The sequence below is a fragment of the Ruegeria sp. AM5 genome (genome assembly GCF_056540645.1).
In genome coordinates, this window is sequence record NZ_JBQFXC010000001.1 from 393,888 (window position 1) to 449,361 (window position 55,474).

At 58.4% G+C, this 55,474-nt stretch carries 56 protein-coding genes (1 of these 56 running past the window's edge); 32 read left to right on the top strand and 24 right to left on the bottom strand.

What is annotated here, in order from left to right; translation table 11 throughout:
• Positions 1-57 precede the first annotated feature (57 nt).
• Entirely contained in the window at positions 58-1,008 is a 951-nt protein-coding gene (locus ACR0AH_RS02005) for a GlxA family transcriptional regulator (RefSeq protein WP_480590096.1), read from the bottom strand.
• A gap of 134 nt (positions 1,009-1,142) precedes the next feature.
• Here ACR0AH_RS02005 and ACR0AH_RS02010 point away from each other — a divergent pair, with 134 nt between their 5' ends.
• Genes ACR0AH_RS02010 through ACR0AH_RS02025 form a run of 4 tightly spaced genes read left to right on the top strand, consistent with a single transcriptional unit; the run spans position 1,143 to position 5,615 of the window.
• Positions 1,143-1,853, top strand: a complete 711-nt coding sequence (locus tag ACR0AH_RS02010; RefSeq protein ID WP_170406329.1) for a GntR family transcriptional regulator — start codon at positions 1,143-1,145, stop codon at positions 1,851-1,853.
• A gap of 7 nt (positions 1,854-1,860) precedes the next feature.
• Positions 1,861-2,778: a dihydrodipicolinate synthase family protein gene (locus ACR0AH_RS02015; RefSeq protein WP_480590098.1), complete on the top strand. Its 918-nt coding sequence runs from the start codon at positions 1,861-1,863 to the stop codon at positions 2,776-2,778.
• Positions 2,779-2,781: 3 nt separating this feature from the next.
• Positions 2,782-4,278 (top strand): aldehyde dehydrogenase, encoded by a 1,497-nt coding sequence (locus ACR0AH_RS02020; RefSeq protein WP_480590100.1) that lies wholly within the window; start codon positions 2,782-2,784, stop codon positions 4,276-4,278.
• Entirely contained in the window at positions 4,275-5,615 is a 1,341-nt protein-coding gene (locus tag ACR0AH_RS02025) for an NAD(P)/FAD-dependent oxidoreductase (RefSeq protein WP_480590102.1), read from the top strand. The genes ACR0AH_RS02020 and ACR0AH_RS02025 overlap by 4 nt, the downstream gene beginning before the upstream one ends.
• A gap of 12 nt (positions 5,616-5,627) precedes the next feature.
• On the opposite strand, the gene ACR0AH_RS02030 is transcribed toward ACR0AH_RS02025, so the two are convergent.
• From ACR0AH_RS02030 to ACR0AH_RS02040, 3 genes are read right to left on the bottom strand one after another with little or no spacing between them, the layout of a single operon-like run.
• The gene (locus tag ACR0AH_RS02030; RefSeq protein ID WP_170422086.1) at positions 5,628-6,362 is read right to left on the bottom strand and encodes an SDR family oxidoreductase; all 735 of its coding nucleotides are present in this window, start codon (positions 6,360-6,362) and stop codon (positions 5,628-5,630) included.
• Positions 6,359-7,090 carry an SDR family NAD(P)-dependent oxidoreductase gene (locus ACR0AH_RS02035; protein ID WP_480590104.1) on the bottom strand — a complete coding sequence of 244 codons (732 nt, stop codon included), beginning with the start codon at positions 7,088-7,090 and terminating at the stop codon, positions 6,359-6,361. The genes ACR0AH_RS02030 and ACR0AH_RS02035 overlap by 4 nt, the downstream gene beginning before the upstream one ends.
• 19 nt (positions 7,091-7,109) lie before the next feature.
• Positions 7,110-8,660: a trimethylamine methyltransferase family protein gene (locus tag ACR0AH_RS02040; protein ID WP_480590106.1), complete on the bottom strand. Its 1,551-nt coding sequence runs from the start codon at positions 8,658-8,660 to the stop codon at positions 7,110-7,112.
• A gap of 341 nt (positions 8,661-9,001) precedes the next feature.
• Here ACR0AH_RS02040 and ACR0AH_RS02045 point away from each other — a divergent pair, with 341 nt between their 5' ends.
• A complete protein-coding gene (locus ACR0AH_RS02045; protein ID WP_480590108.1) occupies positions 9,002-10,489 on the top strand; it encodes an adenylate/guanylate cyclase domain-containing protein in 1,488 nt (495 codons plus the stop codon).
• A 77-nt stretch (positions 10,490-10,566) separates the two neighbouring features.
• Here ACR0AH_RS02045 and tyrS read toward each other — a convergent pair whose 3' ends face one another.
• Positions 10,567-11,817, bottom strand: coding sequence for a tyrosine--tRNA ligase (tyrS, locus tag ACR0AH_RS02050; protein WP_480590110.1), 1,251 nt, complete (start codon positions 11,815-11,817; stop codon positions 10,567-10,569).
• A 298-nt stretch (positions 11,818-12,115) separates the two neighbouring features.
• Positions 12,116-13,195, bottom strand: coding sequence for a Hint domain-containing protein (locus tag ACR0AH_RS02055; protein ID WP_170732397.1), 1,080 nt, complete (start codon positions 13,193-13,195; stop codon positions 12,116-12,118).
• A 650-nt stretch (positions 13,196-13,845) separates the two neighbouring features.
• Between ACR0AH_RS02055 and ACR0AH_RS02060 the strand changes: the two genes are divergently transcribed.
• Positions 13,846-14,925, top strand: coding sequence for an anhydro-N-acetylmuramic acid kinase (locus ACR0AH_RS02060; protein ID WP_480590845.1), 1,080 nt, complete (start codon positions 13,846-13,848; stop codon positions 14,923-14,925).
• 64 nt (positions 14,926-14,989) lie between these two features.
• Here the strand turns inward: ACR0AH_RS02060 and ACR0AH_RS02065 are convergent, their stop codons facing one another.
• Together ACR0AH_RS02065 and ACR0AH_RS02070 are read right to left on the bottom strand one after the other, a co-directional pair.
• Positions 14,990-15,880: a fatty acid desaturase gene (locus ACR0AH_RS02065; protein ID WP_480590112.1), complete on the bottom strand. Its 891-nt coding sequence runs from the start codon at positions 15,878-15,880 to the stop codon at positions 14,990-14,992.
• A gap of 4 nt (positions 15,881-15,884) precedes the next feature.
• Positions 15,885-16,304: a cupin domain-containing protein gene (locus ACR0AH_RS02070; RefSeq protein WP_170595389.1), complete on the bottom strand. Its 420-nt coding sequence runs from the start codon at positions 16,302-16,304 to the stop codon at positions 15,885-15,887.
• Positions 16,305-16,390: 86 nt separating this feature from the next.
• Between ACR0AH_RS02070 and ACR0AH_RS02075 the strand changes: the two genes are divergently transcribed.
• Entirely contained in the window at positions 16,391-17,809 is a 1,419-nt protein-coding gene (locus tag ACR0AH_RS02075) for a protein adenylyltransferase SelO (RefSeq protein ID WP_480590114.1), read from the top strand.
• Between the two features lie 62 nt (positions 17,810-17,871).
• Here the strand turns inward: ACR0AH_RS02075 and ACR0AH_RS02080 are convergent, their stop codons facing one another.
• On the bottom strand, positions 17,872-18,267 hold the full coding sequence (locus ACR0AH_RS02080; RefSeq protein WP_480590116.1) for a hypothetical protein: 396 nt from the start codon (positions 18,265-18,267) through the stop codon (positions 17,872-17,874).
• Between the two features lie 152 nt (positions 18,268-18,419).
• On the opposite strand from ACR0AH_RS02080, the gene ACR0AH_RS02085 reads away from it, so the two are divergent.
• From ACR0AH_RS02085 to ACR0AH_RS02110, 6 genes are all read left to right on the top strand, one after another.
• Positions 18,420-19,124, top strand: a complete 705-nt coding sequence (locus ACR0AH_RS02085; protein ID WP_170396721.1) for an endonuclease/exonuclease/phosphatase family protein — start codon at positions 18,420-18,422, stop codon at positions 19,122-19,124.
• A 72-nt stretch (positions 19,125-19,196) separates the two neighbouring features.
• Positions 19,197-19,610, top strand: coding sequence for a Fur family transcriptional regulator (locus ACR0AH_RS02090; RefSeq protein ID WP_170396723.1), 414 nt, complete (start codon positions 19,197-19,199; stop codon positions 19,608-19,610).
• A 136-nt stretch (positions 19,611-19,746) separates the two neighbouring features.
• On the top strand, positions 19,747-20,625 hold the full coding sequence (locus tag ACR0AH_RS02095; RefSeq protein ID WP_480590118.1) for a DMT family transporter: 879 nt from the start codon (positions 19,747-19,749) through the stop codon (positions 20,623-20,625).
• 144 nt (positions 20,626-20,769) lie between these two features.
• On the top strand, positions 20,770-22,047 hold the full coding sequence (gene eno / locus ACR0AH_RS02100) for a phosphopyruvate hydratase (protein ID WP_170406273.1): 1,278 nt from the start codon (positions 20,770-20,772) through the stop codon (positions 22,045-22,047).
• Between the two features lie 122 nt (positions 22,048-22,169).
• Complete coding sequence (locus tag ACR0AH_RS02105) at positions 22,170-22,487, top strand: hypothetical protein (protein WP_170422059.1); 318 nt, start codon at positions 22,170-22,172, stop codon at positions 22,485-22,487.
• Positions 22,488-22,589: 102 nt separating this feature from the next.
• Positions 22,590-22,757: a hypothetical protein gene (locus ACR0AH_RS02110; RefSeq protein WP_170396730.1), complete on the top strand. Its 168-nt coding sequence runs from the start codon at positions 22,590-22,592 to the stop codon at positions 22,755-22,757.
• On the opposite strand, the gene ACR0AH_RS02115 is transcribed toward ACR0AH_RS02110, so the two are convergent.
• The 3 genes from ACR0AH_RS02115 to mazG all read right to left on the bottom strand — a co-directional run bounded on the left by ACR0AH_RS02115 (position 22,754) and on the right by mazG (position 25,058).
• Positions 22,754-23,203 carry a GNAT family N-acetyltransferase gene (locus tag ACR0AH_RS02115; RefSeq protein WP_170396732.1) on the bottom strand — a complete coding sequence of 150 codons (450 nt, stop codon included), beginning with the start codon at positions 23,201-23,203 and terminating at the stop codon, positions 22,754-22,756. The genes ACR0AH_RS02110 and ACR0AH_RS02115 overlap by 4 nt on opposite strands.
• Entirely contained in the window at positions 23,200-24,138 is a 939-nt protein-coding gene (locus ACR0AH_RS02120) for a nucleoside hydrolase (protein WP_170509500.1), read from the bottom strand. Before ACR0AH_RS02120 ends, ACR0AH_RS02115 begins: the two co-directional genes overlap by 4 nt.
• Positions 24,139-24,200: 62 nt before the next feature.
• Positions 24,201-25,058, bottom strand: a complete 858-nt coding sequence (gene mazG / locus ACR0AH_RS02125; protein WP_170509503.1) for a nucleoside triphosphate pyrophosphohydrolase — start codon at positions 25,056-25,058, stop codon at positions 24,201-24,203.
• Positions 25,059-25,124: 66 nt separating this feature from the next.
• Here mazG and ACR0AH_RS02130 point away from each other — a divergent pair, with 66 nt between their 5' ends.
• From ACR0AH_RS02130 to ACR0AH_RS02145, 4 genes are read left to right on the top strand one after another with little or no spacing between them, the layout of a single operon-like run.
• Positions 25,125-26,288, top strand: coding sequence for a M20 aminoacylase family protein (locus tag ACR0AH_RS02130; RefSeq protein WP_480590121.1), 1,164 nt, complete (start codon positions 25,125-25,127; stop codon positions 26,286-26,288).
• A 12-nt stretch (positions 26,289-26,300) separates the two neighbouring features.
• Complete coding sequence (gene speB, locus ACR0AH_RS02135) at positions 26,301-27,269, top strand: agmatinase (protein WP_170509509.1); 969 nt, start codon at positions 26,301-26,303, stop codon at positions 27,267-27,269.
• Between the two features lie 59 nt (positions 27,270-27,328).
• Positions 27,329-28,276, top strand: coding sequence for an agmatinase (speB, locus tag ACR0AH_RS02140; RefSeq protein WP_480590123.1), 948 nt, complete (start codon positions 27,329-27,331; stop codon positions 28,274-28,276).
• A 45-nt stretch (positions 28,277-28,321) separates the two neighbouring features.
• The gene (locus ACR0AH_RS02145; protein ID WP_480590125.1) at positions 28,322-28,735 is read left to right on the top strand and encodes a DUF1499 domain-containing protein; all 414 of its coding nucleotides are present in this window, start codon (positions 28,322-28,324) and stop codon (positions 28,733-28,735) included.
• On the opposite strand, the gene ACR0AH_RS02150 is transcribed toward ACR0AH_RS02145, so the two are convergent.
• Entirely contained in the window at positions 28,661-28,963 is a 303-nt protein-coding gene (locus tag ACR0AH_RS02150; protein ID WP_480590127.1) for a hypothetical protein, read from the bottom strand. The genes ACR0AH_RS02145 and ACR0AH_RS02150 overlap by 75 nt on opposite strands.
• A 62-nt stretch (positions 28,964-29,025) precedes the next feature.
• On the opposite strand from ACR0AH_RS02150, the gene prfA reads away from it, so the two are divergent.
• The 3 genes from prfA to ACR0AH_RS02165 all read left to right on the top strand — a co-directional run bounded on the left by prfA (position 29,026) and on the right by ACR0AH_RS02165 (position 31,744).
• Positions 29,026-30,081, top strand: coding sequence for a peptide chain release factor 1 (gene prfA, locus ACR0AH_RS02155; RefSeq protein WP_480590847.1), 1,056 nt, complete (start codon positions 29,026-29,028; stop codon positions 30,079-30,081).
• Positions 30,078-30,935 (top strand): peptide chain release factor N(5)-glutamine methyltransferase, encoded by an 858-nt coding sequence (prmC, locus tag ACR0AH_RS02160; protein WP_170732383.1) that lies wholly within the window; start codon positions 30,078-30,080, stop codon positions 30,933-30,935. The genes prfA and prmC overlap by 4 nt, the downstream gene beginning before the upstream one ends.
• Before the next feature lie 227 nt (positions 30,936-31,162).
• Positions 31,163-31,744, top strand: a complete 582-nt coding sequence (locus tag ACR0AH_RS02165) for a DUF4167 domain-containing protein (protein WP_170396747.1) — start codon at positions 31,163-31,165, stop codon at positions 31,742-31,744.
• 58 nt (positions 31,745-31,802) lie between these two features.
• On the opposite strand, the gene rsmA is transcribed toward ACR0AH_RS02165, so the two are convergent.
• From rsmA to lptG, 5 genes are all read right to left on the bottom strand, one after another.
• Positions 31,803-32,645: a 16S rRNA (adenine(1518)-N(6)/adenine(1519)-N(6))-dimethyltransferase RsmA gene (gene rsmA, locus ACR0AH_RS02170; protein ID WP_170610981.1), complete on the bottom strand. Its 843-nt coding sequence runs from the start codon at positions 32,643-32,645 to the stop codon at positions 31,803-31,805.
• A gap of 82 nt (positions 32,646-32,727) precedes the next feature.
• Entirely contained in the window at positions 32,728-33,693 is a 966-nt protein-coding gene (pdxA, locus tag ACR0AH_RS02175; protein WP_480590130.1) for a 4-hydroxythreonine-4-phosphate dehydrogenase PdxA, read from the bottom strand.
• The gene (locus ACR0AH_RS02180) at positions 33,690-34,943 is read right to left on the bottom strand and encodes a peptidylprolyl isomerase (protein ID WP_480590132.1); all 1,254 of its coding nucleotides are present in this window, start codon (positions 34,941-34,943) and stop codon (positions 33,690-33,692) included. Before ACR0AH_RS02180 ends, pdxA begins: the two co-directional genes overlap by 4 nt.
• On the bottom strand, positions 34,934-37,099 hold the full coding sequence (locus ACR0AH_RS02185; RefSeq protein ID WP_480590134.1) for an LPS-assembly protein LptD: 2,166 nt from the start codon (positions 37,097-37,099) through the stop codon (positions 34,934-34,936). Before ACR0AH_RS02185 ends, ACR0AH_RS02180 begins: the two co-directional genes overlap by 10 nt.
• Positions 37,099-38,199: an LPS export ABC transporter permease LptG gene (lptG, locus tag ACR0AH_RS02190; protein WP_480590849.1), complete on the bottom strand. Its 1,101-nt coding sequence runs from the start codon at positions 38,197-38,199 to the stop codon at positions 37,099-37,101. The genes ACR0AH_RS02185 and lptG overlap by 1 nt, the downstream gene beginning before the upstream one ends.
• A 219-nt stretch (positions 38,200-38,418) precedes the next feature.
• On the opposite strand from lptG, the gene ACR0AH_RS02195 reads away from it, so the two are divergent.
• The 3 genes from ACR0AH_RS02195 to ACR0AH_RS02205 are packed head-to-tail and all read left to right on the top strand — an operon-like array spanning position 38,419 to position 41,426.
• A complete protein-coding gene (locus ACR0AH_RS02195; RefSeq protein ID WP_480590136.1) occupies positions 38,419-39,885 on the top strand; it encodes a leucyl aminopeptidase in 1,467 nt (488 codons plus the stop codon).
• A gap of 4 nt (positions 39,886-39,889) precedes the next feature.
• Complete coding sequence (locus tag ACR0AH_RS02200; protein ID WP_170732376.1) at positions 39,890-40,348, top strand: DNA polymerase III subunit chi; 459 nt, start codon at positions 39,890-39,892, stop codon at positions 40,346-40,348.
• A 31-nt stretch (positions 40,349-40,379) separates the two neighbouring features.
• Entirely contained in the window at positions 40,380-41,426 is a 1,047-nt protein-coding gene (locus tag ACR0AH_RS02205) for an aldo/keto reductase (RefSeq protein WP_170732375.1), read from the top strand.
• Positions 41,427-41,501: 75 nt separating this feature from the next.
• Here ACR0AH_RS02205 and ACR0AH_RS02210 read toward each other — a convergent pair whose 3' ends face one another.
• Positions 41,502-42,488: a GlxA family transcriptional regulator gene (locus ACR0AH_RS02210; protein WP_480590139.1), complete on the bottom strand. Its 987-nt coding sequence runs from the start codon at positions 42,486-42,488 to the stop codon at positions 41,502-41,504.
• Between the two features lie 132 nt (positions 42,489-42,620).
• Between ACR0AH_RS02210 and bcoG the strand changes: the two genes are divergently transcribed.
• The 3 genes from bcoG (at position 42,621) to ACR0AH_RS02225 (ending at position 45,841) form a co-directional block, all read left to right on the top strand.
• Positions 42,621-43,538: a 3-dehydrocarnitine:acetyl-CoA trimethylamine transferase BcoG gene (bcoG, locus tag ACR0AH_RS02215; protein WP_170509547.1), complete on the top strand. Its 918-nt coding sequence runs from the start codon at positions 42,621-42,623 to the stop codon at positions 43,536-43,538.
• 63 nt (positions 43,539-43,601) lie between these two features.
• Complete coding sequence (locus ACR0AH_RS02220) at positions 43,602-45,083, top strand: carnitine 3-dehydrogenase (RefSeq protein WP_255612083.1); 1,482 nt, start codon at positions 43,602-43,604, stop codon at positions 45,081-45,083.
• Positions 45,080-45,841 (top strand): SDR family oxidoreductase, encoded by a 762-nt coding sequence (locus ACR0AH_RS02225; protein ID WP_170396769.1) that lies wholly within the window; start codon positions 45,080-45,082, stop codon positions 45,839-45,841. The genes ACR0AH_RS02220 and ACR0AH_RS02225 overlap by 4 nt, the downstream gene beginning before the upstream one ends.
• A 1-nt stretch (position 45,842) precedes the next feature.
• On the opposite strand, the gene ACR0AH_RS02230 is transcribed toward ACR0AH_RS02225, so the two are convergent.
• Together ACR0AH_RS02230 and ACR0AH_RS02235 are read right to left on the bottom strand one after the other, a co-directional pair.
• On the bottom strand, positions 45,843-46,025 hold the full coding sequence (locus tag ACR0AH_RS02230) for a hypothetical protein (RefSeq protein ID WP_170396771.1): 183 nt from the start codon (positions 46,023-46,025) through the stop codon (positions 45,843-45,845).
• 76 nt (positions 46,026-46,101) lie between these two features.
• Positions 46,102-46,968 carry a helix-turn-helix domain-containing protein gene (locus ACR0AH_RS02235; RefSeq protein ID WP_480590141.1) on the bottom strand — a complete coding sequence of 289 codons (867 nt, stop codon included), beginning with the start codon at positions 46,966-46,968 and terminating at the stop codon, positions 46,102-46,104.
• A 108-nt stretch (positions 46,969-47,076) separates the two neighbouring features.
• Between ACR0AH_RS02235 and ACR0AH_RS02240 the strand changes: the two genes are divergently transcribed.
• The 3 genes from ACR0AH_RS02240 to ACR0AH_RS02250 are packed head-to-tail and all read left to right on the top strand — an operon-like array spanning position 47,077 to position 49,099.
• On the top strand, positions 47,077-47,280 hold the full coding sequence (locus ACR0AH_RS02240) for a DUF2061 domain-containing protein (protein WP_170396775.1): 204 nt from the start codon (positions 47,077-47,079) through the stop codon (positions 47,278-47,280).
• Entirely contained in the window at positions 47,273-48,175 is a 903-nt protein-coding gene (locus ACR0AH_RS02245) for a fatty acid desaturase (protein ID WP_480590143.1), read from the top strand. The genes ACR0AH_RS02240 and ACR0AH_RS02245 overlap by 8 nt, the downstream gene beginning before the upstream one ends.
• 21 nt (positions 48,176-48,196) lie before the next feature.
• Complete coding sequence (locus tag ACR0AH_RS02250) at positions 48,197-49,099, top strand: EamA family transporter (RefSeq protein WP_480590145.1); 903 nt, start codon at positions 48,197-48,199, stop codon at positions 49,097-49,099.
• Here ACR0AH_RS02250 and ACR0AH_RS02255 read toward each other — a convergent pair.
• From ACR0AH_RS02255 to ACR0AH_RS02265, 3 genes are all read right to left on the bottom strand, one after another.
• Positions 49,096-50,448: a DEAD/DEAH box helicase gene (locus ACR0AH_RS02255; protein ID WP_480590147.1), complete on the bottom strand. Its 1,353-nt coding sequence runs from the start codon at positions 50,446-50,448 to the stop codon at positions 49,096-49,098. The two genes, ACR0AH_RS02250 and ACR0AH_RS02255, sit on opposite strands and share 4 nt — an antisense overlap.
• Positions 50,449-50,631: 183 nt before the next feature.
• Positions 50,632-51,555: a glycosyltransferase family 2 protein gene (locus ACR0AH_RS02260; protein WP_480590149.1), complete on the bottom strand. Its 924-nt coding sequence runs from the start codon at positions 51,553-51,555 to the stop codon at positions 50,632-50,634.
• Between the two features lie 23 nt (positions 51,556-51,578).
• Positions 51,579-53,183, bottom strand: a complete 1,605-nt coding sequence (locus ACR0AH_RS02265; protein ID WP_170396785.1) for a peptide chain release factor 3 — start codon at positions 53,181-53,183, stop codon at positions 51,579-51,581.
• A gap of 109 nt (positions 53,184-53,292) precedes the next feature.
• On the opposite strand from ACR0AH_RS02265, the gene ACR0AH_RS02270 reads away from it, so the two are divergent.
• From ACR0AH_RS02270 to ACR0AH_RS02280, 3 genes are all read left to right on the top strand, one after another.
• Positions 53,293-53,655: a SnoaL-like domain-containing protein gene (locus tag ACR0AH_RS02270; RefSeq protein WP_170396787.1), complete on the top strand. Its 363-nt coding sequence runs from the start codon at positions 53,293-53,295 to the stop codon at positions 53,653-53,655.
• A gap of 72 nt (positions 53,656-53,727) precedes the next feature.
• Positions 53,728-54,507 (top strand): SDR family oxidoreductase, encoded by a 780-nt coding sequence (locus tag ACR0AH_RS02275; RefSeq protein ID WP_480590151.1) that lies wholly within the window; start codon positions 53,728-53,730, stop codon positions 54,505-54,507.
• A 2-nt stretch (positions 54,508-54,509) separates the two neighbouring features.
• Positions 54,510-55,474, top strand: partial view of a hypothetical protein gene (locus tag ACR0AH_RS02280; protein ID WP_480590153.1) — the 5' portion only. The gene runs 148 nt beyond the window's last position; only the first 965 of its 1,113 coding nucleotides appear in the window; its start codon is at positions 54,510-54,512; its stop codon lies off the right edge, out of view.

The following is a 55,474-nucleotide window of genomic DNA, read 5'->3' on the forward strand; positions in this document are numbered from 1 at the left end:
TCTGAACACTTGTTCAGATAATCCCAACCATGGCCCTCTGTCCAGTCACAGCTTTGATCAATCAAGCCTGCTGCGCTGCTGCATGGGCGTGACACCAAAGGCAGCCCTGTACACGCGCGAGAAGTGGCCGGCGCTTTCGAAGCCACAGGCAAAGGCGACCTCGGTCACCGAAGATTCGGTCTGCAGCAACAGATTGCGGGCGCGGTCCAGCCGCAATTCCATGAAGTATTTCTTAGGCGAGGTGTTCAGGAATTTCCCAAACAGACGCTCCAGTTGTCGGGTTGAGATACCGATATCGCTGGCAATGACCGAGGGCGACAGTGGACTTTGAATATTGTCGGTCATGATGTGGATCGCCTTGGCCAGATGCGCGTTCCGCATCCCGTTGCGCGATTGCAGCGAGACGCGCTGATCGGCAGTGGCGTTGCGCACGGCGTTATAGACCATCTGATCGGCCACTGCGACCGACAGGTCGTGGCCGTGGTCGCGTTCGATCAGGTGCAGCATCAGATCGGCGGTCGCGGTGCCGCCCGAGGCGGTCATGTGTTTTTCGTCGGCGACAAAGACGCTGCGAACAAGGTTTATCTCGGGGAAGGCCTCCATGAAGGCATCATGGTATTCCCAATGGATGGCAGCCTGCATCCCGTCCAGAAACCCAGCCTCGGCCAGCAGCCATGCACCCGAACACAATGCGCCGATATTGGTGCCGCGTGCCCGTTCCCGGCGCATGGTTGCGAGCAACGGACGCGAGACGTGATTTCGCATGTTTATGCCTGACAGAACAAACAGTTGGTCACATTTCGGGACGGACCCCAACCCGCCATGCACCAGCGTGACCGATCCGTTTGAACAGACCGCATGCTCTGCGTGTTCGGACAGGAAGGACCATTGGTAGAGATCTTCTTCGGCCAGCAGATTGGCGATCCTCAGTGGTTCAACCGCGCAAGAGAAGGCGAGATGCGAGAATTCCTCGACCAGTATGAAGGCGTAGTGCTGTGTTTGGCTCATCGATAAGACCGGAATCAGGGCATTCTGAAAGTTTTCTGCATGCTGCACGAAAACTAACTGTATACAACATGTATTTTTATACGATACCAGAGGGCGAAGCTATCGATTCGCGGGATCGTGATGAAGGGGATCGGATGAGGGACGAAGGGAAATCACCAAAAGAGGCGTTGGCTGAGCATCTGAAGATGTCGGTTCTGACCCTGCGTTTGCGTCCCGGAGAGGATTTGGACGAGGCGCAGCTTTCGCAGGCCTTCGGCCTGTCGCGCACGCCTTTGCGCGAAGTGTTTCGGCAGTTGGCCGGTGAGGGGTATCTGGACCTGCGCACCCATCGCGGGGCGCGGGTGTCAGAGATGTCTCATACCACGCTACGCGATTTCTTTCTGGTTGCGCCGATGGTCTATGGCGCGGTGCTGCGTCTGGCCGCGGCGAATGCGACGCACGATCAGATCGATCAGTTGAAAGAGGCGCAAGAGACGTTTCGGCAAGCCTTGCGTACAGGCTCGGCTGAGGAGCGGACGCTGGCCAATACCCGGTTTCACGAGGTGACCGGAGAGATGGCGGGGAATGTCTATTTATCCCCATCGTTCAACCGGTTGCTGATCGATCACGCGCGAATCGGGATGACATTTTATCGCCCGCAGACCGCACGAATGGCTGAGAACCTTTCAGAGGCAAGCGACCAGCATGACGCCATCATCGCCGCCATCGAGGCGGGCGATGAGGCGGCTGCTGCGCAGCTGGCCGACGACCACTGGACCCTGTCACGCGATCAGATCGAGCTGTTCGTGATGCCCGAGGGGTTGGATTTTCCGCTGGGGCAGGTCCCCGGCATGACATCTGCATGAGGGACACATGACTCCGATCTTCAGATTTGAGGGTATTTATACGCCGGTGGTGACACCCTACGCGGCGGATGGTGGCGTGAACTGGGACGCGTTGGCCGAGGTGATCGAGTACCTGATCGAGAATGGTGTGCACGGGCTGATCTTGGGCGGGTCCACCGGCGAAAACTATGCGCAGACCGTCGATGAGCGGCTGGAACTGGCGCGCTTTACGCATGAACAACTGAAGGGGCGTGTGCCTCTGGTTGTGGGAACGGGGGCGATGCTGACCGGGGATTCCGTCGCTTTGGCCTCAGGTGCGCGAGACCTAGGCGCAGATGCGATCTTGTTGGCCAGCCCGCCCTATTCGGTGCCGACCGACCGCGAGAATGCGCTGAATGCGCTGGCAATCGACAAGGCGGCTGACCTGCCGGTGATGCTGTACAACTATCCGCACCGGACCGGCACGATGATGGGGGAAGAGTTCCTGGACCGCGTAGGCCGCAGCCGGAATTTCTGTGGCATCAAGGAAAGCTCGGGCGATATCAACCGGGTGCATCTGCTGGCGCGGGATTATCCGCATATCCAACTGGGTTGTGGCATGGATGATCAGGCGCTGGAGTTCTTCGCCTGGGGCGCGCCGTTCTGGGTGTGCGGCGGGTCGAACTTTCTGCCCGCCGAGCATGTGGCGCTGTATCAGGCTTGTGTGATCGAGGGCAATTTTGCCAAAGGCCGCCGCATCATGAGCGCGCTGATGCCGCTGATGCGGGTGCTGGAGCAGGGTGGCAAATTCATCCAGACGATCAAGTATGGGGTGACCATGAACGGGATCGATGCTGGGATGGTGAGACCTCCGCTCAAAGGGCTGAACAAGGATGACAAACGCGCGCTGGAGCAGGTGACGCGCGTTCTGAAACGCAAAATCGCAGATATCGTGGCGGAGGGTTAAGACATGGGCTTGCTGACGAAAGACGAATACGAATCCATCGCTGCGCATCTGGATCTGCCGACGGGCGCTTTCATCGACGGCGGTTATCGCCCCTCGATCTCGGGACAGGTGTTCGACACTATCAATCCAGCCACCGGGGCTGTGCTGACCAGCATTGCTGCCTGCGGATCGGAGGATGTGGATTTTGCGGTCGAAAAGGCGCGAGAAGCCTTTGACGACGGGCGTTGGTCAAAGATGCACCCCTCGGATCGCAAGGACATTCTGATCCGCCTGTGCAAGCTGCTTACCCGCAACGCGCGGGAACTGGCGGTGATGGAGAGCATCGATAGCGGCAAGACCATCTTTGATTGCGAAACCGTTGATGCTCCCGAGACGATCCACTGCCTGAAATGGCATGCCGAGGCGATCGACAAGATCTATGATCAGGTCAGCCCGGCCAGTGATGACCACATCGCCATGGTCGTGCGTGAGCCCATCGGCGTGGTTGGGCTGGTCCTGCCGTGGAACTTCCCCTTGCTGATGCTGGCGTGGAAGATCGGGCCGGCGCTGGCGGCGGGCTGTTCGGTGGTGGTGAAACCGGCGGCCGAGACTTCTCTGACCGCATTAAAGGTGGCGGAGCTGGCGTCTGAGGCCGGGTTGCCGCGCGGTGTGCTGAATGTGGTGCCCGGCGGTGGCGCCGAGGTGGGCGAACCCATCGGGCGGCATTTGGATATCGACATGGTGTCCTTCACGGGCTCGACCGTGACGGGAAAGAAGTTCCTGAGCTATTCCGCTGAAAGCAATGCCAAGGAGGTGGTGCTTGAGATGGGTGGTAAGAACCCGGCCATCGTCTTGGACGATGCGGAAAATCTGGACCGGGTGGCAGCGCATGTCGTCAATGGTGCGTTCTGGAACATGGGCGAGAATTGCTCGGCCTCATCGCGGATGATCGTGCATAAAGACGTGAAGGCAGAACTGCTGGAACGGATCGCGCATCATGCCAAGCACTGGAATGTCGGCGACCCGCTGGATCCGGAAACCCGCATGGGTGCACTGGTCAGCGAGGGGCATTATTCCAAGGTGTGCGGCTATCTGGAACAGGCCGAAAACGTGCTGATAGGCGGCAAGGCCGACAAGGGTTTTGTTGAAGCCACGGTGGTCGAGGTGCCCGGAAACGATGCCACGCTGGCGCGCGAGGAGATCTTTGGCCCGGTTTTGTCGGTGATCGAAGTTTCGGGCTTTGAAGAGGCGATCAGCATTGCCAATGACACCGAGTATGGGCTGTGCGCCTCGATCTTCACGGCTAACGCCAAACGCGCGATCCGGGGCGCGCGGGCGATCCGGGCGGGTACCGTCACGATCAACAGCTTTGGTGAAGGGGATATCACCACACCCTTTGGTGGCTACAAGCAGTCCGGGTTTGGTGGCCGGGACAACTCGGTTCACGCCCATGATCAGTATACCCAGCTGAAAACCATCTGGATTGATCTGGCCGATGACGAAGATGAGGCGGTAGATTGACGATCTACACCGCCAAACGTTTGCCCCGGCAAACCGGCGTGGCAGGATGGAATGCCATCCTGCCTCTGCAGCAAGACCTGCCTCGGCTTGAGCAAGACCAGACCGCAGATGTGACCATCATCGGCGGTGGTTTTGCCGGGCTGTCCGCAGCGCTGAGGCTGCATCAGCTTGATCCGGCGCTGGAGGTTGTGGTGCTTGAGGCTGGGCGCTTTGCGGAAGGCTCTGCCGGGCGCAACTCGGGGTTCATGATCGATCTGCCTCATGACTTGGCCTCGGACAATTACGCCAGCGATGGGCTGGAGGCAGATCGGGCCACAATCGCGCTGAATCGCCAGGCGATTTCCTTTGCGACCCGGGTAGCCGCTGAGTGCGAACTGTCGCCGGAGATGTTCGACCCGTGCGGCAAGATCAACGCTGCAGCGACCGCAGCGGGTGATCGGCACAACGCAGACTACGCAGTGCATTTGGCACGATTGGGAGAGCCCCACGAGCTTTATGATGCACAGCAGATGCAGGCGCTGACAGGCAGCCCGCATTACACATCTGGTCTGTTTGCGCCCGGGACGGTGATGATCCAGCCCGCAGCCTATGTGCGGGCTCTCTCAACGCATCTGGCTGGGCGGATTAATGTTTATGAAAACTCTGCCGTGACCGGGTTTCGCAAACAAGGCGGTGGCTGGGTGGTCGAGACCGAACACGCGCGGGTTTCGACGGGGCGGATCGTGATGGCAACGAATGGTCACCTGGAAAGCTTTGGGTTTTACCAGCGGCGTCTGATGCACATCTGCCTCTACGCGTCGATAACGGAACCGCTGACGCCAGATCAGATCGCCACGCTGGGCGGACAGCCACGCTGGTCAGTAACGCCAGCGGATCCGATGGGCACTTCGGTCCGGCGGGTTTCGGGCAGTTATGGGGATCGCATTCTGATCCGGACCTGTTCAAGCTTTCATCCTGAAATCCACAGCGGCGACAGCCATTTGAAACGGGCAGGCGCGGTGCACGATCGTAAGTTTCAGGAGCGATTTCCCAACTTGCCGAATGTACAGATGCAGCACCGTTGGGCTGGGATGCTGTGCCTCAGCCGCAATGGCTCGGCCGCGTTTGGTGAGATCGAGCAGGGTGTATATGCCGCCTGCTGTCAAAACGGATTGGGTATAGCACGAGGAACACTGCAGGGAATGGGCGTGGCAGAGCTTGTGCAGGGGAAAGACTCCCAGATTGCAGATCATTTTCTGGCGCAACCGATGCCACCGCGTTTACCACCCGAGCCCTTCGCATCGGTTGGGGCCAATACGTATCTGCGCTGGAAAGAGTGGCGATCAGGGGCGGAATAGCCTGCAGGCTGGTCAGGGCAGGCTGAGCTTTGCCATCCGTCCGCCATCGATCGTGTAAATTTGACCGGTGACAAAACCCGCTTCCTCGGCTGCCAAGAACGCGACCAGTGCGGCGACTTCTTTCGGGTCGCCGGTGCGGCCAACGGGATGAATGCGGGCGATATCCCGGCGGAATGCGCCGGGGTCGTTCATGCTCTCGATGAAATCGATGTTGAGGTCTGTGTCGATCCAGCCCGGTGCCACTGCATTGCAGCGAATGCCTTCTGCTCCGTGGTCCACGGCAACCGCGCGGGTCAGCCCATGCAGCCCGGCCTTAGAGGCGCAGTAGGCGGCATGGCCGGGGTTGCTGCCCAACCCCTCGACCGAGCCGATATTGACGATGCTGCCCTTGGTTTTGCTCAGATGTGGCAGTGCAGCCTGGATCAGCAGGAACGGGGCGGTCAGGTTGACCATGAGGTTGCGTTGCCAATCTTCAAGCGGCATGTCGTTGACGGAAGCCTCCTGCATCATGCCTGCATTGTTGATCAGTACGTCCAGCTGGCCCGCGCTGTCCACAACCTGCTTGATGATCTGCGCCGGGCTTTCCGGATTTGCAAAATCCGACGGGATAGAGGGGAACTCATCATCTTTACCGCGCTGCGCAGTGTAGACATTAGCCCCTTCTTCGCGCAGCCGCCGGGCGATGGCTTGTCCGATGCCACTGCGGCCACCGGTCACGAGCGCTGTTTTTCCTGCAAATCTTTTCATCGCACCGGCTTGCCCCCATTCACTTCGACCAGAGCACCACACATGTAGCGCGCCGAATCCGAGGCGAGAAAAAGGATCACTTCGGCTATATCTTCGGGTTCGGCGATACGCCCTAAAGGCACCGACTTCCCAAGCTCGGCAATCGCCGTATCAGGATCGAACCCACGTTTGGCAAAGCCCGAACGCAGCATCGGCGTATTCACCTCATTCGGGCAGACGGCGTTGATGCGGATGCCCTGATGGGCGTGATCGTGCCCCATGCATTGGGTGAGGCTGGAAATGGCCGCTTTGGTCATGCAATACACCGCATGATCCGGGCCAGGTCGAAGGCCCCAGCACGAGGCAGTGTTCACAATAGCACCGCCACCCGCCGCCGCCATGATTGGAATCGCAGCGCGGCAGATACGGAAAGGAGCCTCGACATTCACTCCGACGGACAGGGCCCAATCCTCATTGGATGTTTCAGTCACCGGGCCGCGGGTGATCACGCCTGCATTGTTGATCACGATATCAATACCACCCAGCGCCTGATGCGCGGCCAAGGCCAGCCCGTCGCAATAGTCGGGATCGCGCAGATCGCCGGGCAGATGCGCCTCGGCTTCAAGGCTGCCCACATCGCGGTCAGCAACAGCTACACGCGCGCCTTCGGCCCGCAATTGGCTGACGATGGCGCCGCCGATCCCGCCCGACGCCCCTGTGACGAGTGCGGTTTTTTCAGCGAACCTCATTCGTTTACCTCCCCGGGATCTAGTAGGATTGGTTCAGCTCATCCGCAGCCGGTATTTCACGCTCGCGCCGGGCGATGTAATCGAGCAGCTCTTCGTTCTTGGCGATATCGAGCGTTGGTTCCTGATACTCGGCCAGCAGCTTGCGGGCGTGTTTGAGCGCGCGTTCGGTGATTTCAACACAACCCTCAGCCTGCCATTGTTCGATCGAGTTGTTGTCGAACATATCCGGCATGAAGAATGCGCTCTGGAAATTGTCCTGCGTATGCGGATGCCCAAGGTAATGCCCACCCGGACCAATATCACCGACTGCCGAAACGGCCTGATCGAAATCGCCCCATTTCGGGCCCTCGGCCATGCGATAGGCCATGGCGCATTGTTCTGCGTCAACGATGAACTTGGCGGTCGAGCAGTGCATCCCGGCCTCGTTCCAGCCCGCCGAGTGCCAGATGTAGTTCGCACCGGCATGGATCACGGCCTGCAGAGTGGTTGCGGATTCATAGCCTGCCTGCGCGTCGAACGTCTTGGCTCCGCCCAGAGTGTTTGAGGTACGCCAAGGCACTTCGTAATACCGGGCCATCTGTCCAATCATGAAGTTCATCAGACTGATCTCGGGCGTGCCTGCCATCGGCGCGCCGGATTTCATCGAGACGGTCGACAGGTAGTGCCCGTAGATCGCGGGCGCGCCCTTGCGGATCACCTGCGTATAGGCCAGCGCGCTGAGCGCCTCGGCATTCAGTTGCGCCACGGTCGCCGGAACGCTGGCAGGCGTATTGGCCCCGCCCAGAACGAAGGGCGAGCACAACACCGGCTGCTTTCGGCGACAGAAGGCGCGCATCGCGCCCAACATGGTTTCATCCCAGACCAGCGGCGAATTGCCGTTGCAATTGCCAGTGGTGACCGGGTGATCTTCAAGGAAATCCTCGCCGAACAGGATGGCGCACATCTCCATGACATCTTCGGCATTCTTGGGGCTGGTGGTCATGCCCATGAAGGTTTTGTCAGAGTGCTTCATTGACGAATAGGTAATCCGCAGATGCCGCTGACTGATCGGGTGATCATAGGGCTCCACGATGTGATGGGCCGAGGAATGCAGCGCGGGCAACATATGGCTGAGCTTGTGGAACATCGCCAGATCGTCCAGCGTCGGGTTGCGGCGCACATCTTCCAGATCGCGCAGGAAGGGCGCTCCGGTCATCGGCACGAAGATCGAGTGTTTACCGCCCAGCCGCACGTTCTTTTTCGGATCGCGCGCGTGGTAGGTGAAATCTGACGGAATGGTCGCGATCAACTCGCGCACCAGACCGCGATCCAGATAGACGAGCTCGCCTTCTACCTTGGCACCAGCCTTCTTCCAGTCTTCCAGCGCGATGGGGTCACGGAACTGAACGCCTACGTTTTCCAGAATATCCATCGAGGCCGCATCAATGCGTTCAACCTGGGCGCCGTCCATCACTTCGCATAACGGAATGCCGCGGGTCAGGCCCGGCAACATCTCGAAGTTTGGAGCGGTGCGCATGGCGCGCCGGGCAGAGCGCCCTCCGGTACGTGTGGCTGTGGCAGTTCTGGTCATATGGTGCCTCCTTCCGGTTCAGAGTGGAACGGAAAGGGTGAGGTCCACATGCAGGAATGCGAAAGACTGTTGCGAAATGCGACGTTGGGGTTTCGTCAAATAAACGGCAACTCGAAGGAGGTTCACTAAAGCATCTCAAACGCATCTTTGTGGGAGTTTGTGTTTAACATCATGCAATGGCAGCGAAGCAGACGATCTGGCCAAAGAATTGCGGCCAAAAGTGACTAGTCCGCCCGCAGACTGTATTCTGATTAATGTATCGGCACCATTCGAGACGGGCTTAATCCATGTGGGAGCGGGGCATTAGGAACTCTCAGCAACCAAATCTGATCGTAAGGAGCGTGGCAAAAGCTGCCCTGTCTGTGCGGGTGAAACTGCTGATGGCGTTTTTGGGTATCACCTTGTTGCTTTTGGGATTGGCGCTTTTTGCGGTGTCGGCCTTGCAGCAATCGAACAGGCGTGTCGATGCGATGATCCATGATCAAGAGAGGATTGCATATTTCAACGAAATCCATTTGGCGCTGAGCGAGTTGAACCTGATGAACTTGTCCTTGGTCATCGATCAGACGCCCGGGGACGACTCGGACGAAATTTTTGCATTTTCAACCGGCAATTTCATCGGTCAGATCGAGAACCTGCAACATCACATTGCGCAAGGGATACGTCGATTCCTGCAGGCGGGCAGAAAAGAGTTCCAAACCATTGATGAAATCCGCGCAGATTTGGGCGACATCAAAACCAAGGCCGCCGCCATGGTGCGGTTTCGAAGAGACGGAGACATGCAGAATCTCGCCGAATTGGGATTGGATCAGATTTTTCGCCAAGTTCGTTCACTGCAAAGCGATGCGTATAATCTTGTGCAGGGCGCCGAAGCAGAGATGCGTGACCGGGCAAATAGGAATGCCGAAGTTTACCAATCGACGCGCAAAATGGTCGTGGCGGCGGCAACAATTGCAATGGGGGCAGCCCTTTTTCTTGGCTACGCGATCTCTTCCTCGCTGATCTGGCCAATGCGCCGAATTGGTCAAACACTCAGCGTTGTCGCCGAAGGAGATTTCGCGGCGCGAGTTAATGTCCCCAATCGCGACGAGCTTGGCAAATTGGCAAACGACGTGAATGCAACAAGTGCGCGTCTGGGTGATCTATATGAACAGGTAGAGACCCAGCGAGCCGAACTGGAAGCCGAATACGACCGGTCGGAAAAGTTGCTTTACAATCTGCTGCCAGAAGACATTGCGGTAAGATTGAAGCTTGAGCCAGACCAGACTATCGCTGACAGTTTGCCCAAGGTTGCAATACTATTCGCTGATATCGTGGATTTCACGCCACGGGCATCGAAACTGCCACCGGAAGATGTAGTCGGGTTTCTGAACAAGATCTTTCGTCTATTTGATGAATTGGCCGACAAACACGGATTGGAAAAGATCAAGACAATTGGTGATGCCTATATGGTCGCGGCAGGTATGCCGTCTCCGGTCGGCGACCCGGTGCATCGCGTCGCCGAGATGGCTCTGGACGTGCAGCGGTCGGTTGCGGAAATGTCACCTGATTTTCCGGATGGGCTTCAAGTAAGAATCGGACTTCACGCAGGGCCTGCTGTCGCCGGTGTCATTGGAAACCAGAAGTTGTTCTATGATGTTTGGGGGGAAACGGTGAACACCGCCAGCCGGATGGAGAGCCACGGTGAACCGGGGAGGATCCAGGTAACGGGTGCCGCAAAAGAGGAGCTTGAAGCGGACTACGACTTCGAACCCCGAGGCGTGGTGGAGATAAAGGGATTGGGTGCTGTGAAAACGTGGTTCCTGATCGGTTCTAAAACCAAAAGCTGACCACTACGTCTCGACCTAATTAATCTGCCACTTCTACTTCAATGGACGGCCACCCGGCGGCGACCGCCCAATTTGGCTCAGCCCAACTGAACCAGCGCGTGGCGTTTCTTGCCCGCGCTGAGTTTGATGGGCGAGGACAGTGCGCCTGCGTCGATCATCAGGCCCGCGTCGGTCAGCGGAGCATCGTCTAGCTTGGCACCGTTTTCGGCGATCAGGCGCTTGGCTTCTTTGCCCGATTTGGCGAGGCCGGATTTGACGATCAGCTGGACGATGGACATGCCGTCACCCAGCTCTGATGCGCTGAGGGTCAGGGTCGGGAGGTCTCCGCCAACGCCGCCCTTTTCGAACACCTCGCGCGCGGTCGCCTCGGCGGTTGCAGCGGCTTCTGCACCGTGCAGCAGAGTTGTGACTTCGTTGGCGAGGCGGATTTTGGCCTCGTTGATTTCGGACCCTTGCAGCGCGGCCATGCGGTCGCATTCGTCTACCGGAAGCTCGGTGAAGATTTTCAGGAACCGTCCCACATCGGCGTCGGTCGTGTTGCGCCAGAACTGCCAGAACTCATAGGCGCTCAGCATGTCGCCGTTCAACCAAACCGCACCGCCCTGCGACTTGCCCATCTTGCGGCCATCGCTGGTGGTCAGCAGAGGCGTGGTCAGGCCATAGATTTCGTGGTCCAGCACGCGGCGGGTCAGGTCGATGCCGTTGACGATATTGCCCCACTGGTCCGAGCCGCCCATCTGCAGAACGCAGTTATACCGGCGGTTCAGTTCCAGGAAGTCATAAGCCTGCAGGATCATGTAGTTGAATTCGAGGAAGCTCAGCGACTGCTCGCGATCCAGCCGCGATTTTACCGATTCAAAGCTCAGCATCCGGTTGACCGAGAAATGCCGCCCAATATCGCGCAGGAAATCGAGGTAGTTCAGGCTGTCGAGCCATTCGGCATTGTTCAGCATCAACGCGCCGGTCTCGCTGCCATCGTAAGACAGGTATTTCGAGAACACCTGTTTCATGCCTGCGATATTGGCGTCGATCTGTTCAGGGCCCAGTAGCGGGCGTTCGTCTGAACGGAACGAGGGATCGCCCACTTTGGTCGTGCCGCCGCCCATCAGGGTGATCGGTTTGTGCCCAGTCTTTTGCAGCCAGCGCAGCACCATGATGTTCATCAGGTGACCCACGTGTAAAGACTGCGCCGTGGCGTCATAGCCGATATAAGCCGTCTGCACCCCAGAGATCAGCGCGTCGTCAAGGCCCTGATAATCGGTGCAGTCGGCGAGAAAGCCGCGCTCGATCATCGTGGCGATGAAATCCGATTTGGGGTGGTAGGTCATGACGCTCAACAGGCCTTGTGTTCTGGCCCTCTCTGCAAGGGCTGGTGTAAGTCATAGGTCAGTAATTTCAAAACCAGACCCGCTTGGTCGCACGACGGAAGGTACATTCATTCGACTGGCCTTCTAATTCCCTAAGTCTCGCGGAATGTCCAGTCATTGGCGAGCAAGTGCAGTCCGTACTGAAAGAATCTTGCGGATAAGCTTTCTGAGGGAAACGCGAAGAAATAACGCATAGCGAAACACAGAATATCGCGTCAGTCTTTGAAGCGTACCAAGTCCTGCCGGATAACCTCTGGTTCTAGCGTGCAGTGTGTCTGGACAGAAGCGGCTTTTCATTCTTGATGTGGCGTTCAATCAGTTGCTTTTGCAGCTTCCCGGATGGGATCGGGCAGGCGGGCTTGGGGGCAAACTCCAGTTCTGCTATCTCGGGGAATATGCTCAGGATTTCTGTTCGTGCTTCTGCACTGATGGCCTTGAGTACTTCCGGTCCGGTAAACAGGCTTTCCGATGGTGCGCCTTCGGCATAGACTACCTCGTGCTGTCCAAAAAGAAGGTGAAAATACTCGACGCTCTGGGCATCCTGGTCGATGAAAATACCGGGCAGCGAAGTCAGATTGACGGCGGGTACCAGAACTTCGGAAGTCCTGAACATACGCTCGACAATCTTCGAAGACACCAGCATCCGGTGCTGCCGGGACACCACAAGATCACGCTGAGGCAAGCCCAGACCTAACGCTCCGGCGCTGATACGAACTGGGCGCAGTTTGGGGTTTGCGGCCAGTTCCGGGGCAGATATCGTACGGCGAAACACTCGCAGCAGGGTGGCAAATCCGGGCCCATCACCCGTGGGATCAAACACTTCGATCTCATCGCTGGCTTTCAGATCCTCGACCGCCTTATGACCACCCCTTACCCGAATATTCGTGCCACTGGTGAAACAGGGAACAAAGTCGTCAACGGGCAGATTTACGACTGGACTGGCGAAGGCACCGTCACCAAGCGCCGTGATCGTCAGTGTTGTGTTGAGCGGGGGGACATCCCCCAAAAAGCCGATGAAAAACCCTTGCTCGGCTCCGCCGCCAAACGCGCCGTTGCCGCTGGAATCATAGTCGAAAACGCCAATCGTATAGGTATTGGTGCCATCCGTGACTATGTAATTGTAGTCCCAGGCAATTGCATTCCCCAGATAGGTTTGCGTGGGGTCGTCTGGGAATTCGTTGTTTACACCGTCTCCCTCGATGGTGTTGGGGTCAACACCATCAGTAATTTCGATCGTATTGTACGCGGAGATCTGAAATGTCGTTCCAACGCCGCCGAATTGGGCCTGGTTCGTAGTCAGAGTCGTGTCCGTCCGAAATGCACCGTATATGTTTGGCATAAACCCTGTTCAGGCCAATTCACTGCCGCTTTTTACTAAGCGGTATGAACCTACTCACCCGTCCTCAATTTGTTGTCTGTGCTTTGCTGCATTTTAATATCTCATCTATAAGCATTGGCGCAACATTTGCGAATATCCGGGGTTTTGAGCCTGCGCTTTTATTGCACTCAACATCCCAAAGTACCTGCCGTTATTCAGTCGCTATGTTTCAATGCAAATCTGACGAAGCTGAGCTATATGGAATGATCGTAGGTGCTTCAGATCAAGTGGAACACTGAAACCGGCGACGGGCATTCTTGGGAGAGCTTGGCACCTGCTGTAGCGATCTGCGAACATGTGGTAATGGACTTTGTACAGCTCTTTCATGAGCACTCGGAACTGCGCTGCGTTTGGGAACGCCTTGTCGCCTTCATTCGCGGTCTCGTACCTTTCGGAATTCTGTAGCGGCGCACGGTACAGGCGGGGGCAGAGGCAAGGAAAAGGCACCTTTTCCAAGAAAAATGAAGCTCGCGCATGATGTGTCTTGCCTTGGCTTTGCATTACCGTGCAGGTTGTGCTCAGAACCCGGCGAAACGGGTGGAGAGACGCAATACGAGGTCGGCGTGGGCAGGGTCATCAGCAAATCGGGGGCGATCAGAGCGTTGGGGGCCATGTCGGGCACATCGCTGGACGGTGTGGACGCTGCGGTCGTTGAAACCGATGGGCAGCAGATATTCGGCTTTGGTCCCAGCGGGTATCGCGCTTATTCCGAAGAAGAGCGTGCCACACTGCGCGCGGCGCTGGGGCTTTGGCATGGACCAAAGGTTGATATTTCGGCTGAATTGGTGACCCGGGCACATGCCGAGGTTCTTTCAGAGTTCGAAGAGGTCGACCTGATCGGCTTCCACGGTCAGACATTGGCACATGAGCCGCGTGGGCGTGGCACGTTGCAGGTGGGTGACGGGCTGGGTCTGTCGCAGGCTTTGGGGCTGCCGGTGGTCTGGGATTTTCGCAGCGATGATGTGGCGCTGGGCGGAGAGGGTGCGCCTCTGGCCCCGTTCTTTCATTTCGCCTGCGCCAAATGGATCGGGGCGGAAGAGCCGCTGTGTTTCCTCAATCTGGGCGGTGTTGGGAACCTGACCTATGTTGACCCGTCTTTTGACGGGCCTGAAGCGCCAGGGGCGTTGCTGGCTTTCGACACCGGACCCGCCAACGCGCCGGTTGACGATCTGATGCAGGCGCGGTTGGGGTTGCCGATGGATCGGGACGGCGCGCTGGCCCGAGAGGGTACGGTCGAGACCGGCGCACTGGAGCTGTTTCTGGCCGAACCCTATTTCAACCGAATGCCGCCCAAATCGCTGGACCGGAATGATTTCTCGGAAATGATTGGTCTGGTGACCGAGCTGAGCGATGCGGATGCGGTGGCCACGTTGACCGGGATGAGCGCTGCGGGTGTGCTGCAGGGGATGGAGCATTGTCCCAAGCCGCCTGTGCGCATGCTGGTTACCGGTGGCGGACGTCACAACCCAGTGCTGATGGAAATGCTGCGCGTGTCGCTGGATTGCCCGGTCGAGCCGGTTGAGGCGGTTGGGCTGGATGGCGATATGCTGGAGGCGCAGGCCTTTGCCTATCTCGCCGTGCGTGTGGCGCGGGGATTGCCGACTTCAGGCCCCGGAACAACCGGGGTGAGCGCCTTGGTCGGGGGCGGTGTCGTCTCGTCACCGGCGAGGGGTGTCGTGGTGAGCGGGTAGGGGGTTCTGCCCCCGTCGCTGCGCGACTCCCCCGAGGTATTTTTGGCCAGATGAAGAGGCGGATCTAGCGATTTAGGGCGCGGGCGTAATCTAGAGTGAATTCGGTGTAGCCGTCCGAGGTGGATTGCAGGTGTGCTTGGGTCCAGCGGTGGAAGGCTGGAAGGTGGTGGAAAGGCACGTTTGGAAAGGCGTGGTGTTCCGCGTGGTAGGGCATGTTCCAGGCCAGAAATCGGATCATTCGATTGGTAAAGGTGGTACGGGAGTTTTCGAGCATATTTGCCACCGGCGGGCAGAGGCCGTGTTCGGCGAGCAGGTATAGGCGCAGGAAAGGCTGGCCGATAAGGGCGGGCAGAAGCCAGAGCCAGAACAACAAGGGGCTGAAGAACAGGCTGAGTGCGGCCAGGGCATATAGTGTGGACAATATTCGGGCTTCGGTTCGTATGGCGTGGTGCTGGCGGGTTGGCAGGTAAGCGGCGTCAATCCTGCCGCGCGCGTTGTCGGTCAACACACGGGCCATACCTGTCCAATATGGCCAACCGCTGAGATAGATCGCAAGGCTGCGCCAGTTTTCGGGGCGGGGTTTGCCGCCAAGTTCCGGGTCTTTGGTCGGGTGGTTTGTCCATTTGTGATGGGCAAGGTGAAAGTAGCGAAACCATGTGAACGGCAGGCAGATGGGAATTGAGACAAGGTGCCCAACCGCTTCGTTGATCCAAGGGGTTTTGAACGGCGTCTTGTGGGTGCATTCGTGGCTGAGCGTAAAGAGGAAAACCAGCAATAGGCCTTGCGGCAGGAGCAATAGTGGCCAGAGGGGAACCTGTAGGATGATACCGGTGCTGGTTGCTGTCAAAGCGCCGAAATAGATCGCTAGATGTCTGAGACCTGCCGTGTCTGACCGCTGTTGCAGCCTGTCCTTGGTGTCGGGCGGGATCGCGGCGATCAGGGCGCGGTGGTCCATGGAATTACACTCCTGGAATATCAAAGCCGGGTGGCGCGAGTTCAAACCCGTCAAATTCAAATCCCGGTGAAACAGTGCAACTGACCAGCGTGTAGTCTCCACTGCTGCGTGCCGCCTGCCAATGGCCCTTGGGTACAATAAGCTGCGGTGCGCCTTGGGTCAGATCAGGTGTCAGGATGTGGTCTTTGGCAGGGCCTGTATCGGAGGCGCTGAGCGAGAGGATCAGCGGAGCGCCGGAATGGTAGAGCCAGATCTCGGTCGCATCTACCTTGTGCCAGTGGCTGCGCTCACCCTCTGCCAGTAGGAAGTAGATGCAAGTGCCGGTGGCACGGCCGGGATTGTCGGCACGCCAGGTCTCTTTGAACCAGCCGCCTTCGGGGTGCTGCTGAAGGTTCAGGTGTTGGATGATGTCTTGCGCGGTCATGGAAGCCTCGGGTCTGTTTGTGGGATTATGCACGCACGCGCACGATCTGCTATGGCAATTGTGTATACAGAGCATATGTTTGCCGCATGACTTTGATGATCCCGTTTGACAACAGCTATGTTCGCCTGCCGGACGCCTTCTTTGCGCGGCAGGGGCCTGTGCCTGTGCGTGCACCAAAGCTTGTTGCCTTCAACAGTGATCTGGCGCGACTGTTGCGGATTGCGCCGGGCGACGTTGAAGAGATGGCGCAGGCTTTTGCGGGCAATACTGTGCCCGAAGGGGCCGAGCCGCTGGCGCAGTTATATTCCGGGCATCAGTTTGGCACCTATAACCCTCAGCTAGGAGATGGGCGCGCGGTTTTGTTAGGTGAGACGGTCGGAGTCGACGGGATTCGGCGGGATATTCAATTGAAGGGCTCAGGGCAGACACCGTTCTCGCGCCAGGGAGATGGACGTGCCTGGCTGGGGCCGGTTTTGCGCGAATATGTGGTTTCCGAGGCGATGCATGCGCTGGGCATTCCCACCACGCGCGCCTTGGCAGCGGTTGAAACCGGAGAGATCGTGCTGCGCGAGGGTCCGATGCCCGGGGCGGTATTGACACGTGTGGCGCAGAGCCATTTGCGGGTGGGCACGTTTCAGGTGTTTGCAGCGCGAGGGCAGATAGAGAGCCTGCAACGGCTGACTGAATATGCCGTTCAGCGCCACTATCCTGAGGCGGACGGGGCTATGGGTTTGTTGCGCGCGGTTCGGGATGCGCAGGCCGGGTTGATCGCCCGATGGATGGGCGTGGGTTTCATTCACGGGGTCATGAATACTGACAACAGCTCGATCGCCGGTGAGACGATCGACTATGGCCCATGTGCGTTCATGGACAGCTATCACCCGAATACAGTCTATAGCTCGATCGACCGGATGGGGCGGTATGCCTACTCGAACCAGCCTGAGATTGCGGTTTGGAATCTGGCGCAGCTGGCGACGGCCCTAATTCAGCAGTTTGAGGACAAGGACGCAGCTGTCGAAGAGGCCACCGAAATTGTCCATGCCATGCCTGCGTTGATGCAGGCACATTGGCTGGAACGTTTCAGGGCCAAGATCGGATTGGTTCGGGCAGAGGAGGGGGATCTTGAAATGATCTCGGACCTGTTGACGCGGATGACGCAGAATCAGGCGGATTTCACAAACACGTTCCGCGCGCTGGGCAGCGACCGCGCGCGAGACCAGTTTACCGACCCGGCGGCTTTTGACGAATGGGCAAAGGGGTGGCAGGAACGCTTGGCGCGTGAGGATGCGCCTTTGGACGTGATGGATTCGGCCAATCCGGCCTTCATTCCACGCAATCATCGGGTGGAGCAGATGATTCAGGCTGCGGTGCAGGGCGATTACGCACCGTTCAATCGACTGAATGAAGTGCTGTCACGGCCCTATGAGGATCAACCAGAATCAGCTGACCTGATGCGCCCTCCGGCGAAGAACGAGGTCGTACACGCGACATTCTGCGGTACGTAACAAAGAGACGGTTTCTTATGAAGAAACCGAGCCTGAAACTTTTGAAGTTTCAGGTTTCGAGGCTATCGGGGCGTGTCTGCAAAGGGCTCGGCGATCACCTGACACGCATCTTCATAGACAATGTAGCCGATCCGATCTGATCGCAGAGTATCGATCTGGTATCCGTTTTCTTTGAGCAGTGCGACCATCTCATACGACTTGCCCAAAACCTCATTGGCTTCGGGTTTGAACCAGCTGAGGCCTTTGGTATTGCGCTGAAAGGCGCCTTTAGATTTTGTCCTGTTGAAACGATAGGGGATTTCAAGGTTTTCCCGGAACCAAGCCAGCAGCGCCTCAATTCGATCGAATGTGTATTTATCCAGCGCGGCAGTGTCGCGCAGGTGGTAGGCCGCGCAGAAGAACCCCTGACGCGCGTTCATATCTTCTACCTTGATCGGATGGACAAACCTTATGAACATGATCGTGAAAGTGACCGAGAGGCTGCGCGGGCTCAAGGCCGTTTTGCACAAATGTTAGCGGAGCAGGCGGCGCGTTGCCATTCAGCGCTGGGTTCGGCTTGCACTTGTCCGACCAGTTGGCGATCTTGGGTTAAATCAGTTTAAGTGTGCCGATGACCTACCGCTCGACCCTGCGCCTTGCCAGTTACAACATTCAGAAATGCGTGGGCCTCGATTTCCGGCGGCAGCCGCAGCGGATATTGCAGGTCATCGAAAGCATGCAGGCCGATATCGTTGTTTTGCAGGAGGCGGACAAACGATTGCCGCCCCGTCCTGCCGCTTTGCCACATTTCATGTTGGATGAGGCCGGGTGGCAGATCGTGGACTTGGGCGGTGCCGGTAGTCTTGGTTGGCATGGCAACGCGGTGATCTGGCGTGGGGACGCCATTCAGGTACGTCAGGCAGGTCATCATGATTTGCCGGGTCTGGAGCCCCGCGGCGCCGTGCGGGTCGAGTTTGATACGCAGATCGGGCCTTTGCGGGTGATGGGGATGCATCTTGGGCTTTTGCCGGCGTCGCGACGCCAACAGATCAGTCATATCCGTCGATGTGATTCTGATCTGGAACACATGCCCACCGTCTGGGCCGGGGATTTCAACGAATGGTCACGCCAGCCGGTTCTTGATCATTTGGCCCCGGACATGCGGTTTCTGCCACCGGTTCCTAGTTTTCCTGCCGCGCAGCCGTTGGGGGCACTGGACAGAATCGCGGTGGGGCAGGGGCTTGAGGCTGCACTGCACGGGGTGCATGATGCGCGGCCCGCGCATATCGCCTCGGATCATTTGCCGGTCTGGGCCGATCTGCGACGCATCGCCTGACCGCAAAATCGTCTGTGGCGCAGGGCGCGTAGACATATTAAGACAGAACACCGAACAGTTCCGGGGGTCACCATGTCCGACACGATTATCGCCCGTTGCGAAGCCAAGGGCCTGCGCATGACCGGCCAGCGGCGGACCATTGCACAGGTCTTGCAGCAAAGCGAAGATCACCCGGATGTAGAAGAGCTTTATGCCCGTGCTTCAGCCGAAGATGCGGGAATTTCGATCGCGACAGTCTATCGTACCGTGAAGTTGTTCGAAGAGGCCGGGATACTTGAGCGGCTGGAGTTCGGTGACGGGCGCGCGCGGTACGAAGATGCGGAGCGAGATCACCACGACCACCTGATCGACATGCAGTCAGGCGAGGTGATCGAGTTTGTCGACCCTGAGATAGAAGCTCTGCAAGAAAAGATTGCGGCCAAGCTTGGCTACAGGCTGAAAGGCCATCGCCTTGAATTGTACGGCGTACCGTTGGAAAAAGACTGACACATCACGAAAATCGATCGGTCGGTGAACGCGATTTCATCGAACATGTCGTAATACTGCTTGCGACGTCGCAAAGGTTGCGGTTTTGCTGCCGGAAAGGTCCGCCTATCAGCGGCCTGTTCCAATGGAAACGCGCATGAACAACGTAAACGGCATTTTGCTGATCATCGGCTCGATGGCGGCCTTCGCGCTTGAGGACATGTTCATCAAGCATCTCTCGGTCAGTGTGTCGACCGGGCAGATCATGATCGCATTGGGTCTGATCTGCGGGGCTGTGTTTACGCTTATGTCTATGGCGACACGCAAACGCATCTTCGACCCGGTCGCGTGGCAACCTTTGCCGCTGATCCGTGCCGGGACCGAAGCCTTTGGTGCGCTCAGCTTCGTGACCGCGCTGTCACTTGTTGATCTGTCGACTGTGGCGGCGGTTTTTCAGGCGATGCCTCTATTTGTCACGATGGGGGCAGCACTGTTTCTGGGCGAGCAGGTCGGTTGGCGTCGTTGGAGCGCCATCGGCATCGGCTTTGTCGGCGTCTTGATGATCATCCGCCCCGGTTTCGAGGGATTCCAGCCGGAATCTCTGTTTGTTTTGGTCTCGGTCGTTGCGATCGCGGCACGTGATCTGATCACACGCAGGTTGGATGTTCGTGTGGCCTCGTCGGTCGTCGCATTGCAGGCCTATTTCGGAGTGGCGCTGGCTGGTGCGGCCCTTATGGTGTTCACAGCACAGCCCGTTGTGCCGCTGCAAGCTGCGCAGATCGGGCCTTATCTGGGTGCCATCGGGTTCGGCGTTTTGGGCTATTACGGCATCGTAACCGCGATGCGGATCGGCGAAGCCTCAGCGCTGACGCCGTTTCGGTATACCCGGTTGGTGTTCTCGATCACGGCTGGGATGCTGATGTTTGGCGAACGCCCCGACAGCATGACGTTGGCCGGTGCCGGTCTGATTATCGGATCAGGTCTGTATACTTTCATTCGAGAACGCCAGCTGGCGCGGGCATTGGCAGTGGCCTAAGCGCCCGCGACCTGTTGGCGCAAACAGCAAACTGTTAGCCCTAAAGGCTGAAAAATATAAGTGTTAGCGATAACGGAAACGGTTTACTTTTCGCCGCGTGCTGGTATGAGGCATGCAACCGTTGGCATCATTGGGACCCGTATCATGAGCACGATCATCGACATCCACGCACGCGAAATACTGGACAGCCGGGGCAACCCGACGGTCGAAGTGGACGTGATTCTGGAAGACGGCACCATGGGCCGCGCCGCTGTGCCTTCAGGGGCGTCGACCGGCGCCTACGAGGCGGTGGAAAAGCGCGATGGTGACAAATCCCGTTACATGGGAAAGGGCGTGCTGGAAGCGGTCGCTGCCGTTAACGGTGAGATCGCCGAAGAACTGGTGGGCTTTGACGCGACCGAGCAGGTGGCCATCGATCAGGCGATGATTGAACTCGACGGGACCGAGAACAAGGGCCGTCTGGGCGCGAATGCTATCCTGGGTGTCTCGCTGGCGACGGCCAAGGCGGCGGCGGATTTCACCACGCAGCCTCTGTACCGCTATGTTGGCGGTACCTCGGCGCGCGTGCTGCCGGTGCCGATGATGAACATCATCAATGGCGGCGAACACGCCGACAACCCGATCGACATTCAGGAATTCATGATCATGCCGACCTCGGCCGCGAATATCCGCGAAGCCGTGCGCATGGGGTCGGAGGTGTTCCATACGCTCAAGCGCGAACTGTCGGCTGCCGGACTGGCCACCGGAGTGGGGGACGAAGGTGGTTTTGCCCCTAACATCGCTTCGACCCGTGAGGCACTGGATTTCATCCTGCAGGCGGTCGAAAAAGCGGGCTACAAACCCGGCGAAGAGATCCATCTGGCGCTGGACTGCGCCGCCACCGAATACTACCGCGACGGAAAATATGTTCTGTCGGGTGAAAACATCTCGCTGACCTCAGAGGAAAACGCAGAGTATCTGGCGACATTGGTCAAAGATTACCCAATTATCTCGATCGAAGACGGTATGTCCGAGGACGATTGGGATGGCTGGAAAGCGCTGACTGATGCCATCGGCAACGAAGTACAACTGGTCGGCGACGACCTGTTCGTAACCAACCCAGAGCGTCTGGCAGAGGGGATCGATCGTGGCTGTGCCAACTCGATGCTGGTCAAGGTGAACCAGATTGGATCACTGACCGAAACTCTGCGCGCCGTCGATATGGCCCACCGTGCACGGTATACCAACGTGATGTCGCATCGCTCGGGCGAGACCGAAGATGCCACCATTGCCGATTTGGCTGTGGCGACCAACTGCGGGCAGATCAAAACCGGCTCGTTGGCGCGGTCGGACCGGTTGGCCAAATACAACCAGCTGATCCGCATCGAGGAATCGCTGGGTGAGGTCGCAGAATACGCCGGCGCGTCGATCCTAAAGCGCTGAGTTTGGCGTACTTGGTAAAACCAGATCAGGCCCCGGTAGAACGCCGGGGCCATTTTTTTCTTTGAGTCATTACCGATCCGTCTAAGCTGGGCATCGAAGGCCAACATGGGAGAGGGCGATTTATGACAACATTCAAACGCATCGTTGGCGCTGGGGCGCTATTGATCCTGCCTCAGCTTGCAGGGGCTGATCGTCCGCCTCAGGCAGTGTGCCAGAAAATGGTGGAAGGCGATCCCAGCGGGCAGGTCACGATGGAGGAATGCCTGTGCACCTATAACGTCGCCAACACGGTTTTGGACGATGACATCAAAGAATTATTGTTCGAGTCCTGGTACACCGGTGAGAACATAACTGAACAGTTGAATGCGCTGCCCAAACCCAAACGCGTGCCCCGGCAGTTCAAGACCATGGAGCAGACGTTCAATAAGAACTGCCGCTGATCGTTAAGCTAAACAAACATAAATGTCGTTATGTGTGAACTTGTTCCTATTGCGGCGCTGTGACTCCCGATAGTCTGCAAGCATTGCAGAAAGGGGGACGATATGTCTGCTTCAAAGGTCTTTCTCGTAATTTCAATGCTTTGCGCGGGGATGCTGGCCGCATGTTCAGAGCCTGGGACCTATCCGATCACAGGGATGCAGGTTTCGCAGGATGATCCGGTGCAGGAAATGGCAAATCCGGCGGTAATCTTCCGGGGGGAATCGCGCTAAAGCGATTTGCTCATCAGCATGTAGCGATCGCGCGGTTTAAAACCTGACCGCAGATATAGTTTCTGCGCGGTTTCGTTGGTCCGGTCGACCTCAAGATGCAAGGCGGTCAGACCGGCCTCGGCCAACGCCTTGGGGAGATCATGCAGCACTTCGGTGGCGATACCGCGTCCGCGGACGGCGGGGCGGATGTAAATCTCATCTACAAAGGCATCCATGCCACCAAACTCGACCGACCAGCCGAAGGTGAGGATGACATAGCCCAGCGGTGCGCGGCCCGGACCGATCAGATATATGCACCCATGGGGAATTCCATCCAGTAGAGGGGTCAGCGCGTTGCGACGTTTCTCGTCATCCTGCGCGATGCCGGATTCCGAGTGAAACGCTGCGACCAGCGCCATCAGTCGGTCCAGATCGTCGGGGCGGGCAAGGCGGAGTGCGGCGGTCATAGGCGGGCAAGTCTTTCTGTGAGCAGGTCGAAGAAACCTTGGGCATCCACGTCACCCATGAACATGGCGTTTGGTGCGCGATCAGTGACCCGCCACCAGTCGGCCACTGTCATGCCCAACGTCAATTCTGATTGGGTTTCGATCTCAACATTGATGTGGCGGCCCGAGAACAACTCGGGTCGGATCAGATAGGCGGTGACGCAGGGGTCGTGCAGCGGTGCGCCCTCCGATCCGTATTTTTCCTTGTCGAAACGTTCGAAGAAATCGGTCATTTCTGCGACCGCGTGACCAACCTTGCTGTCCAATGCCCGGAATGCATCGTTGCGATGGGGCGTGACCAGCGCGTCGTGGGTGACATCCAATGGCATTACGACGACATGAATGCCGGATTTAAACACAATATCAGCGGCTTCCGGGTCGACATAAATGTTGAATTCGGCTGCTGGTGTGATGTTTCCAACCTCAAAATACGCACCACCCATCAGCACGATTTCCTGCACCCGGTTGATGATGTCGGGCGCTTTCTGGAACGCTGTGGCGATGTTGGTCAGCGGCCCCAGAGGGCAGAGCGTCACCGTGCCGGGCTCATGTGCGCGTAGGGTATCGATGATAAAATCGACCGCGTGACCTTCGGCCAGAGGCATTTCAGGATCTGGCAAAACAGGGCCGTCGAGCCCTGTTTTACCATGCACATGCTCGGCGGTGACGAGCGGGCGTTTCAGGGGGCGATCGCATCCGGCGTAGACAGGGATTTCGGTGTGCCCCGCCAACTCGCACACGATGCGGGCGTTTTTGGCGGTCAGCTCCAAAGGCACGTTTCCAGCGACGGCGGTGATACCCAGAACCTCGATCTCTTCGGGGCTGGCAAGCGCCAGAAGAATGGCGACGGCGTCGTCCTGTCCGGGATCGGTGTCGATTATGATCTTGCGGGGCATTGTGGTCTCCGGGGCCGTGAAGGGCGGACACTCGCAAGTGTCGCGGGGCTTGTCCAGCGGTTTCAGGCCTCGCGTGCGGCATCCACCGGCGGGAGTTTGCCGTTGGCGCGGTGTTCCTCGATTTTCACCTCGTCCCACAGCGCGTCCATTTCGGCCAGATCACTTTGGGAGGGCGTTTTTCCGCGTTCGGCCAGCCGGGCTTCGACCTTCTCAAAACGACGAGTAAACTTGGCGTTTGTGCGGCGCAGGGCGGCCTCGGGTTCGATGCCTAAGTGGCGGCCGAGGTTGACAATCACGAACAGCAGATCGCCAAATTCATCCTCGAGCGCGTCGGCATCCATGCTGTCGCGCGCCTCTTCCAGCTCAGCGGCTTCCTCGGTGATCTTGGCGAGCACATGGCTGGCGTCAGGCCAGTCGAACCCTACGCGCGCGGCACGTTTCTGCAGCTTATGTGCGCGTAGCAGGGCGGGCAGGTTGGCGGCGACACCGTCTAGTGCACCTTTTTGTTCTTTGCCCGCACGTTCGGCGGCTTTGATGGTTTCCCAGTCCTTTGTCTGTTGATCCGCCGACTTGTCTCGGGACTCATCACCGAAAACATGTGGGTGACGGGTAACCATCTTGTCCGACATGGTGCGCACCACGTCCTGAAAGGTAAAATGCCCAGCCTCTTCAGCCATTTGCGCGTGGAAGACGGATTGGAACAGCAGGTCGCCCAGCTCTCCCTTCAATTCGTCATAAGCCTCGCGTTCGATGGCATCGGCGACTTCATAGGCTTCTTCGATCGTATAGGGCGCGATGGTCGAAAAATCCTGTTCGATATCCCACGGGCAGCCGGATTGAGGGTCGCGTAAGCGGCGCATGATTTCCAGCAAACGCTCGATACCTGCGTCCGTGTCGTGGATCAGAGGATTTTCGGCCATTGCGAACCCTTTCGTTCCGGTGTCAGATGCATCCATCCCGCAGTCAGGATCAGGAGTCCACCCCAGATGCCCGTCGTCAACCGAATTGCCGATTACGCCGCTGATATGGCCAAGTGGCGCCAGCACCTTCACACTATCCCCGAATTGGAATTCGAATGCTATGAGACCGCCGCCTTTGTGGCCGAGCGTCTGCGCGAGTTTGGGGTGGATGAACTGCATGAGGGAATCGCCAAAACCGGCATGGTCGCGATCATCAACGGGCAGGGCGAGGGACCGACTATTGGTCTGCGCGCTGACATGGATGCATTGCCGATTACCGAGGAAACGGGCGTGGACTACGCCTCGAAGAACCCCGGTAAGATGCATGCCTGCGGTCATGACGGGCACACAACCATGCTGCTGGGTGCTGCGCGCTATCTGGCCGAAACGCGGAATTTCGCGGGCCGGGTTGCGCTGATCTTTCAGCCTGCCGAGGAAGAGGGCGGCGGCGCGGGCGTGATGGTTGAAGAAGGCATCATGGATCGGTTCAATATCTCTCAGGTTTACGGCATCCATAACACTCCGGGCCGGCCCGAGGGGCTGTTCGAGACTACGCCGGGGCCGCTGATGGCCGCAGTAGATACTTTCGAGATCAATATTCAGGGCGTGGGCGGCCATGGGGCCATGCCGCATGAGACGCGCGACCCGGTGATGGCGGCTTGCGGGATGGCGCAGGCGATCCAAACTATCGTCAGCCGCAACCACTTTGCGCTGGACGATCTGGTGGTGTCGGTGACGCAGATACACACCGGAACAGTGAATAACGTGATACCTGATACCGCTTATCTGAACGGCACCGTTCGCACCTTTGATCCGGCCGTGCAAAGGATGGTCAAAGAGAGAATGGCGCAGATCGTGGCGGGGCAGGCGGCCTCGTACGGTGTCGAGGCCAAACTGGACTATCAGGAGGGTTATCCCGCCACTATCAACGACGCCGACAAGGCGGCATTCGCGGCTGAAGTGGCGCGGGATGTATCCGGCGCGGAACGCGTGAAAGATGATGCTGGGCGTGAGATGGGGGCAGAGGATTTTTCCTACATGCTGCAGGCCCGACCCGGTGCTTACCTGTTCATGGGACAAGGAGATGGCGCTGGGCTGCACCATCCGAAATACAACTTCAATGACGACGTCGCGCCGATCGGAGCGTCCTTCTTCGCACGGATCGTCGAAAAGGCACAGCCGTTGGGCTGACAGGGAATAGATATGGCACTGGAAGATGCAAAGAACCAGGTGGATGAGGCATTCACCAACCCCGATCTTAAGGGGCTGTCCTATGAAAACACCTTTGGCGGCGCGACCTCATTCCTGCGGCGGCTTTATACCAAAGACCTGACGGGTGCGGATATTGCTGTAACCGGCGTGCCTTTCGATCAGGCGGTGACAAATCGCCCCGGAACCCGTCTGGGGCCGCGCGCGATCCGTGAGGCGAGCGCGTTGCAATCCCCGGATGCACCCTATGGCTGGCCCTTTGACGCGCTCAGCGAGTTGGCGATCGTGGATTATGGAGATATGGCCTATGACTATGCCAATATCCCGGCCTTTCCCGACACGCTGACCGATCATATCCGTACCATTTTGGCGGCGGATGTGGCTTCGGTCACGCTGGGAGGGGATCACTATATCAGCTTCCCGATCCTTAAGGCCTATGCCGAGAAATATGGGCCAATGTCACTGCTGCAATTCGATGCGCATACGGACACCTGGGCCGATGACGACATGTCCCGCGTGGATCACGGGACGATGTTCTACAAGGCAGTGAAATCGGGGTTGGTTGATCCGAAACGCTCGGTTCAGGTGGGCATTCGCACTACAAACGAAGACACGTTGGGCGTCAACATCATCGACGCGCGCGAGGTTTACGAATCCGGCCCAGCCGCCGTGGCGCAGAAGATCAGGGGTATTCTGGGCGACAGCCCCGTGTACCTGAGCTTCGACATCGACGGTCTGGACCCTGCTTTTGCGCCCGGTACTGGTACGCCGGTCTGGGGTGGGCTGAGTTCGATTCAGGCGCAAATCATCCTGCGCGACATCGCCGGGATCAACATCAAGGGCGGCGATGTGGTTGAGGTATCTCCGCCATACGATACCTCTGGTGCGACGGCGATTGCGGGGGCTCATGTGGCAACACAGATCATTTGCCTTTTGGGGTGGAACAAGCTGGTGAAGCCTTAACCTTTGGTTAGGCATAATCCCGGTATCTGCTTGGTGAGGCACCGGATCGGAGACATCACATGACCCATTACAACCAACCGATTGGCGGCAATGATCTGGCACGGTTTTCGGGGCCGAACACGTTTATGCGGTTGCCACAGGCGTCGTCGCTGGACCGGCTGGATGTGGCGATCCTGGGGGTTCCGATGGATATCGGCACTTCGTGGCGGTCGGGCACACGGTTCGGACCCAAGCAGATTCGCAGCGAAAGTGCGATGATCCGGCCCTATAACATGTCCAATGGCGCGGCGCCCTTCGACCATCTGCAGATCGCAGATATCGGCGATCTGGCGATCAACACATTCTCGCTCGCCGATAGTCTTGGGATCATCAAGGAAAGCTATGACGGCATTCTGGCGCAAGGTGTCATCCCGGTGGCGATGGGTGGGGATCACTCGATCACTTTGCCGATCCTGCGGGCGATGGCCGCCAAACATGGGCCGGTGGCTCTGGTGCACGTGGACGCCCATGCTGACGTGAATGATGAGATGTTCGGTGAAAAGGAAACCCACGGCACTGTCTTCCGCCGCGCCTATGAGGAAGGGCTGATTGTCCCTGACAAGACCTTTCAGATCGGCATTCGAGGCTCGGGTTACGCCGCCAGCGACTTTACCGAGGCACAGGGTTGGGGGTTCCGTCAGTTTCCGGCGTGGGAGCTGTGGCAACAGAACCTGACCGAAATCGGCTCTTTGATCCGTAAAACTGTTGACGATCTCCCGGTCTATATCACCTACGATATCGACAGCCTCGATCCGGCCTATGCACCCGGAACAGGCACGCCCGAGATCGCAGGTCTGACCACTCCGCAGGCGCTGCAGTTGATCCATGCGCTGGCAGGCATGAATGTGGTGGGCTGCGATCTGGTCGAAGTATCTCCACCCTATGATCCGTCGGGCAATACGGCACTGACCGCAGCCAATCTACTGTTCGAGATGCTGTGCATTCTGCCCGGAGTGACGTCACGATAGGGGTGCGACGCCATCCTCTGACCGAGTAAGCAGGGCATAGCGGGAATGAATGGGCAGATGAAAATGGTGCTGTGGCTGTTGATTGCGGTGGGCCTTGCAATGGGTGCCTATATCAGACTTGCGCCTTCAGATCCTGTGCGCTGGCATGTGGCCCCTGAAGACACGGAACGAGACCTGAAGGGTGGTGTCGTTCGGGTCGTCGAAACCGGTCCTGATGGGCTGGCGCGTCTCGATAAAATTGCGCGCGCAACACCACGCACCAGTGTGCTGGCCGGATCTCTAGAAGAGGGCATGATCACCTATATCACCCGTACCAAGGTGTTCGGGTTTCCCGACTACACCACCGTGCAGCAAGACGGCGATACGCTGCGTATCTATGCCAGATTAAGATTTGGCCGTAAAGATTTCGGCGTTAATCGGGACCGGGTCACCCAATGGCTTGCTTTGCTGCAACCCTGACGACAAACAGCCCTCTTGCACCTCGCGCCACATGGGCACGTTCAGCGACATCTGGCATTGGGCCATGAACATGCGGCCGTCGACCTGCAGGCATATCATCTCTCCCAACTCGATGCGGGTGCCGGATTTGTCGGTGCAATAGCAGTCTTGCACTTTGCCTCCGGGGCCAACAACATCGGCCATTCCGGGCGTCGCAATGAGTGTCAGGGCTAAGATCAGTCGCTTCATGGCCCAAGCCTAGCACAAGGCAGGGCCTTGACCAAAGCCTCTGGATGATAGACACCGCGCGGATGATCCCCGAAGAACGCCTTGAACAGATAACTCAGCGATTCCAATACCTCGAAGCGGCCATGGCGGATGGTGCCTCGGGCGGGGATATTGCAGCTTTGGCAAAGGAATATTCCGACCTCAAGCCGGTGGTCGATCAGATCATGGCGTGGCTTCAGCTGGTTTCAGATCTGGCCGAGGCCGAGGCAATGCTGTCCGACCCGGACATGAAAGAGCTGGCCGAAGAGGAAATTCCAGAACTGCAGGCGCGTATCCCCGAGGCGGAGCATGCCTTGCAGCTGGCGCTGTTGCCCAAAGACGCGGCTGATGCGCGCCCGGCAATGCTGGAAATACGCCCCGGCACCGGCGGGGATGAGGCCGCGCTGTTTGCCGGAGACTTGCTGCGCATGTATCAACGCTATGCCGAAGCGCGGGGCTGGCAGTTCGAGATCATCGAGGAACAAGCGTCTGATCTTGGTGGGATCAAAGAGGTGGTGGCACATATCAAGGGCGACAATGTCTTTGCGCGGATGAAGTACGAATCCGGCGTGCATCGCGTGCAGCGCGTGCCCGAAACCGAAAGCGGTGGGCGCATTCATACCTCGGCGGCGACGGTGGCGGTTTTGCCAGAGGCCGAGGATGTGGACATTCAGATCGATGCCAATGACATCCGAATTGACACGATGCGCAGCTCGGGCGCGGGGGGGCAGCACGTGAACACGACGGATTCGGCTGTGCGGATTACTCACTTGCCCAGCGGAATCGTGGTGACCAGTTCCGAGAAATCCCAGCACCGAAACCGTGAGATAGCGATGCAGGTGCTGAAAACGCGCCTTTATGATCTTGAACGGCAGCGGATCGACAGCGAACGCTCGGCGGATCGCGCCAGTCAGGTCGGTTCAGGTGACCGGTCGGAACGGATTAGGACGTATAACTTCCCGCAAGGCCGCATGACGGATCACCGCATTAACCTGACGCTTTATAAGCTGGATCAGGTGATGCAGGGCGATCTGGATGAGGTGATCGACGCGCTGACCACAGATGATCAGGCTCGGCTTCTGGCCGAAATGGCGCAATGATTGCTGCGCTGACAGCCGCGCAGGCCATGGTCGCTGCAACCGCACGTTTGCGCGCAGCCGGTGTGCCTGATCCAGCGCGGGATGCGCGGGTGCTGCTGGCGCATGCGGCGCGGATCGAGGCCAGTCGGGTGACGCTGATCGCGCCCGAGGAACTGCCGGAGGATATCGCGGAACGCTACGATCAATTGATCTCGCTAAGGGCCATCCGAGTGCCGGTATCGCATCTGCTGGGCGAGCGTGAATTCTATGGTCGGCGGTTTCGGGTCAGTCGCGATGTGCTGGACCCGCGCCCGGAGACCGAGGCATTGATCGAGGCGGCGCTGAGCGAGCCGTTTGATCATGTACTCGATTTGGGTGTGGGCTCGGGCTGTATCCTGATCACCTTGCTGGCCGAGCGGGCGAGTGCCTCGGGCGTCGGCGCCGACCTCAGCGAAGCTGCCTGTCTGCAGGCCAGCGCCAATGCAGTACAGCATCAGGTGCAGGCGCGCGCCGAGATTCGGCAATCTGACTGGTTCGAAAACATTGAAGGTCAGTTCGATCTGATTGTTTCGAATCCGCCCTATATTTCAGCGGACGAGCTGCACGCGCTTTCCCCTGAAGTGCGCGAGCATGAGCCGCGCATGGCGCTGACGGATGAGGGCGACGGTCTGGATGCCTATCGCCGTATTGCGGCATCGGCCCCGGATTATCTGATGCCCGGCGGGCGTATCCTGGTTGAAATTGGCCCGACACAGGGCGCTTATGTTTCTGCCCTTTTTGATGCCGCTGGTTTGACCGGCGTAAAGGTGATCCCCGATCTGGACAGGCGTGATCGTGTTGTGGGGGCCAGAATGCCGCCTTCTAAGCGAAACTGAGGCCGAAAAATGCCGATTGATGTAAAAAAGCTGCGACATTTTCGAGAATCCCCTTGTCTGAACGCTCAGGACATGTTTACTCAGGATTAGTCGGCGAGGTTGACGCTGTTTCAGCGCACCCCTGACGCCAAGCCCAAAAAGTCGATAGCGCGTAACGGCACAAGCCACTGAGCAGCGTTAGATACGGGTTGATCGACAGTGAATTGATAAGGCTGACGTAAAGTAAGATGAGATCTTCCAAATCCCGCTCGCGGGCCAAGAACAACCGCAATCGTCCTTCTGGCGGAAACGTCGTAAACCGAGTTTTTGACAGCTCGGGCCCCGAAGGCAAGGTGCGTGGCACACCGCAGCAGATCATTGACAAATACAACCAATTGGCGCGCGACGCTCAGCTGTCGAATGACCGCGTGGCAGCTGAGAACTTTCAGCAACACGCCGAGCACTATCTGCGCATGCTAAGCGAGGCGCAGCGCGAGATCGAAGCGCGCCGCGAAGAGCAAGAGCGCCAGAACCGCGAACGACAGGCCGAGCGTGATCGTGAACGCGCCGAGCGTCAGGAACGCGAAGCAGCCCGTCAGGCCGATCCGGCCGAGGCTCCGCAGCCGGACGTTGTGGATTTCGGGAATGAGGCGGCTGCACCCGATACAGGGCTGGTCGAGACGCCGGAAAGCAAGGATGCCGAGCAACCCGAAGCGACCGAGCGTAAGGAAAAGCCGCGCCGCCCGCGCACCCGGAAGCCAAAGGCTGCCACCCCTGCGGCTGAGGATGCACCCGCTGACAAGGGCGACGCACCCGAGGCAGCTGAATAAGCGCTTTTCGATCATGAATTGAATGAAAACCCCGGGCAAAGGCCTGGGGTTTTTTCGTTCAGGGTTTGCGAATTTCGCGCGCGAGCGCGCAGAAGGCTTCGAGCGGGATCTGCTCGGCCCGGTCGGTGGGTTTGATTCCGGCTGCGATCAGGCGGTCCTCGATATCTGGCGCTGCCCCTTTGAGTGAGGCCCGCAGCATTTTGCGGCGCTGATTGAAGGCTGTGGCAACCACGCGCGACAGGGTTGCGGCGTCAGCGGGATAGCGGGGTTCGGGCAGGGCAGTCAGGTGAACCACGGCGCTTGAGACCTTGGGCGGTGGAGTGAAGGCTCCGGGTGGCAGGGACATTGCAATGCGCGCTTCGGCCCGCCATTGGGCAAGGATGGCGAGGCGGCCATAGGCCTTGCTGCCGGGTTGGGCGACGATCCGCTCGGCCACTTCACGTTGAAACATAAGGGTCAGGCTCTGCCAGAAGGGCGGCCATTCGGGCGGGGTGAGCCAGCGGACCAGAAGCTCGGTCCCGACATTGTAGGGAAGGTTCGCGGCCACCCGGATCGGAGGTGTCAGGTGGGCCAGCGGCTCGATTTCCAGCGCGTCGCCGTTGATCACTTCCAGCTGGCCCGGATAGGCGGCGGCGATGTCGTTCAGGGCGGCGATGCAGCGGGTGTCCTTTTCCACGGCCACGACCTTGCGCGCGCCTTCGGACAGAAGCCCGCGAGTCAGACCTCCGGGGCCTGGGCCGATTTCAAGGACATCGCATTGAGTCAGATCACCCGCCTGCCGCGCGATCTTGGCGGTCAAGTTGAGGTCGAGCAGGAAGTTCTGGCCCAGCGACTTGCGGGCCGAAAGCTGGTGAGTTGCGATAACCTCGCGCAGCGGGGGGAGGGAGTCGATGGCGCTCATGACTTTACCGTCGCGCGGGTTGCGGGGAGAGCACCAGAGATTTTTTTGCCTCCGGCGGAGGTATTTGGGGCCAGATGAAGCATTAGCGGGAATGGCCCATTCGTTGGGCGAGTTTCAGGGCCTCGATCAGGCTGGTGGCGGTCGCGCGGCATTGGCCCGCGATGTCCAGAGCGGTGCCGTGATCCGGCGAGGTCCGGACGAAGGGCAGGCCCAAGGTTACGTTCACACCGCTGTCGAAATCCAGTGTCTTGATCGGGATCAGGGCCTGGTCGTGATACATCGCAATCGCGGCATCATATCGCGTGCGCGCCGCGGCGTGGAACATGGTGTCTGCCGAGTGGGGTCCGGTCACGGTGCAATCGACTGGATTGAGGTCTGCGATCAGTGGCGCGATCCAGTCAAGCTCTTCCGTACCCATTTTCCCGCCTTCGCCAGCGTGGGGGTTCAGCCCCGCGATGGCGATGCGAGGATGGTGGATACCGAATTGGGTGCGCAGGCCTTGGGCGGTGATCTCGATGGTTTCTTGCAGCACTTCTGGGGTGAGTGCGCTTGGGACCTGAGAGAGCGGGATGTGGATGGTGGCCGCAACCACGCGGAGCTGTTCGCTGGCCAGCATCATTACCACGCGTGACCGGCCTGCCAAAGCAGCAAGAAATTCGGTATGGCCGGGGAAGGCAAAGCCCGCACCGTCGATCAGCGCCTTTTTGTGGATCGGCGCGGTACACAGTGCAGAGGCTGCGCCGGAACTCACCAGCTCAACACCCTTTTCAATAGAATCGATGACCGAAAGTGCGTTTGCTGGATCGGGGTGGCCGGGCGTGTTCGGGGCAGGAAAGTCGAAATGCAGCACCGGCAGAGCCGAGGCGCTGGCCGGTGTGGCCTCAGACGGGTCGGCGATCCGGGTAATGGGTGTTCCATCGGGCAAATGTGATGCGTCGCCGATGTAGAAGAACGGACAGGTATCGCGCAGGGCTGCCCAAGCTTTGGCTGCGATTTCGGGTCCGATCCCGGCGGGCTCACCACAGCTTAGCGCGATTGGGGCGATCATTGTTCGATGATGACAGCGTCGGCCCTCAGCTGTTCCAGCAGGCTGTTTGCAAGGGCCTGTAACCGTTGCTGGGTCAGTGCGTTTGCCACGTCCACACGGGTGGTATCTTCGCCCAGGTTGCGGGTGCGATTGCACAGCATCAGGAACATCAGCGTCTGCCCGTTGTTGCGCGTCAGCGTGGCCGATGCCTCATTTGGATCAAGCTTGGCCAGCTCAAACGCTACGTCGCGTGGAATCGCCGAGGGGCTTTGGGTAAGGCGTTCCAGCACGTCGGGCGATTGATCTTTGGCGATGCCGTAGAGGTCATCGCAGGTGTCGATCTCTTCCTTGAGCTTTTCGGCTTTTGCAAGCGTTTCGGCGCTGCGGCCGCCGGGAAGGTAGTAGATCGCGTAGTCGATCTCGGAATAGGTTGGGGCACCTGCGGCAACTTCGCGGATGCCGCGCATCTGGAACAGAGCCACGGCGTTCGGGAGCGAAAGTGGGTCAGTGATCTCACCGTTTTTCAAGCCCAGAATGACGGGTTGCAGGGCCGGAGGCAGGTTGTTGAGCGACAGCCAATCCAGTCGCCCGCCATTCTCGCGTGTGGCAGCGGCAGAGTATTGCGTAGCAGCCGAAGAAAAGCTGTCTTGATCGGGAAGTTGTGAGATTTCATCGGCCAGGGCTTCAGCCTGCGCCAGGGTCTGCGGTGTTACCGGAATGATAATTTCGGACAACAGAACCTGCAGGCCGCCGCCGCCACCCTGACCCAAAGCACGGTTGATCTCATCTTCCGAGGGGCGAGCCTGCGACAGAAAGCGGGTACTGACAAAGTCGCGCCAGGACAGTTGATCGGCAACAAAATCCCGGACGGTTTCCTTTGATACGCCCGCATCGTTGAGCAGCTGCAGAAACTCTTCGCTGCTGAGGTTGCCGCGCGAGGCGAATTCATCAATCCCGGTCTGGATATCTTCGGGCGCGGCTTCGATGCCGGCATCGCGCATCGCCTGTTTGCGCAGACGATCCTCAATCAGGGCTTCGCGGACTTCGCGCTCGGAACTGCCCGGAACGCCGAGCAGTTCGAGAAACTGCTGACGTTGTTGAAGTTCATACCAGGTGACGATGTCCTGATTGACCCGGATTGCAGGCGAGAACAGGCTTTGAGCCTGGACCTGTGGTGTGGCCATTGCAACAAGCGCGGCAGCCAGCACCGGCAGCACCGATCTACGGCAGCCAGAGCGGAGAGATTTTGTGAAACCTGAGATCAACTGCATCTTCTCTTAAACTTCTGTCCATCGCCTTCGACGGAATACCCTGTCAGGGCAACGGTAAAGCCGAATTCTGTCGAAGGCTCAATACTTGATGTGGAGGTAAAGCGTCTGTTGACGTTCACATTTACCTGCACACACTCATTTTCGTAGGTCACGCCGAACCCAAGGCGGAGTGGTTCAGATTCGCTGAAATCATAGCGTGCGTTGGCTCGGGTCAACCAATTCTGATCTACGCGGTAGCGACCGCTCACCCGTAATTCCGAGATTTCATCATTATTCGCTTCAGCAGGATCAGGCTCGAGCCAGATGTAACCGCCGGAGATTGCCGTATCTCCATTAGACCAGCCTGCACGAATTTCAGCTTTGGTAAAACTGAAATCGCTGTTTAAAAGCCCACGCGCGGCCAATGTCAGCCCCTTGCCGTTATTCAATTGCCCGGCAAGCAGAATGTCGGACTTGGTACCCTGCAGCCCCGATGTGAGCGTGAAATCCGGATCCGCATCGGACCGGAAGACCTGTCCGATTGTCGCCAGCGCCCGCCAGCCGTCAGCGTTGTACCGAGACCAGTTCAGGCCCACAACGGCTGTTGCACCGTCTTCGCGGCGGTCGGGGGCCGGAAAGCGCGAAAGGGACAAAAGATTGCCCTGATCGAGTTCCTGAAAGGTACTTTCATCGTTGGGAACGTCATTGTTCGAAACATGCGTCCAACCAATTTGCGCGATTGGCTCAAGGATTTGTGTTGCACCGGACTGCTCGCGGCGCAGCATGGGGTAGCGCAGGGTAAAAGCTGCGCGCGGGGTCGAGCGGGTTACATTGTTCGGAAACTCGCTGTCATTGCGGATATTGAACGTATCCACTGACGCGCCCACCAATGCCTCTGCACGTAATCCGGTCGCAAAGGTCCAGTTGCGCAGCCATTCCGCATCGAATGTTGCCCTGGCGACGTCGCGACCAATAATATCTTCGTCACTGGTTCGCGTGTGGGTGTGACCATCGAGGCTTAGTTCAACTTCACCCCCTAAGGTGCTGGGGAAGAATCGCTTTCGATAGTTGATGTCGAAGACACGCGATGGGATTTCATCCTGATTTTCGCTATCCCGAAGGGACTTGTAGTGGATGAAGCTGGTTCTGAACGCCGTATCACGCTTGATCCGCTCAAGTGCAATTTCGCTACGCAGGCGGTCAAAATCGGGCAAGCCGTAATCTGCCAGATACGAGTCATCCGAAGTTGTTTTGATATCGAATGTCAGCCGGTAGTCATTTCCAAGACCGAACCGGCCATCGGCGAAGAAATACCCCCGGTCTTGACCGGGCTGCAGGTCGTCGCGTGTATAAGAGCCTCGCAGCCGAATGCGCCCGCGTTTGAATGCCTGCCGGTAACGAAACCCAAGTGTGCGGGTCTTGGACGACAGATAGGGCGTCAGAGTCAGGTCCTTGTGATCTCCGATCTTGAAGAAATACGGCACCTGAACGCCAGTGCCCAGTTGCGAAGTGGTGCGGATCGACGGCACGAGAAAGCCGGTCGCCCGCTCAAGTGTCGGGTCGGGTAGGCGCAACGTGGGAAAGTAGAAGACCGGGACATCGAGTATTCGGAACTGTGCGCCTTCGAAATAGAGCTGCCGTTCAAGCTGGTCATGGGTCACTTTCCGGGCGCGAATTTGCCAGATCGGGGGTCTGCCATTCGCGCAGACATGACATGACGTTGCAGCGACCTTGCTGAATTGCGTATAGCGACCTGCCGCACGGGTGGCCTGAACTGAGGCGATCTGCACTTGCTGGTCAAAGACCATACGCGCGCCCATCAAAAGGCCATTTTGTATCCCGCTGTCCAACTGCGCGGAATCGGCCAGCAATGTGCTGTTTCCGCCTTGATCGATCCGGATTGGGCCGGTCAGGGTCAGCTCGCCGGTTTCGCGATCATAGGTGACGCTTTGTGCTGTCAGTTTGACGTCGCCTTGGAAGGCCTCGACATTCCCCTCTGCGACCAGTTTGCGATCCGGGGTAATGAATATCTCATCGGCCACCAGTAGGGCGGGTTGATTCTGTTCAGTTGCGTCAGCCTCGCTGGCGGCACCTTCTGGTTCGGACTGTGCGGCAACTGCTGCTGGCAGCGAGAGGATCAGTGCGCTCGACAGCAACAAAGACAGGACGGAGCGCATCAGCCATCCTCCGCATGGAGCAACAGGCCCAGAGACAGTAGAATGCCCGCAAAGGGTGGGGCCCAGGCCGAGACCAGAATAGGTAATTGCCCGTTTTCGCCAAGAATTTGGGCGAAATTCCGGATGAAGTAGATACCGAACCCCAGCAATACAGCGGTCAGCACGGCAACTCCGGTGCCGCCGAACCGGACATGGCGCATTGTGAAGGCGGCCCCGATCAGAACCATCGAAACCAGAAACAGGGGTCGCGCAAGTTGTACTTGCAGCCAGACCTCATATTGCTTGGTTGAAAATCCCGCCTCGCCCAGATCACGAATCAACTGGGGCAGATCATAGACCGAAACTGAATCCTTTTGCCCGAGAGTGTCCAGAATCCGGTCTCTGGTCAGCGTTGTGGGTAGGTTCAGGATCTCATGGCTGGTGGCATTTGCTTCGGGATTGAGATCGTCCTTAATGGGCCAGATTTTGGCCTGATGCAAGGTCCAGAATCCATCCTCCAGATCAGCTTTCTGGGCCGAGATTTGCTGGTTCGGCTTGCCGTCGGATGAGAACGTTGTGATGGTCACGTTCCGCAGGGCGAACCGGTCGCCATTGACAGTGCCGGTTGCGTGAATCACCGACTGACCGTTGGCTGAGCTCTGGCGCAACCACAACCCCTCGCGGCTGATGGACAGGGCTGAACCACCCTGGTTGCGATAGCCATCGGACAAACGTTGGAACTCTTCCGACGTCGCGGCCGCGATGGGATTCAGCAAAGTCACAGCAAGTGCGCCGATGGTCAGCGCAAGCAACACGGGCGCTAGCAGGGCTCGGATACCGGATCGCCCGATTGCGCGGGTCACCACCAGTTCGGAGCTGCGGGCGAGGCCGACAAACAGCGCGATCGTGGCTAGGATCATCAGCAGGGGCAACATCTCGCTGATCGCGGCCGGTGTGTTCAGCAACGTCAGTTGCAGCAACTGGCCAAAGGATAGGTCAACACCATCGAACCGCCGCACCTGTTCGATCAGATCGATCAGGATCATCAGGGTCAGAAAAATACCGCCGATTACAAGAAAGCTTTGAACAAAGCGGCGGGCAAAATAGCGGTCGAGGATCACTTGGGCATCCCCGTCAAACCCCGGCATCCAAGAATCACAATCGGGCATGGAATCATGCGCGACGGCCTGTAACTGCCGATTGGTGTCACGTTCTCTCCCCCGAGCCTGCCGTTATTTTCGCGCGACCATAATGCAATTGCCCGGCGGGGAAAACTGCTATCTGGTCAACGGTGGCTGCGCGGGCTAGGTCTTGGGCAACGCATTTTTCAGGAGAATGATATGAGCAGTCTTGTGCCCGTCCGATTCACCCCCTTTGACCTTGATGCGATAGCGCAAACCGAAGGGCGCGTGGCCATTCTCATTCCCGCCGATGGCAAGATGAGCCCCGCCGCGCGTCGAGCCAATCGCCTGACCAAAGGCGCGGTTGCGCGGCTGGTCGAAAGCGAGCGGTTCAGCAAGGTCAAATCGGGTAATGTTATTTCGCTGGCCTGGCCTGCCGGAATGGTGGCCGAGGCGCTGGATATTCTGGTGTTGCCGCGTCGCCCCGACTCTGACGAGGCACGCAAGGCCGGGGCCAATCTGGCGAAAGCTGCAGCGGGCAAACCCGTGCTGGTCATGGCCGCCAATCACGCGCGTATCGAAGAGGTAGCCTTGGGCATGGTACTGCGGGCCTACGATTTCGATGTCCACAAATCCAAGGACTCAGACCCGGCGGGTGAGATCACCATCGGTCACTCCAAGCCGGAAGAGGCCGAAGCCGCTTTTGCACCGCTCTATGCCGTCGCAGACGGTGTGCGCATGACACGAGATCTGACAAATGAACCCGCGAATGTGCTGACGACAACTGAGTTCGCGGACAGATTGGTCGAGATGGAATCGCTGGGCCTGAAGGTCGAGGTTCTGGAAGAGGACAAGCTGGCCGAACTGGGCATGCGTACGCTGCTGAGCGTCGGGCAGGGCTCGGTCAGCCCCTCGAAAGTTGTGGTGATGCAATGGGACGGCGGCGACAAGGATGACGCGCCGCTGGCCTTGGTCGGCAAGGGCGTCGTGTTCGATACCGGCGGTATCTCGCTTAAGCCGGCCGGAGGCATGGAAGACATGACCATGGACATGGGCGGCGCGGGTGTTGTTGCCGGAGCCATGCGAGCGTTGGCCAAGCGCAACGCCAAAGCCAATGTCGTGGGGCTGGTCGGGTTGGTCGAAAACATGCCCTCGGGCAATGCCTCTCGCCCAGGCGATGTGGTCACTTCGATGAAAGGCGACACTGTCGAGATCATCAACACCGATGCCGAGGGTCGTTTGGTTCTGTGTGACGTCATGTGGTACGCGCAGGATCGGTTCCAGCCGGTGGGCATGATCGATCTGGCCACACTGACGGGCGCGGTCATCATTGGTCTTGGGCATGAGAATGCCGGTGTGTTTTCAAACAATGACACCTTCTGCGACGCCTTCTTGAAGTCGGCCAAGGCCGAGGACGAGGGCGCATGGCGGCTGCCCTTGGGTGAAGGCTACGACAAACAACTTAAATCGCGCATTGCGGATATGAAGAACGTGGGCGGGCGGCCCGCAGGTTCGATCACCGCAGCGCAGTTCCTGCAGCGTTTCGTCAAGGAAGAGACGCCGTGGATTCACTTGGATATCGCAGGTGTGGCCTCTGTCTCTTCCGAGACCTCTTATGCGCCGAAAGGGGCCACGGGCTGGGGCGTCCGCGCGCTAAGCCGGTTCGTGCAGGACAATTTCGAGTAAGCGCATGGGTGCCGTCTATTTCTACCACCTGACCCGCCAGCCGTTAGAGCACACATTGCCTGTGCTGCTCGACAAGGCACGACAGGCCGGGTGGCGGATTGCCGTGCGGGGAATCGACCCTGTGCGGATGGACTGGCTGGATGAGAAATTGTGGCTGGGACCTGAGGACGGGTTCCTGCCGCATGGCCGCGAAGGTGGCCCGCACGACGCGGCACAGCCCGTTCTGCTGACGACCGGCCAAGGGGCTGCAAATGGCGCGACCTGTGTGATGGCTGTCGATGGGGCAACGGTTGAGGCGGAGGAAGTTTCGACCATGGAGCGTGTCTGCATTCTGTTCGACGGAAATGATCCGGAGGCGGTTCAACATGCGCGCGGGCAGTGGAAGGCTCTGACCGGGGCGGGGTGTTCGGCACAGTATTGGTCCGAGGAATCCGGGCGATGGGAGAAAAAGGCCGAAGCTTGATCGGTCACAAATATATTTTAGGAGATTTCAAATGGATATGAAGCCTTTGGGCCGCACCGGGATCATGGTGTCGGATTTATGTCTTGGGACAATGACCTTTGGTACTCAGACCTCGGAAACTGAGGCGCACCGCCAGATGGACATGGCGCTTGCGGGTGGGATCAACTTTGTCGACGCGGCTGAGATGTATCCGGTGAACCCGATCTCGGCAGAGACGGTCGGGCGGACCGAAGAGATTCTTGGCAATTGGAATGCCGCCAATCCTTCGCGGCGCGGTGACTATGTGCTGGCCACGAAACACTCTGGTGAAGGGTTCGTGCATGCGCGCAATGGCGCCCCAATCTCGAAAGAGACCATACCTGAGGCGATAGAGGGTTCACTGCGTCGTCTACAGACTGATTGCATAGATCTCTATCAGTTCCACTGGCCAAATCGTGGTAGTTACATGTTCCGACAGAACTGGGACTATGCGCCTTTGGGTCACAACCGGGACGAGATTATGGACGAGATGCGCGAAAGCCTGATCGCTCTGCAGGCGCAGGTGGACAAGGGCAATATCCGCGCCTTTGGTCTGTCGAATGAAAGCGCTTGGGGTACCGCTCAGTGGTTGCGGGCGTCGGATGAAGTTAGTGGACCTCGGGTCGCGTCGATCCAGAACGAATACTCTTTGCTCTGCCGGTTATTCGATACCGACCTGGCTGAATTGTGTCTTCTGGAAGATGTCGGGTTACTATCATTCTCACCGTTGGCGGCAGGTTTCCTGACTGGGAAATATCAAGGGGGTGCTGTTCCAGAAGGATCACGCATGGCGCTGGTGCCGAATATGGGCGGGCGCAAAACAGATCGCGTTTTTGATGCAGTGGCGGCTTATCTGGATGTCGCCGCGCGGCATGGGCTGGACCCGATCCACATGTCACTGGCGTGGTGTTGCAGCCGTCCGTTCATGGCCTCAACCATCTTTGGCGCGACAAATGTAGCGCAGCTAGAACATATTCTGGCGGGTAAGGATTTGAAGCTGTCGTCCGAAGTGATGGCCGAGATCAGTGCGGCGCATCGGGCGTTTCCGATGCCATATTGAAGGGATGGGGGCTCTGCCCCCGTCGCCTTTGGCGACTCCCCCGAGGTATTTTATGCCAGATGAAGTTGGATCGTGTCAGTGATGGGTTGGTTGCGTACGGTCTTGCCTGAGGTCGCGAGCCGTGAGGCCGTGGGCGGTTCGGAACGCGCGGGCGAAGCTGGATTGCGAGGCGAAGCCGGTGGCCAGCGCCACGTCCATCAGCGGCAGGTCGGTATCGGTAACCAGACGGCGGGCCTCGGCCAGTCTGAGTTGCAGGTAATGATCCTGTGGAGTTGTATTCAGGCGCAGGCGGAACTGCTGCTGCAGGGTGCGCGTACTAGTGCCGAGTCTATCGGCGATGTGCGCAAGGGACAGGGGGTCGTCCAGTGAGGATTCCATCAATGAGTTGGCTTTGGCAGTGAGCGCGGTGTGACGGTGCGGCGCACCGGTGCGGCTTTGTGGTTTTGAGGGCTGAGACGCACCTTCATAGAGGAATAGCCCGGACACGCGGGCGGCAAAGCCCGCGCCATGACGTGCAGCAATAATATGGAGCATCATATCGATCGCCGGGACGGCGCCGCCGGAGGTTAGGCGTGTATCGGAGACGGTAAATCGGTCAGGGCGCACATCGACTTTGGGAAAGCGCGCAGCGAAGTTCTCCAAATCCTCCCAATGGGTCGTCGCCGCGTGACCGTCGAGCAATCCAGCCTCAGCCAGTAACCAGGGGCCGCCATCTATCCCGGCGATTGTTGCACCGGTGGCCGCGATCCTGCGGAGCCCGGCGAGCAGGCTGGGCGTCGCATGACGGGCCAATTGGAATCCGGCAACTACGATCAACAGATCGCAGCCCTGCAACCGGGCCAGGGGAATGCCCTGCACATTCAGAGCGCTGGTCAGCAACGCGGGTTCTGCGGTTGCCGTGACGTAGTCCCAATCAAAAGCGGGCCGATCCGCCAGTCGGTTGGCAGCACGCATCGGATCGACGGCGGCCGCGAAGCTGAGTGTGTTGCATTCGTCCAGCACCAGCACCGCCGTTTTCAGGGCGCGATGTTCGGGCTGCAGTATGTTTTTTGCGGATTTCATCAAGTCTGATTCGCATTTTGCTAAGTGGTTCCCTCAAGGCTGCGTCAGAGTTGGCGTTGACGCAAATCGGAATCCGGGGAGAAGCCTGGGGAAAACCCACGGTAAAACCGGGTATAAGCTGGGGATAACGCCATGCCTTTGGAAATGAACCGCGAAGTCTTTATCACCTGTGCCGTCACCGGCTCGGGCGGGACACAGGATCGCAGCCCACATGTGCCGCGTTCGCCTAAGCAGATTGCCGATAGTGCAATTGCTGCAGCGAAAGCCGGTGCGGCCGTGGTGCACTGCCATGTGCGCGACCCCGAGACCGGTGCGCCTTCACGCGATCTGGCGCTGTACCGTGAAGTCACGGACCGCATTCGCGATGCCGAAGTAGACGCGGTTCTGAACCTGACGGCGGGCATGGGCGGAGACATGGTGTTCGGCGGGATCGAAAATCCGCTGCCTTTGGCAGAGGCCGGAACCGATCTGGTTGGTGCCACTGAACGTGTTGCACATGTAGCGGAGTGCTTGCCTGAAATCTGTACTCTGGATTGTGGCACGATGAACTTTGCCGAGGCCGACTATGTGATGACCAATACGCCCGGCGCCTTGCGGGCGATGGGGCAGATGATGACCGATCTGGGTGTGAAGCCCGAGATCGAGGCCTTCGACACCGGCCATCTGTGGTTCGCCAAGCAGCTGGTGAAAGAGGGTGTTCTGGAACCGAACGCTCTGGTCCAGCTATGTATGGGGGTGCCGTGGGGGGCTCCGGATGATCTCAACACCTTTATGGCGATGGTGAACAATGTGCCGGAGGACTGGACGTTCAGCGCGTTTTCGCTGGGGCGCAATGAGATGGCGTATGTCGCGGCCTCGGTTCTGGCGGGCGGTAATGTGCGCGTCGGGCTGGAGGACAACCTGTGGCTGGAAAAGGGTGTTCTGGCCGAAAACTGGCAGTTGGTCGAGCGTGCAGGCAGCATCATCGAAAACATGGGCGCGCGGGTGATCGGGCCGCAGGAAGTACGTGAGAAGCTGGGGCTTACCAAGCGGGCTCCGGTTGCGAAGTAGTCGCGGATTGGGGGCCAGCCCCCAAACCCCCGAGATATTTTTGGCCAGATGAAGAGGCGGATCGTGGGCAAAGAACAGCAAGCAAAAACAGCAGCAATCATCGGAGGCGGAGTGATTGGTGGCGGGTGGGCTGCCCGGTTCCTGCTGAACGGATGGGATGTTCGGGTATACGATCCCGACCCTGAAGCCGAGAGGAAGATCGGTGAGGTGTTAGATAACGCGCGTCGTTCTTTGCCGGGGTTGAGCGATGTACCTCTGCCTCTAGAAGGGACGCTGAGCTTTCATGACGATCTCGGTGAGGCAGTTCAGGGTGCGATCTGGATTCAGGAGAGCGTACCGGAAAGGCTCGATCTGAAGCTGAAGGTTTACAAGAGCTTGCAGGGGGCTTGTGATCCAGATGCAATCATCGGGTCCTCGACCAGCGGGTTCAAGCCCTCGGAGTTGCAGGAAGGCGCTTTGCGACCCGAGCAGATCGTGGTGACACACCCGTTCAACCCGGTCTACCTGTTGCCACTGATCGAACTGGTTCCGACCGACAAGAATTCACCTGACTTGATCGCGCGGGCCAAAGATCTTTTGACCTCGGTGGGGTTCTTCCCGCTGCACATCAAGAAGGAAATCGACGCGCATATTGCTGACCGGTTCCTCGAGGCGGTGTGGCGCGAGGCGCTTTGGCTGGTGAAAGACGGCATCGCAACGACCGAAGAGATCGATGAATCCATCCGCATGGGTTTTGGCATCCGTTGGGCCCAGATGGGACTGTTCGAAACCTATCGCGTGGCCGGTGGAGAGGCCGGGATGCGGCATTTCATGGCTCAGTTCGGCCCGGCGCTGAAATGGCCCTGGACCAAGCTCATGGACGTGCCTGAGTTCACCGATGAGTTGGTCGACATGATTGCGGATCAGTCGGATGCGCAGTCTGGCAAGTACTCGATCCGCGAGTTGGAGCGTATCCGGGACAATAACCTCGTTGGTATGATGCGGGCGCTGAAGGCCCAGAACTATGGTGCAGGGGCGGTATTGAACCAGCATGATGCGGCCTTGAAGCCAGGAGCGCTGCCGACGCTGGACGAGGCGGATCTGAGCCAGCCGATCCTCACGCTGTCGCGCGCCGTTCCGCTGGATTGGACCGACTACAATGGCCACATGAATGAAGCTAAATATCTGGAGGCCTTTGCAGCAGCCACGGATCGTTTCATGGAAATCATTGGCTGCGATATGGAGTATATCGCGACAGGCGGCAGCTATTTCACTGCCGAAAATCACATCCGTTACATGCAGGAGACCCATGCGGGGTCGCGGATCGAATGCCGTACGCAGATGCTGTTAGGGCAAGGCAAGAAGCTGCATGTCTTCCACAGCATGTACGAGGGTGAAACGCTGTTGGCCACAGGCGAAAGCTTTCTTCTGCATGTCAGCCTTGAGACCCGACGCCCCAGCCGACCTTCACCCGAGATCGAGGCCGCGATGGCACGGGTTGCCGAGGCGCAGGCCGGGTTGCCTTATCCCGAAGGCGCGGGCGCGGCGATCCGCAAGCCCGCATGAGCAGCCGGGTCTTGATTACCGCAGGCGCCTCTGGCGTCGGCAGGGCCATGGCTGAAGCGTTTGATGCTGCCGGGGCTCAGGTCTGGGTTGCGGATGTTGATGCGGATGCGTTGGCGGATTGCCCGGCGCATTGGAAGCAAAGCCAGCTTGATGTGTCGGATGAGGATGCTGTCGCGGCTGCGTTTACTGACCTTGAGACCGAATGGGACGGGCTTGATGTGCTCTGTGCGAATGCGGGGATAGCGGGTCCCACCGCAGCAGTTGAGGACGTTTCCCTGACGGATTGGAGGTCATGCCTTTCCATCAATCTAGAGGGGTCATTTTTGTGCTCTAAATACGCTGCACCTCTGATGAAACAGCAGCGCAGCGGGGCGATCTTGATCACTTCATCGACTGCAGGCCAGTACGGATACCCCAACCGCGCGCCGTACGCGGCGGCCAAGTGGGGCATGGTGGGATTGGGCAAGACGCTGGCGATGGAGCTTGGGCCGCACGGTATCCGCTGCAATGTGATCTGCCCGGGTTCGGTTGAAGGACCACGCATGGAGGGCGTGTTACAGCGCGAGGCCGATGCCAAGGGCATGACCCGGGATCAGGTTTACGACGGCTATGCCTCGGGCACGTCCATGGGCCGCTTTGTAGAGGCGCAGGACATAGCGAACATGGCTGTATTCCTGGCTTCAGATGCAGCGAGGCTGGTGTCGGGTCAGGTAATCGCGGTGGATGGCCATACGGTCAATCCTGACCCGAAACTGTGAATCAGCCCTGATTTGGCCCCCGAATCTGGCGGATGGCGCTGCGGACGGCTTGCCAGTCCTGCGCCTCCTGCTGATTTCCGGCGGCTTCACATTCGCGCATTTTCTGCGCAGCTTCGGCTTCGGCCCGATCGCCATGGGCCGTATAAAGGGCACGTGCGTATTCAGCGGTTTTGAGTGCGTCCATTCCCGTCATCCTCCATCTCAGATCGGAATGTCTGTAGTTTCGCGCCAAGTGACTATACTACAGCTTTCAGCCCAGGTCATGTCTGAGAGATTTCTGAGCGCAATTGCTGCAGATGGTCCGGGAAATCACGCGCGGTCATATCCGCCTCTCGAACCAGCCGGTCGAAATGGAGCGTAAAGACCTCAATCCGGTCGCGGTCTCGGAAAGCCATGTAGTGGCTTCCGGCATAGAACACGCAAAGAAGTGGGCCGAATATCGTGACGGGGGCAGAGTAAAGACGTTTTGCATCAAATAGATAGATGCGCAGACGTGGATAAAGCTGCTCGCACACCGACAGCAGGTGATCGATCTGATCCAACCGGACCTGAAGCGGTAGTCCCTCGTAGTAACCGGTGGCATAGGCAAAGCTGTGAAGCTCGTACAACGGCATGGCAATCTCATAATCGGACTGGGCGCTGCGCATCCATGCCAGCCGGTCTGCCGAGGCGCCAATGGCTTGATCTGCAGTACGGCCAAGATGCGGAGCGTATTCCCATTCAAGCACGGCGCGGGTCTTGAGCATGTCGGGCAGGGTAGCCGGAACGTAGCGTATCTTGTAGCCGGCGGCCTCTTGATGCCATTCAAAAATGCGCTCATCAACCAATGCCCGGGCGGCCTCGGTTAGGGTGAGGGAACTGGCCAATAGTTCTGCCGCGCTTTCGGGTCGGTTGGAAAGCCCAAGAAGCCAGTCGGTGGAAACCCCGAGCGCCGAGGCGCAGCTACCGACCACATGTGCATTGGGCAGGCGCGCGCCCGCACCGGTCAGCAACTGCGAAACGGTCGATCGGTCAACACCTATGTCGCGTGCCAGGGCGCTTTGGCTGACATCTCGATCCTGCATTGCTCGGGCCAAGCGCTGGCGAAAATGCAGGGCACGATCCCGTTTGTCGATTTTATCAATCATGTGGTGATTAATATCACCTTTGTTGAGAATTGTTAATCATATTCAGAATTCACGACCCTTGGCTCTGTCTGTAACGCTGGTGTTACAAAAATAAGAATGGGGTCTGGAATGGAAACGCGACGCAGGTCGGTCGTGAAGGCGCTGGTGTGGAATGCGATGGGGCTGGCGATGATGACGCTGGTTGGTTTGATCGCCACGGGTTCAGCAGCACTTGGAGGGATGGTTGCGCTGGTCAATACAGCCATTGGTCTGACCATGTATGTAATTTACGAGCGTATCTGGGCCGGAATCACGTGGGGCCGCAATGGCTGAGCCGGTCACACCCAAATCACCCGAATGGGCGACATTTGCCCTGATCATCGCGTGCTATTTAGCCTGGATTGGTGCGATTTTCTGGCTGGCAGGCATATCGCTTTGGCTTGCGATCCCGTTCATGGGGCTGGTGGCTGCGCTGCATTCCTCGCTGACCCATGAGGCTTTGCACGGGCATCCCTTTCGCCAGAAGTGGCTGAATGAGACGCTGATGGCGATGCCGCTGACTTTGTTCATTCCCTACAATCGGTTTCGGGACCTGCATCTGGCGCATCACTGTGATGCGAACCTAACCGATCCCTATGATGACCCTGAGACCAACTATCTCGACCCGCAGGTCTGGGCGTCTCTGGCTCGATGGCAAATACGGATGTATCAAGTGAACAATACTTTGCTGGGGCGGATGGTTCTGGGGCCTGCGATCGGGCAGGTTGCGTTCTTGCGGGATGAACTGCGTGGTGCACTTCGCGGAGATCGGGCGATTTTGTTGGCATGGGCGCTGCATATGCCCGGCGTTGTCGCGACTCTTTGGGTCGTCGCGCTTTCGCAAATGCCGATCTGGGCCTTCGCCCTTTCAGCATATATCGGGCTGGGACTGGTCAAGATCCGCACATTCCTGGAACACCGCGCGCATGAGAAATCGCGCGCGCGCACAGTGATCGTAGAAGACCGTGGCATCCTTGCATTTCTGTTTTTGAACAATAACTTGCACGTCGTTCATCATATGAACCCATCTGCACCTTGGTACCGATTGCCGGCACTCTACCGCACGGGCAAGGAAAGATACTTGGCCTGTAACGAGGCTTATGTCTACCGTTCGTACGGGCAGATATTCCGAGAGTATTTCTGGCGCGCCAAGGATCCGGTGGCGCATCCGCTCTGGCCAAAGCCTTGATTTAACGACAGAAGGGAAGCCATGAGTTTATGGATTCCCGTCACCATCGCGGCCGCATCGTTCCAGACGGTGCGGTTCATGCTGCAGAAATCCCTGAGCAGCGTGAAGCTTTCGGCTGCTGGGGCGACATTTGCACGTTTCGCCTATTCCATGCCATTGGCCTTGCTGGGGCTTTTCATTGCTTTGGGCGCGACGGGGTACGAACTGCCAGCGCTGACGGCGAAGTTCTGGATATTTGCTATCATCGGCGGGACCACACAGATATTGGCCACGATCTGCGTTGTGGCATTGTTCAAGCAGCGCAACTTTGCGGTAGGGATTACGTTCAAGAAAACTGAGGTGATTCAAACCGCTATTGTGGGGTTCCTTGTCCTCGGCGATCAGGTCTCTACCGGGGCGCTGGGGGCAATTCTGCTTGGGTTGCTGGCCGTCCTGTTATTGTCAAAAACGCCCGGAGGCAGCGGCGCTTGGTGGCAACATCTGACAAACAAAGCCTCGCGTCTTGGACTGGGGTCAGGCGTGTTATTCGCATTCTCCTCGGTCAGCTATCGCGGCGCCTCTTTGCAATTGGGCGACATCGATGCGTGGTTCCGGGCACTTGTGACACTGGCCGTCGTGGTAACGTTTCAGTTTCTCAGCATGTGGCTGTGGCTGCTTTGGCGAGACAGGGCCGAGCTGCGCGCGGTGTGGGAGACTCGCCGGACCGGTGTTTTTGTCGGCCTGACCAGCCTCTGTGGTTCGTTTTGCTGGTTCTTCGCCTTCACGTTGCAGAACGCAGCCTATGTAAAGGCCTTGGGTCAGATCGAACTGATCCTCAGCCTGTTCGCATCGCTGCTGTTTTTCCGAGAATCCATCACCCGGCGCGAGATCGCCGGGATGACGTTGCTTGGCTTGTCGATACTGGCGCTTGTGCTGACAATCTAGCCAGCGCGACGCTCATCAAAGCTGAGAGCGATAAAGCTGGGCAGGTGATCCCCCATGCCTACAACTGCTGGCCCGCCATCGTCGCGACGCCCACGACCACGGGTTTTGGGCTCTCGCTCTTTGCGGCTCTCGCTCTTTTTGTTGTCCGACGCTTTGGCCTTCTTCTCTGGCTTTGGCGCCTCGGGCTTGGGCTCATCGGCCTTGACCGGATTGTCGATGCGCGGAATGTCCTTCTGGATCAGGCTCTCGATCGCGGCCAGCGCCTTTTCATCGCGGCCCGAGCAGATCGTGATTGCCTTGCCTTCGCGCCCGGCACGGCCCGTGCGGCCGATGCGGTGGACATAATCTTCGGCATGGCCGGGAACGTCGAAGTTAAACACATGGCTGACCGAGGGGATATCCAGACCCCGCGCAGCAACGTCCGAAGCCACCAGCAGCCGCAGTGATCCATCGCGGAATCCGTCCAGTGTTTTCATCCGCTGCGACTGATCCAGATCGCCATGGATCGCGGCGGCGTTATAGCCGTATTTTTTCAGCGACTTGGCGCAGATATCTACATCGGTCTTGCGGTTGCAGAAGATGATCGCGTTGGTGCATCTGTCGCCCTCGGCATCGATCAATGCGCGCAGGGTTTTGCGTTTCTGGCTGGCCTCACGATCCCGGCGACCACCTTTGAACATCACCACGCCTTGTTCGATGGTTTCCGAAGCGGTGGCCTGACGCGCAACTTCGACCCGGGTGGGGGCCGACAGGAAAGTATCGGTGATCCGTTCGATCTCGGGCGCCATGGTGGCCGAGAAGAACAGCGTCTGGCGGGTGAATGGCGTCAGCGAGAAGATGCGCTCGATATCAGGAATGAAGCCCATGTCGAGCATCCGGTCAGCTTCGTCCACCACCATGATCTGAACGCCTGTCAGAAGCAGCTTCCCGCGTTCGAAATGATCCAGCAGACGGCCCGGAGTGGCAATCAGCACGTCAACACCGCGGTCAATCAGAGCATCCTGTTCCTTGAAGGAAACGCCACCGATCAACAGTGCTTTGGTCAGCTTGAGGTGCTTGGCGTAGGTGTCGAAATTTTCGGCCACCTGCGCTGCCAGTTCCCGCGTCGGGCACAAGACCAGCGAGCGTGGCATGCGTGCGCGGGCGCGCCCACGGGCCAGCAATGTGATCATCGGCAGGGTGAAGCTGGCGGTTTTGCCGGTGCCGGTCTGGGCGATCCCCAGAACATCGCGCCCTTCCAGCGCGGCTGGAATTGCGCCTTCCTGGATCGGGGTCGGGGTTTCGTATCCGGCTTCCTCAATTGCTTTGAGGACCTTCGGGTTCAGGTTCAGTTCGTTAAACTTTGTCATGTATGTCCGGTTCAAGCGGACACTAGACCTGGCCCGCGCGTCTGAAAATGCCGGGCCCGGATGGCCATGCGCCCCATGCGCGTTTCGGCTGTGGCGCGGGCATAACAAAAACGTGGGGCAGGGTCAAATGAAGTCGGTTTAATCCGTGGCAAATCTGCCGGTAACAAGGATTTCCGCAACAATTCAGATGGTTCCGGGAAAGTGTTTCGCGACTTTTTGGTCCAGATCAAGCGGCCGGTGACGGATCATGTCGTTATCCTCAAGCCGTTCCAGCACTTCCGGGTCAGCAGCGCTGATTTCATCGTAAAATTCCCGCAGGCCATCGAGCCCGTATTCGGTTTCCAGAAGGGTGATCAATTCGTACCTGTCTAGCGCACCGATCTTTCGCGGGCGATCCAGGCTGGCCTGGTACGAGCCGCGTTCGAGGCGGAAACGATAATGCGCTAGCCAATGCTCCCAATCCGGGGCGTGGCGATGACACAGATCGATCTGAGGAAGCTCGGTTCTGACTGGCAGAAACTCACCGTGCTGATAGAGGTTGTGGATACGGTCGCTCAGTTTTTTCAAACCGCCGCGTACGAACAGTTTGCCCTGAATGTGGCTCATGAAACCGGCCAGAACGTAAGTGCCGAAATTGGGATAGAGCGCTTCGACCAGCGCTTGTCGATTCTGACCTTCGGGAATGAACGCTTTGTAGAGGTCCTGGCCACCCGCCAGCGCCTCAATCGGGCGGACGCGGACGGCGGGGATGTCATCGGGAATGTCGCGCAGCAGGTCTGGGATCGGGGACATCGGCCACAGGAACTCATCGACATCGATATGTGCGACCCAGTCCAGATCAGTCCTGTTGTAGATCAAATTCGCGTTCGAGGATTGTCGAACTTGATGTTTGTCCGGCCTCTCACGCCTGCGACGCTTCCAGAACGCAGCATCGCAGGTACGCACCCGGATCCGGGGATGCTCGCGCAGGGCTGAGATGTCCCCCTGGACCGGCTCGTCTAGAAAGATGTGAATCCGGTCCGCGCCGATATCGAGGTGGTGGGCGGCAAAGCGCAAAATATCCTCACGCGGGGCGCGGATCGTGGACACAATCCCCCATGTGGTCACTTCTGGATTGCCCGCAGAGTCCGTCAGGTCATCATTTCCTTCGTCGCGGTCAGGCTCAGCTCGGGATAATCGCGGACGACCCGGTCGATGTCCCACTGCAGCCGCGTTAGATAGACGATATCTCCATCGTGATCATGGGCAATATGCTGCTTGTTGGCGTTGACGAATTTGTCGATCTCAACCTTGTTGCCACTGACCCAACGGGCCGAGGTGAACTGAGACGCCTCAAACCGCACAGGCAGGCCGTATTCCATCTCAATCCGGCTGGCGAGCACCTCGAATTGCAGCGCACCGACGACTCCGACGATGAAGCCCGACCCAATAGAAGGTTTGAATACCTTCGCGGCACCTTCCTCGGCGAACTGCATCAGGGCCTTTTCCAGATGCTTGGCCTTCAATGGGTCACCCGCGCGCACCGTTTGCAGCAATTCCGGTGCGAAGGAGGGGATGCCGGTTACCCGGATCGCCTCACCTTCGGTCAGCGTGTCGCCGATGCGCAACTGACCGTGGTTGGGAATGCCGATGATGTCTCCGGCCCAGGCTTCCTCGGCCAGTTCCCGGTCAGAGGCGAGGAACAGCACGGGGTTCGATATTGCCATCGGTTTCTTCGATCGCACATGCGTTAGCTTCATGCCACGTTTGAAATGGCCCGAGGCCATGCGGACAAACGCCACCCGGTCGCGGTGTTTGGGGTCCATATTGGCCTGCACCTTGAACACGAAACCGGCGACCTTCTTTTCATCGGGCGCGATCTGACGGGGCTCAGCCGACTGAACCTGCGGCTGCGGACCATAGGCGCCGATACCCTCCATCAGTTCCTTGACGCCAAACGAGTTGATGGCCGAACCAAACCAGATCGGCGTCATGTGCCCTTCAAGCACCGCCTGAGGGTCGAGCTTGGGCAGCAATTCGCGTGCCATCTCAACCTCTTCCAGCAGCTTGTCGAGCAATTCAGCGGGCACATGCTCGGCCAGCTTAGGGTCATCCAGACCATTGATTTGGATACTTTCGGCCACCTTGTTGCGGTCGGCGCGGTCCATCAGCTCAAGCCGGTCGCGCAGCATGTCGTAGCAGCCGATGAAATCGCGACCCACGCCGATAGGCCACGCGGCTGGCGTGACGTCGATCGCCAGCATTTCCTGAATTTCGTCGATGATCTCGAACGTATCCCGGCTTTCGCGGTCCATCTTGTTACAGAAGGTCAGGATCGGCAGATCGCGCAGGCGGCAGACCTCGAACAGTTTCTGCGTCTGGCTTTCCACACCTTTCGCTCCGTCAATGACCATGACGGCGGCGTCTACGGCCGTCAGGGTGCGATAGGTGTCTTCGGAGAAATCCGAGTGGCCGGGTGTGTCCACAAGATTGAACCGGAAGTTCCCGTAGTCGAATGACATGGCCGAGGCTGAGACCGAGATACCGCGATCTTTCTCCATCTGCATGAAGTCCGACCGCGTCCGCCGTGCCTCACCCTTGGCGCGTACCTGTCCAGCCATCTGGATCGCGCCGCCGTACAGCAGAAACTTTTCCGTCAGCGTCGTCTTACCTGCATCCGGGTGCGAGATGATAGCGAATGTCCGGCGACGAGCGATCTCGGGCGGCAGGGTGGGTTGGTTCGAAGTATCAAGCATAAGCGCGCGTATAGGCGGGGAATCCAACTGAGGCAAGACAAAGGGGGTGGTTCGAATCATGTGGCTGTGGCAATAAGAACATATAGTGAACAAAATATGGAGTGGACCAATGAATTTGAAAGAAATCGCAGACGAACTGGTTGCTGGATGCCGCGAGAACCGGGCCAAGGAGAACCTCGAGAAGCTTTATGCCTCGGATGCTGTTTCTGTTGAGGGACAAGATTTTGCGGGCATGGGGCGCGAGACGCACGGATTGGAAGCTATTCGTGGCAAGCACGAATGGTGGGAAGGCGCACATGAAGTATCGGGCGCGTCCGTCAGTGGCCCGTACCCGCATGGTGACGACCGCTTTGCCGTGATCTTTGAAGTGCAGGGCAAGGTGAAAGAAACCGGTGAGAGCTTTGATATGCGTGAGGTCGGTGTCTATCACGTCGCCGATGGCAAGATCGTGCGTGAAGAGTTCTTTTATTAATCCGCAAGATCCCATTCTGGCCTTCTTTGCCGGGCCGATGTTAGATGTGTGCCGAAGATAGGGAGGGCCAGAATGGACTTGGGAATTCGCGGAAAACGTGCGCTGGTTTGTGCCAGCAGCAAAGGCTTGGGATTGGGCTGTGCCGAGGCGTTGGCCGAAGCCGGCGTTGATCTTGTGATGAACGCGCGCGGAGCCGAAACGTTGGAGGCTGAAGCCACGCGTTTGCGATCATCATATGGCGTTGCCGTGCAGACAGTGGCTTGTGATGTTACCACACCAGAGAGTCAGGCCGAGGTGATAAGTGCTGCGCAGGGTGCTGATATCCTTGTCACAAACGCGGGTGGCCCTCCGCCCGGCATGTGGTCGGACTGGGAGCGTGATGATTTCATCAAAGCACTGGATGCCAATATGCTGACACCCATAGCTTTCATGAAGGCTCTGCTGCCGGGCATGATGGATAAGGGCTGGGGTCGCGTGGTGAATATCACCTCGCAGTCGGTACGCGCGCCGATTGCGGTGCTGGGCCTGTCAAATGCGGCGCGAACTGGATTAACCGGCTATGTTGCGGGCACATCGCGCCAGGTGGCACCACATGGCGTGACGATCAATAATCTGCTGCCAGGTATCCACGCCACCGACCGCGCGAACGCGCTGGATGGCGGGGTGTCAGAGCAGAAAGGTATTTCGATGGCCGAGGCACGGGCTGAACGCGCTGCAACCATCCCAGCGAGACGCTATGGCACGAGGGAAGAGTTTGGGGCGACCTGCGCGTTTCTATGCTCGCAACACGCCGGGTTCATTGTCGGGCAGAACATTTTGCTGGACGGTGGTGGCACCAATCTGACGATGTAGGTATGGCACAGAACTTTTCTCTGAAAGATCAGTTGTTCAACGCGGAAAAGGTGAGCTTTCTTGCGGGCTTGTTCGCCAATGCTGATTCCGATTTCAAAGAAGAAGCATTCGCGGCGAAAGTGATGTCGCGTTTGCCCGAGCTTGAACTGAAAGAGCGTATGGCGCGGATTGCAGAGTGTCTGCAAGAATCGGTGCCTGGCGATTTGCCGGCAGTGGCACCGATCATTCTGCGGGCGCTGCCGCCTCCGCTGGACCCCGCCAAAAGTGATGATGACTTCGGAGACTTTATCTTTGCGCCCTTGGGTGATTGGGTTTGTGCAATCGGCCTGGATCATCCCGCTTTGGCGCTGGATGTATTTGAAGAGCTGACCCAGCGATTTTCGATGGAATGGGCGATCCGCCCGTTCCTCAATCACCACTCCGAACTGGTTATGGCGCGGATGCAGGGCTGGTGCACCCATCCCAGCTATCACGTGCGTCGTCTGGTCAGCGAGGGCACGCGGCCGCGTTTACCGTGGGGGCAGGCCGTTGGCTTGGCAATGTCAGACCCATTGCCGTTATTGGACCGGTTGCACGGGGATCGGACGCGCTATGTGACGCGCTCGGTCGCCAATCATCTGAATGATATCACCAAGAAAGACCCCGATCTGGTGCTGGAACGTCTGCGTAGCTGGGGCGAGACAGGGCGGCAGGACAAGGACGAACTGAACTGGATGACATCTCATGCATTACGAGGCCTTGTGAAATCTGGGCATCCCAAGGCGATGAAGGTGCTTGGATACGATCCCGATGCAGATATTGCGGTTGAGATTCAGGTAAACGGTCCGGCCCGGATTGGTGAAGCGCTGGAGTTTGAAACCCGCCTGAGCGGCGCAGAAGATCAGCCAGTCTTGGTCGACTATATCGTTCATTTCCAACGACCTGGCGGAAAGATCTCACCCAAGGTTCACAAGTTGAAACAGGCCGC

Excerpts from the sequence above, each read along its gene's own strand:
- ACR0AH_RS02005 (WP_480590096.1), bottom strand. The coding sequence starts at position 1,008 with ATGAGCCAAACACAGCACTACGCCTTCATACTGGTCGAGGAATTCTCG.
- ACR0AH_RS02010 (WP_170406329.1), top strand. The coding sequence starts at position 1,143 with ATGAGGGACGAAGGGAAATCACCAAAAGAGGCGTTGGCTGAGCATCTG.
- ACR0AH_RS02015 (WP_480590098.1), top strand. The coding sequence starts at position 1,861 with ATGACTCCGATCTTCAGATTTGAGGGTATTTATACGCCGGTGGTGACA.
- ACR0AH_RS02020 (WP_480590100.1), top strand. The coding sequence starts at position 2,782 with ATGGGCTTGCTGACGAAAGACGAATACGAATCCATCGCTGCGCATCTG.
- ACR0AH_RS02030 (WP_170422086.1), bottom strand. The coding sequence starts at position 6,362 with ATGAAAAGATTTGCAGGAAAAACAGCGCTCGTGACCGGTGGCCGCAGT.
- ACR0AH_RS02035 (WP_480590104.1), bottom strand. The coding sequence starts at position 7,090 with ATGAGGTTCGCTGAAAAAACCGCACTCGTCACAGGGGCGTCGGGCGGG.
- ACR0AH_RS02040 (WP_480590106.1), bottom strand. The coding sequence starts at position 8,660 with ATGACCAGAACTGCCACAGCCACACGTACCGGAGGGCGCTCTGCCCGG.
- tyrS (WP_480590110.1), bottom strand. The coding sequence starts at position 11,817 with ATGACCTACCACCCCAAATCGGATTTCATCGCCACGATGATCGAGCGC.
- ACR0AH_RS02055 (WP_170732397.1), bottom strand. The coding sequence starts at position 13,195 with ATGCCAAACATATACGGTGCATTTCGGACGGACACGACTCTGACTACG.
- ACR0AH_RS02060 (WP_480590845.1), top strand. The coding sequence starts at position 13,846 with ATGTCGGGCACATCGCTGGACGGTGTGGACGCTGCGGTCGTTGAAACC.
- ACR0AH_RS02065 (WP_480590112.1), bottom strand. The coding sequence starts at position 15,880 with ATGGACCACCGCGCCCTGATCGCCGCGATCCCGCCCGACACCAAGGAC.
- ACR0AH_RS02070 (WP_170595389.1), bottom strand. The coding sequence starts at position 16,304 with ATGACCGCGCAAGACATCATCCAACACCTGAACCTTCAGCAGCACCCC.
- ACR0AH_RS02075 (WP_480590114.1), top strand. The coding sequence starts at position 16,391 with ATGACTTTGATGATCCCGTTTGACAACAGCTATGTTCGCCTGCCGGAC.
- ACR0AH_RS02080 (WP_480590116.1), bottom strand. The coding sequence starts at position 18,267 with ATGTTCATAAGGTTTGTCCATCCGATCAAGGTAGAAGATATGAACGCG.
- ACR0AH_RS02085 (WP_170396721.1), top strand. The coding sequence starts at position 18,420 with ATGACCTACCGCTCGACCCTGCGCCTTGCCAGTTACAACATTCAGAAA.
- ACR0AH_RS02090 (WP_170396723.1), top strand. The coding sequence starts at position 19,197 with ATGTCCGACACGATTATCGCCCGTTGCGAAGCCAAGGGCCTGCGCATG.
- ACR0AH_RS02095 (WP_480590118.1), top strand. The coding sequence starts at position 19,747 with ATGAACAACGTAAACGGCATTTTGCTGATCATCGGCTCGATGGCGGCC.
- eno (WP_170406273.1), top strand. The coding sequence starts at position 20,770 with ATGAGCACGATCATCGACATCCACGCACGCGAAATACTGGACAGCCGG.
- ACR0AH_RS02105 (WP_170422059.1), top strand. The coding sequence starts at position 22,170 with ATGACAACATTCAAACGCATCGTTGGCGCTGGGGCGCTATTGATCCTG.
- ACR0AH_RS02110 (WP_170396730.1), top strand. The coding sequence starts at position 22,590 with ATGTCTGCTTCAAAGGTCTTTCTCGTAATTTCAATGCTTTGCGCGGGG.
- ACR0AH_RS02115 (WP_170396732.1), bottom strand. The coding sequence starts at position 23,203 with ATGACCGCCGCACTCCGCCTTGCCCGCCCCGACGATCTGGACCGACTG.
- ACR0AH_RS02120 (WP_170509500.1), bottom strand. The coding sequence starts at position 24,138 with ATGCCCCGCAAGATCATAATCGACACCGATCCCGGACAGGACGACGCC.
- mazG (WP_170509503.1), bottom strand. The coding sequence starts at position 25,058 with ATGGCCGAAAATCCTCTGATCCACGACACGGACGCAGGTATCGAGCGT.
- ACR0AH_RS02130 (WP_480590121.1), top strand. The coding sequence starts at position 25,125 with ATGCCCGTCGTCAACCGAATTGCCGATTACGCCGCTGATATGGCCAAG.
- speB (WP_170509509.1), top strand. The coding sequence starts at position 26,301 with ATGGCACTGGAAGATGCAAAGAACCAGGTGGATGAGGCATTCACCAAC.
- speB (WP_480590123.1), top strand. The coding sequence starts at position 27,329 with ATGACCCATTACAACCAACCGATTGGCGGCAATGATCTGGCACGGTTT.
- ACR0AH_RS02145 (WP_480590125.1), top strand. The coding sequence starts at position 28,322 with ATGAATGGGCAGATGAAAATGGTGCTGTGGCTGTTGATTGCGGTGGGC.
- ACR0AH_RS02150 (WP_480590127.1), bottom strand. The coding sequence starts at position 28,963 with ATGAAGCGACTGATCTTAGCCCTGACACTCATTGCGACGCCCGGAATG.
- prfA (WP_480590847.1), top strand. The coding sequence starts at position 29,026 with ATGATCCCCGAAGAACGCCTTGAACAGATAACTCAGCGATTCCAATAC.
- prmC (WP_170732383.1), top strand. The coding sequence starts at position 30,078 with ATGATTGCTGCGCTGACAGCCGCGCAGGCCATGGTCGCTGCAACCGCA.
- ACR0AH_RS02165 (WP_170396747.1), top strand. The coding sequence starts at position 31,163 with ATGAGATCTTCCAAATCCCGCTCGCGGGCCAAGAACAACCGCAATCGT.
- rsmA (WP_170610981.1), bottom strand. The coding sequence starts at position 32,645 with ATGAGCGCCATCGACTCCCTCCCCCCGCTGCGCGAGGTTATCGCAACT.
- pdxA (WP_480590130.1), bottom strand. The coding sequence starts at position 33,693 with ATGATCGCCCCAATCGCGCTAAGCTGTGGTGAGCCCGCCGGGATCGGA.
- ACR0AH_RS02180 (WP_480590132.1), bottom strand. The coding sequence starts at position 34,943 with ATGCAGTTGATCTCAGGTTTCACAAAATCTCTCCGCTCTGGCTGCCGT.
- ACR0AH_RS02185 (WP_480590134.1), bottom strand. The coding sequence starts at position 37,099 with ATGCGCTCCGTCCTGTCTTTGTTGCTGTCGAGCGCACTGATCCTCTCG.
- ACR0AH_RS02195 (WP_480590136.1), top strand. The coding sequence starts at position 38,419 with ATGAGCAGTCTTGTGCCCGTCCGATTCACCCCCTTTGACCTTGATGCG.
- ACR0AH_RS02200 (WP_170732376.1), top strand. The coding sequence starts at position 39,890 with ATGGGTGCCGTCTATTTCTACCACCTGACCCGCCAGCCGTTAGAGCAC.
- ACR0AH_RS02205 (WP_170732375.1), top strand. The coding sequence starts at position 40,380 with ATGGATATGAAGCCTTTGGGCCGCACCGGGATCATGGTGTCGGATTTA.
- ACR0AH_RS02210 (WP_480590139.1), bottom strand. The coding sequence starts at position 42,488 with ATGAAATCCGCAAAAAACATACTGCAGCCCGAACATCGCGCCCTGAAA.
- bcoG (WP_170509547.1), top strand. The coding sequence starts at position 42,621 with ATGCCTTTGGAAATGAACCGCGAAGTCTTTATCACCTGTGCCGTCACC.
- ACR0AH_RS02225 (WP_170396769.1), top strand. The coding sequence starts at position 45,080 with ATGAGCAGCCGGGTCTTGATTACCGCAGGCGCCTCTGGCGTCGGCAGG.
- ACR0AH_RS02230 (WP_170396771.1), bottom strand. The coding sequence starts at position 46,025 with ATGGACGCACTCAAAACCGCTGAATACGCACGTGCCCTTTATACGGCC.
- ACR0AH_RS02235 (WP_480590141.1), bottom strand. The coding sequence starts at position 46,968 with ATGATTGATAAAATCGACAAACGGGATCGTGCCCTGCATTTTCGCCAG.
- ACR0AH_RS02240 (WP_170396775.1), top strand. The coding sequence starts at position 47,077 with ATGGAAACGCGACGCAGGTCGGTCGTGAAGGCGCTGGTGTGGAATGCG.
- ACR0AH_RS02245 (WP_480590143.1), top strand. The coding sequence starts at position 47,273 with ATGGCTGAGCCGGTCACACCCAAATCACCCGAATGGGCGACATTTGCC.
- ACR0AH_RS02250 (WP_480590145.1), top strand. The coding sequence starts at position 48,197 with ATGAGTTTATGGATTCCCGTCACCATCGCGGCCGCATCGTTCCAGACG.
- ACR0AH_RS02255 (WP_480590147.1), bottom strand. The coding sequence starts at position 50,448 with ATGACAAAGTTTAACGAACTGAACCTGAACCCGAAGGTCCTCAAAGCA.
- ACR0AH_RS02265 (WP_170396785.1), bottom strand. The coding sequence starts at position 53,183 with ATGCTTGATACTTCGAACCAACCCACCCTGCCGCCCGAGATCGCTCGT.
- ACR0AH_RS02270 (WP_170396787.1), top strand. The coding sequence starts at position 53,293 with ATGAATTTGAAAGAAATCGCAGACGAACTGGTTGCTGGATGCCGCGAG.
- ACR0AH_RS02275 (WP_480590151.1), top strand. The coding sequence starts at position 53,728 with ATGGACTTGGGAATTCGCGGAAAACGTGCGCTGGTTTGTGCCAGCAGC.